The organism is Sulfolobus tengchongensis (assembly GCF_036967215.1).
Lineage (GTDB): Archaea > Thermoproteota > Thermoprotei_A > Sulfolobales > Sulfolobaceae > Saccharolobus > Saccharolobus tengchongensis_A.
Window position 1 is genome coordinate 1,535,782 of the sequence record NZ_CP146016.1, and the last position, 57,671, is coordinate 1,593,452.

At 33.8% G+C, this 57,671-nt stretch carries 53 protein-coding genes and 2 pseudogenes (1 of these 55 running past the window's edge); 24 read left to right on the plus strand and 31 right to left on the minus strand.

Translation table 11 applies throughout. The features are described 5' to 3' along the window. The 3 genes from V6M85_RS07340 to V6M85_RS07350 form a co-directional block, all read left to right on the plus strand. On the plus strand, positions 1 to 412 hold the 3' portion of the coding sequence (locus V6M85_RS07340; protein WP_338598399.1) for a mechanosensitive ion channel family protein. The gene continues 392 nt to the left of window position 1, outside the view; 412 of the gene's 804 nt are visible here — the last part of the coding sequence; the start codon falls outside the window, past its left edge; it ends in the stop codon at positions 410 to 412. Positions 413 to 727: 315 nt separating this feature from the next. Continuing rightward, positions 728 to 2,074, plus strand: coding sequence for an MFS transporter (locus V6M85_RS07345; RefSeq protein ID WP_338598400.1), 1,347 nt, complete (start codon positions 728 to 730; stop codon positions 2,072 to 2,074). Positions 2,075 to 2,190: 116 nt separating this feature from the next. Beyond that, the gene (locus V6M85_RS07350) at positions 2,191 to 2,571 is read left to right on the plus strand and encodes a cupin domain-containing protein (RefSeq protein ID WP_338598402.1); all 381 of its coding nucleotides are present in this window, start codon (positions 2,191 to 2,193) and stop codon (positions 2,569 to 2,571) included. Positions 2,572 to 2,922: 351 nt separating this feature from the next. Here V6M85_RS07350 and V6M85_RS07355 read toward each other — a convergent pair whose 3' ends face one another. Further along, entirely contained in the window at positions 2,923 to 4,506 is a 1,584-nt protein-coding gene (locus V6M85_RS07355) for an APC family permease (protein WP_338598403.1), read from the minus strand. Between the two features lie 437 nt (positions 4,507 to 4,943). Here V6M85_RS07355 and V6M85_RS07360 point away from each other — a divergent pair, with 437 nt between their 5' ends. Then, positions 4,944 to 5,330: a hypothetical protein gene (locus V6M85_RS07360; protein ID WP_338598404.1), complete on the plus strand. Its 387-nt coding sequence runs from the start codon at positions 4,944 to 4,946 to the stop codon at positions 5,328 to 5,330. Between the two features lie 180 nt (positions 5,331 to 5,510). Here V6M85_RS07360 and V6M85_RS07365 read toward each other — a convergent pair whose 3' ends face one another. Continuing rightward, complete coding sequence (locus V6M85_RS07365) at positions 5,511 to 6,473, minus strand: ATP-binding protein (protein WP_338604677.1); 963 nt, start codon at positions 6,471 to 6,473, stop codon at positions 5,511 to 5,513. A gap of 267 nt (positions 6,474 to 6,740) precedes the next feature. Here V6M85_RS07365 and V6M85_RS07370 point away from each other — a divergent pair, with 267 nt between their 5' ends. Further along, the gene (locus tag V6M85_RS07370; RefSeq protein WP_338598405.1) at positions 6,741 to 7,985 is read left to right on the plus strand and encodes a hypothetical protein; all 1,245 of its coding nucleotides are present in this window, start codon (positions 6,741 to 6,743) and stop codon (positions 7,983 to 7,985) included. Between the two features lie 60 nt (positions 7,986 to 8,045). Continuing rightward, positions 8,046 to 8,210 (plus strand): hypothetical protein, encoded by a 165-nt coding sequence (locus V6M85_RS07375; RefSeq protein WP_338598407.1) that lies wholly within the window; start codon positions 8,046 to 8,048, stop codon positions 8,208 to 8,210. 100 nt (positions 8,211 to 8,310) lie between these two features. Here V6M85_RS07375 and V6M85_RS07380 read toward each other — a convergent pair whose 3' ends face one another. Beyond that, positions 8,311 to 9,123 carry an amidohydrolase family protein gene (locus V6M85_RS07380; RefSeq protein ID WP_338598409.1) on the minus strand — a complete coding sequence of 271 codons (813 nt, stop codon included), beginning with the start codon at positions 9,121 to 9,123 and terminating at the stop codon, positions 8,311 to 8,313. Between the two features lie 142 nt (positions 9,124 to 9,265). Here V6M85_RS07380 and V6M85_RS07385 point away from each other — a divergent pair, with 142 nt between their 5' ends. Beyond that, the gene (locus V6M85_RS07385; protein WP_338598410.1) at positions 9,266 to 9,829 is read left to right on the plus strand and encodes an isochorismatase family cysteine hydrolase; all 564 of its coding nucleotides are present in this window, start codon (positions 9,266 to 9,268) and stop codon (positions 9,827 to 9,829) included. 1 nt (position 9,830) lies between these two features. Here V6M85_RS07385 and V6M85_RS07390 read toward each other — a convergent pair whose 3' ends face one another. Further along, positions 9,831 to 10,715 carry a DUF973 family protein gene (locus V6M85_RS07390; RefSeq protein WP_338598411.1) on the minus strand — a complete coding sequence of 295 codons (885 nt, stop codon included), beginning with the start codon at positions 10,713 to 10,715 and terminating at the stop codon, positions 9,831 to 9,833. Between the two features lie 429 nt (positions 10,716 to 11,144). Continuing rightward, entirely contained in the window at positions 11,145 to 11,954 is an 810-nt protein-coding gene (locus V6M85_RS07395; protein WP_338598412.1) for a hypothetical protein, read from the minus strand. A 458-nt stretch (positions 11,955 to 12,412) separates the two neighbouring features. On the opposite strand from V6M85_RS07395, the gene V6M85_RS07400 reads away from it, so the two are divergent. Beyond that, positions 12,413 to 12,958, plus strand: coding sequence for a hypothetical protein (locus tag V6M85_RS07400; RefSeq protein WP_338598413.1), 546 nt, complete (start codon positions 12,413 to 12,415; stop codon positions 12,956 to 12,958). A gap of 309 nt (positions 12,959 to 13,267) precedes the next feature. On the opposite strand, the gene V6M85_RS07405 is transcribed toward V6M85_RS07400, so the two are convergent. Both V6M85_RS07405 and V6M85_RS07410 read right to left on the minus strand, forming a co-directional pair. Further along, positions 13,268 to 13,714 carry a hypothetical protein gene (locus V6M85_RS07405; RefSeq protein ID WP_338598415.1) on the minus strand — a complete coding sequence of 149 codons (447 nt, stop codon included), beginning with the start codon at positions 13,712 to 13,714 and terminating at the stop codon, positions 13,268 to 13,270. Between the two features lie 441 nt (positions 13,715 to 14,155). Further along, positions 14,156 to 15,742 (minus strand): radical SAM protein, encoded by a 1,587-nt coding sequence (locus V6M85_RS07410; RefSeq protein WP_338598417.1) that lies wholly within the window; start codon positions 15,740 to 15,742, stop codon positions 14,156 to 14,158. A gap of 279 nt (positions 15,743 to 16,021) precedes the next feature. Between V6M85_RS07410 and V6M85_RS07415 the strand changes: the two are divergent. Continuing rightward, positions 16,022 to 16,117, plus strand: a pseudogene (locus V6M85_RS07415) (cysteine hydrolase); the annotation flags it as partial. Positions 16,118 to 16,573: 456 nt separating this feature from the next. On the opposite strand, the gene V6M85_RS07420 reads toward V6M85_RS07415, so the two are convergent. Together V6M85_RS07420 and V6M85_RS07425 are read right to left on the minus strand one after the other, a co-directional pair. Further along, positions 16,574 to 17,086, minus strand: coding sequence for a DUF488 family protein (locus V6M85_RS07420; RefSeq protein ID WP_338598420.1), 513 nt, complete (start codon positions 17,084 to 17,086; stop codon positions 16,574 to 16,576). Further along, positions 17,086 to 18,375 carry an NAD(P)/FAD-dependent oxidoreductase gene (locus V6M85_RS07425; protein WP_338598421.1) on the minus strand — a complete coding sequence of 430 codons (1,290 nt, stop codon included), beginning with the start codon at positions 18,373 to 18,375 and terminating at the stop codon, positions 17,086 to 17,088. The genes V6M85_RS07420 and V6M85_RS07425 overlap by 1 nt, the downstream gene beginning before the upstream one ends. 528 nt (positions 18,376 to 18,903) lie before the next feature. Here V6M85_RS07425 and V6M85_RS07430 point away from each other — a divergent pair. Next, positions 18,904 to 19,035, plus strand: coding sequence for a hypothetical protein (locus tag V6M85_RS07430; protein ID WP_338598422.1), 132 nt, complete (start codon positions 18,904 to 18,906; stop codon positions 19,033 to 19,035). A gap of 1 nt (position 19,036) precedes the next feature. Here V6M85_RS07430 and V6M85_RS07435 read toward each other — a convergent pair whose 3' ends face one another. From V6M85_RS07435 to V6M85_RS07465, 7 genes are all read right to left on the minus strand, one after another. Beyond that, positions 19,037 to 19,798, minus strand: a complete 762-nt coding sequence (locus tag V6M85_RS07435) for a hypothetical protein (RefSeq protein WP_338598423.1) — start codon at positions 19,796 to 19,798, stop codon at positions 19,037 to 19,039. A 446-nt stretch (positions 19,799 to 20,244) separates the two neighbouring features. Next, positions 20,245 to 21,051, minus strand: coding sequence for an amidohydrolase family protein (locus tag V6M85_RS07440; protein WP_338598425.1), 807 nt, complete (start codon positions 21,049 to 21,051; stop codon positions 20,245 to 20,247). A gap of 515 nt (positions 21,052 to 21,566) precedes the next feature. Further along, positions 21,567 to 22,478, minus strand: coding sequence for an ABC transporter ATP-binding protein (locus tag V6M85_RS07445; RefSeq protein ID WP_338598427.1), 912 nt, complete (start codon positions 22,476 to 22,478; stop codon positions 21,567 to 21,569). After that, entirely contained in the window at positions 22,469 to 23,443 is a 975-nt protein-coding gene (locus tag V6M85_RS07450) for an ABC transporter ATP-binding protein (protein ID WP_338598429.1), read from the minus strand. Before V6M85_RS07450 ends, V6M85_RS07445 begins: the two co-directional genes overlap by 10 nt. Beyond that, positions 23,443 to 24,294 (minus strand): ABC transporter permease, encoded by an 852-nt coding sequence (locus V6M85_RS07455; protein ID WP_338598430.1) that lies wholly within the window; start codon positions 24,292 to 24,294, stop codon positions 23,443 to 23,445. The genes V6M85_RS07450 and V6M85_RS07455 overlap by 1 nt, the downstream gene beginning before the upstream one ends. Positions 24,295 to 24,299: 5 nt before the next feature. Next, positions 24,300 to 25,274 carry an ABC transporter permease gene (locus V6M85_RS07460; RefSeq protein ID WP_338598432.1) on the minus strand — a complete coding sequence of 325 codons (975 nt, stop codon included), beginning with the start codon at positions 25,272 to 25,274 and terminating at the stop codon, positions 24,300 to 24,302. Between the two features lie 5 nt (positions 25,275 to 25,279). After that, positions 25,280 to 26,941, minus strand: coding sequence for an ABC transporter substrate-binding protein (locus V6M85_RS07465; protein ID WP_338598433.1), 1,662 nt, complete (start codon positions 26,939 to 26,941; stop codon positions 25,280 to 25,282). Positions 26,942 to 27,537: 596 nt separating this feature from the next. Here V6M85_RS07465 and V6M85_RS07470 point away from each other — a divergent pair. The 3 genes from V6M85_RS07470 to V6M85_RS07480 all read left to right on the plus strand — a co-directional run bounded on the left by V6M85_RS07470 (position 27,538) and on the right by V6M85_RS07480 (position 30,691). Then, entirely contained in the window at positions 27,538 to 27,870 is a 333-nt protein-coding gene (locus tag V6M85_RS07470; protein ID WP_338598434.1) for a hypothetical protein, read from the plus strand. Positions 27,871 to 27,962: 92 nt separating this feature from the next. Next, the gene (locus tag V6M85_RS07475; RefSeq protein WP_338598436.1) at positions 27,963 to 28,592 is read left to right on the plus strand and encodes a pyroglutamyl-peptidase I; all 630 of its coding nucleotides are present in this window, start codon (positions 27,963 to 27,965) and stop codon (positions 28,590 to 28,592) included. Between the two features lie 524 nt (positions 28,593 to 29,116). Beyond that, complete coding sequence (locus V6M85_RS07480; protein WP_338598437.1) at positions 29,117 to 30,691, plus strand: gamma-glutamyltransferase family protein; 1,575 nt, start codon at positions 29,117 to 29,119, stop codon at positions 30,689 to 30,691. A gap of 214 nt (positions 30,692 to 30,905) precedes the next feature. Here the strand turns inward: V6M85_RS07480 and V6M85_RS07485 are convergent, their stop codons facing one another. Beyond that, entirely contained in the window at positions 30,906 to 31,079 is a 174-nt protein-coding gene (locus V6M85_RS07485) for a helix-turn-helix domain-containing protein (RefSeq protein WP_338604679.1), read from the minus strand. A 237-nt stretch (positions 31,080 to 31,316) separates the two neighbouring features. Further along, complete coding sequence (locus V6M85_RS07490; RefSeq protein WP_338604853.1) at positions 31,317 to 31,592, minus strand: hypothetical protein; 276 nt, start codon at positions 31,590 to 31,592, stop codon at positions 31,317 to 31,319. Here V6M85_RS07490 and V6M85_RS07495 point away from each other — a divergent pair. Continuing rightward, positions 31,525 to 32,067 (plus strand): annotated as a pseudogene (locus V6M85_RS07495) (amino acid permease); the annotation flags it as partial. The gene V6M85_RS07490 and the pseudogene V6M85_RS07495 sit on opposite strands and share 68 nt — an antisense overlap. Positions 32,068 to 32,462: 395 nt before the next feature. On the opposite strand, the gene V6M85_RS07500 reads toward V6M85_RS07495, so the two are convergent. The 5 genes from V6M85_RS07500 to sixA are packed head-to-tail and all read right to left on the minus strand — an operon-like array spanning position 32,463 to position 36,063. After that, the gene (locus V6M85_RS07500; RefSeq protein WP_338598439.1) at positions 32,463 to 33,089 is read right to left on the minus strand and encodes a CHAD domain-containing protein; all 627 of its coding nucleotides are present in this window, start codon (positions 33,087 to 33,089) and stop codon (positions 32,463 to 32,465) included. Continuing rightward, on the minus strand, positions 33,076 to 33,702 hold the full coding sequence (locus tag V6M85_RS07505) for a thymidylate kinase (RefSeq protein WP_338598441.1): 627 nt from the start codon (positions 33,700 to 33,702) through the stop codon (positions 33,076 to 33,078). Before V6M85_RS07505 ends, V6M85_RS07500 begins: the two co-directional genes overlap by 14 nt. Continuing rightward, a complete protein-coding gene (gene tmk / locus V6M85_RS07510) occupies positions 33,677 to 34,324 on the minus strand; it encodes a dTMP kinase (RefSeq protein ID WP_338598443.1) in 648 nt (215 codons plus the stop codon). The genes V6M85_RS07505 and tmk overlap by 26 nt, the downstream gene beginning before the upstream one ends. Then, complete coding sequence (locus V6M85_RS07515) at positions 34,321 to 35,577, minus strand: Ppx/GppA phosphatase family protein (protein WP_338598445.1); 1,257 nt, start codon at positions 35,575 to 35,577, stop codon at positions 34,321 to 34,323. Before V6M85_RS07515 ends, tmk begins: the two co-directional genes overlap by 4 nt. After that, a complete protein-coding gene (gene sixA / locus V6M85_RS07520; protein ID WP_338598447.1) occupies positions 35,578 to 36,063 on the minus strand; it encodes a phosphohistidine phosphatase SixA in 486 nt (161 codons plus the stop codon). 333 nt (positions 36,064 to 36,396) lie between these two features. Between sixA and V6M85_RS07525 the strand changes: the two genes are divergently transcribed. Next, a complete protein-coding gene (locus tag V6M85_RS07525) occupies positions 36,397 to 36,594 on the plus strand; it encodes a hypothetical protein (protein WP_338604855.1) in 198 nt (65 codons plus the stop codon). Beyond that, positions 36,528 to 37,502, plus strand: a complete 975-nt coding sequence (locus tag V6M85_RS07530; RefSeq protein WP_338598448.1) for an AAA family ATPase — start codon at positions 36,528 to 36,530, stop codon at positions 37,500 to 37,502. The genes V6M85_RS07525 and V6M85_RS07530 overlap by 67 nt, the downstream gene beginning before the upstream one ends. Before the next feature lie 392 nt (positions 37,503 to 37,894). Here V6M85_RS07530 and V6M85_RS07535 read toward each other — a convergent pair whose 3' ends face one another. The 5 genes from V6M85_RS07535 to V6M85_RS07555 all read right to left on the minus strand — a co-directional run bounded on the left by V6M85_RS07535 (position 37,895) and on the right by V6M85_RS07555 (position 41,893). Then, positions 37,895 to 39,475, minus strand: coding sequence for a sodium:solute symporter (locus tag V6M85_RS07535; protein ID WP_338598450.1), 1,581 nt, complete (start codon positions 39,473 to 39,475; stop codon positions 37,895 to 37,897). A 4-nt stretch (positions 39,476 to 39,479) separates the two neighbouring features. Continuing rightward, the gene (locus tag V6M85_RS07540) at positions 39,480 to 39,671 is read right to left on the minus strand and encodes a DUF3311 domain-containing protein (protein WP_338598452.1); all 192 of its coding nucleotides are present in this window, start codon (positions 39,669 to 39,671) and stop codon (positions 39,480 to 39,482) included. A 531-nt stretch (positions 39,672 to 40,202) separates the two neighbouring features. After that, positions 40,203 to 40,511, minus strand: a complete 309-nt coding sequence (locus tag V6M85_RS07545) for a winged helix-turn-helix domain-containing protein (RefSeq protein WP_338598454.1) — start codon at positions 40,509 to 40,511, stop codon at positions 40,203 to 40,205. Beyond that, complete coding sequence (locus tag V6M85_RS07550; RefSeq protein ID WP_338598456.1) at positions 40,504 to 41,115, minus strand: hypothetical protein; 612 nt, start codon at positions 41,113 to 41,115, stop codon at positions 40,504 to 40,506. Before V6M85_RS07550 ends, V6M85_RS07545 begins: the two co-directional genes overlap by 8 nt. Before the next feature lies 1 nt (position 41,116). Beyond that, a complete protein-coding gene (locus tag V6M85_RS07555) occupies positions 41,117 to 41,893 on the minus strand; it encodes an ATP-binding cassette domain-containing protein (RefSeq protein WP_338598458.1) in 777 nt (258 codons plus the stop codon). Between the two features lie 96 nt (positions 41,894 to 41,989). Between V6M85_RS07555 and V6M85_RS07560 the strand changes: the two genes are divergently transcribed. Together V6M85_RS07560 and V6M85_RS07565 are read left to right on the plus strand one after the other, a co-directional pair. Continuing rightward, on the plus strand, positions 41,990 to 42,817 hold the full coding sequence (locus V6M85_RS07560) for a hypothetical protein (RefSeq protein ID WP_338598460.1): 828 nt from the start codon (positions 41,990 to 41,992) through the stop codon (positions 42,815 to 42,817). Positions 42,818 to 43,274: 457 nt separating this feature from the next. Then, positions 43,275 to 45,131 (plus strand): APC family permease, encoded by a 1,857-nt coding sequence (locus V6M85_RS07565; RefSeq protein ID WP_338598462.1) that lies wholly within the window; start codon positions 43,275 to 43,277, stop codon positions 45,129 to 45,131. Between the two features lie 745 nt (positions 45,132 to 45,876). On the opposite strand, the gene V6M85_RS07570 is transcribed toward V6M85_RS07565, so the two are convergent. Then, complete coding sequence (locus V6M85_RS07570) at positions 45,877 to 47,358, minus strand: aldehyde dehydrogenase family protein (protein ID WP_338598464.1); 1,482 nt, start codon at positions 47,356 to 47,358, stop codon at positions 45,877 to 45,879. A 184-nt stretch (positions 47,359 to 47,542) separates the two neighbouring features. On the opposite strand from V6M85_RS07570, the gene V6M85_RS07575 reads away from it, so the two are divergent. The 5 genes from V6M85_RS07575 to V6M85_RS07595 all read left to right on the plus strand — a co-directional run bounded on the left by V6M85_RS07575 (position 47,543) and on the right by V6M85_RS07595 (position 54,435). After that, positions 47,543 to 49,138, plus strand: a complete 1,596-nt coding sequence (locus V6M85_RS07575; RefSeq protein ID WP_338598466.1) for an L-lactate permease — start codon at positions 47,543 to 47,545, stop codon at positions 49,136 to 49,138. Positions 49,139 to 49,544: 406 nt separating this feature from the next. Then, on the plus strand, positions 49,545 to 50,837 hold the full coding sequence (locus V6M85_RS07580) for an L-lactate MFS transporter (protein ID WP_338598468.1): 1,293 nt from the start codon (positions 49,545 to 49,547) through the stop codon (positions 50,835 to 50,837). 231 nt (positions 50,838 to 51,068) lie between these two features. After that, on the plus strand, positions 51,069 to 52,160 hold the full coding sequence (locus V6M85_RS07585; protein WP_338598470.1) for a 4Fe-4S dicluster-binding protein: 1,092 nt from the start codon (positions 51,069 to 51,071) through the stop codon (positions 52,158 to 52,160). Further along, positions 52,157 to 53,404 carry a pyruvate ferredoxin oxidoreductase gene (locus V6M85_RS07590; RefSeq protein WP_338598472.1) on the plus strand — a complete coding sequence of 416 codons (1,248 nt, stop codon included), beginning with the start codon at positions 52,157 to 52,159 and terminating at the stop codon, positions 53,402 to 53,404. The genes V6M85_RS07585 and V6M85_RS07590 overlap by 4 nt, the downstream gene beginning before the upstream one ends. Before the next feature lie 17 nt (positions 53,405 to 53,421). Next, entirely contained in the window at positions 53,422 to 54,435 is a 1,014-nt protein-coding gene (locus V6M85_RS07595) for a thiamine pyrophosphate-dependent enzyme (RefSeq protein ID WP_338598474.1), read from the plus strand. Between the two features lie 43 nt (positions 54,436 to 54,478). Here the strand turns inward: V6M85_RS07595 and V6M85_RS07600 are convergent, their stop codons facing one another. Continuing rightward, on the minus strand, positions 54,479 to 54,943 hold the full coding sequence (locus V6M85_RS07600; protein WP_338598476.1) for an Lrp/AsnC family transcriptional regulator: 465 nt from the start codon (positions 54,941 to 54,943) through the stop codon (positions 54,479 to 54,481). Between the two features lie 244 nt (positions 54,944 to 55,187). Beyond that, the gene (locus V6M85_RS07605; RefSeq protein WP_338598478.1) at positions 55,188 to 56,117 is read right to left on the minus strand and encodes a DUF973 family protein; all 930 of its coding nucleotides are present in this window, start codon (positions 56,115 to 56,117) and stop codon (positions 55,188 to 55,190) included. A 526-nt stretch (positions 56,118 to 56,643) separates the two neighbouring features. On the opposite strand from V6M85_RS07605, the gene V6M85_RS07610 reads away from it, so the two are divergent. After that, a complete protein-coding gene (locus V6M85_RS07610; protein ID WP_338598480.1) occupies positions 56,644 to 57,522 on the plus strand; it encodes a pirin family protein in 879 nt (292 codons plus the stop codon). Positions 57,523 to 57,671: the final 149 nt, after the last annotated feature.

Consider the following 57,671-nt stretch of genomic DNA (forward strand, 5'->3'; position numbering starts at 1 on the left):
CTCATGGGAAGGATATTATGTTAGAGTGCCAAACAGTATATTATTTACGTCATTGTTAATTAATTACAGCAATTCGAGAGCTAGACTAGTCAGGGTCCAATTCACAGTATTTCAAGAGATTGATGTACAGAAAGTAATAAATGCAATTAAAGTTAAGCTTGACCAACAGCCATACGTTCTAGTAGAACCACAGTCTGTAGTTTTTGTCTTAGGATTTACTGAAAATGGGATAACGTTGGAGGCTAGAGCTTGGGCACCTCAATCCTTGTGGTTTGATTTATATTCTAATATGCCGAAAATAATTGATGATACTTTAAAAGAACTTGGAATAACATATGCCTACAAGAAAGTAATAGTTGAAAACGATAATATGGCAGATAAACTAATGGCAGACAATAGCAATAAATTGTAGAAAATACATAGAAAATAATAATAATAGTTATCATAATGATAGCAAAACATTACTAGCTTTACCATGTGTAATTGTATATAATACTATATAGAGACTCATAATAATTTTGGCTGGCGTTTCCAGCTGTTTGAAGAAAATTTCGTGAAACTAATTCTGAAGAAGATTTTTGTAGATTTCTGAAATAGATATCTTAATAATTAAACTTTATGAACAAGATTTGAACTAAATAAATAAAACGTATTATTAAAAAGAAGAATTATTTTAATGTAATGTTATCAGCAAAATTTATATTTAACTTTATTCAATTTATAAAATATGAATATTGCGGGTAGATTAGAAAGACTACCTTGGACGTCATTCCACACCAAATTGTTAGCATTATTGAGCATTGGCGAGTTTTTTGAACTTTATGATCTGTTTTTAGGGGGGTTTGTTGTACAGCCCATATCAACTTTCTATAAGGTTTCATCGGCGACAGCAATATACTATAACGTGGCCGTATTCTTTCTAGGCGCATTTGTAGGGGCCATATTGTTCACTTACATAGGGGATTCTCTAGGTAGAAGAACTGCTCTGATAATAAACATGGCTATAGCGTCAGTTGGACTATTGCTTACCCCATTTTCCCCAAATATCTATGTTTTGGGACTATTGAGGTTTATAACTGGTTTAGGAGTAGGCCCAGAAGCTTTAATAGTATTGGACGTCATGGTAACTGAGTTCTTCCCATCAAAAATTAGAGGAAGAGCGCTAGCAATAGGATATACTGCCTCTTGGACAGCGCCAATAGTTGTAGCTATTTTAGCATACTTCTTAGTACCCCATACTTACGTACTTCATGGATGGCAATGGCTCTTTATAATAGGTGGTTTAGGAATAGCTACAATACTGCCTTTTAGGTTTCTAATTCCAGAATCTCCCAGATGGTTAGAAAGTAAAGGAAGAGTTGATGAAGCCGATAAGATAGTGAGTAAAATTGAGAAAATTGCCTTAACGGAGAAGGGAACTTTAGGAGAACCTTTACAAGTAGAAGTTATTACATCTCAAAAAGTTAAAATTAGTGAATTATTCTCACCGTTATATAGAAGAAGAACTATAATGCTATGGATATTTGAGTTTCTACAAGCTGGAGTTTATTACGGTTTTGCCTCACTTGCACCATCAGTCCTAGCTGCTAAAGGCTTTACTTTAGTGCATACCTTACAGTACTCTATGTTAATATATACTGGGTACTTCATAAGTTCTTTAACCTCAATATTTATTATTGATAGTAAGAAATTCGATAGAAAATGGCAAGTGAGTATCATAATGCTAATTATGGGATTAGTGGGATTAGCTTTCGGTTTTTCAATAACTCCTATAGAGGTTATAATATCCGGTTTTGCATTTGCGTTTCTAGCTAACATCTTCTCTAACGCATTTCATCAGTATGGAGCAGAATTGTATCCAACTAGAGTGAGAGCCTTCGCTGATGGTGTACAATATTCTCTGAGTCGATTAGGTAATTACATATGGCTTAGTGTTTTGCCTCTAATATTATATTCAAGAGGTCCATTTGCCATGTACTTAGTTGTGTTTATAATGGCAATTATAGTAACGATAGATGTTGCAGTATTAGGACCTAGAGCATCTCAGATAGAGCTAGAGGAATTATCTAAGTAAGCTCCTAAGTTTAGACTATAATGTTGTATAGACAATTATATATATAATTACGATACGATTTTTAGGTATACAATCAAAAAGTTAAGTTTTTATTAGTCTAAATTCCTTTTATTTCTATGGAATATTATGTTTCAAACATTTCGGAAGTTAAGAAAGAACCAGTACAAGTAAAGGGTTCAAAAGGAGCCTATATCCAGTGGCTTATAACAAGAGAGAAAGGTGCACATTATGCTGTAAGGAAATTCACTTTAGAACCAAATGGGATAATACCTATGCATCTACACAAATACCAAGAAACAGTGGTCATAGTCAAAGGAAAATGCAAAGTATGTGTAGCGAATAATAGCTATGAACTGAAAGAAGGAGATTACATATTTATAGATGGTGGAGTTAAACATTCAATTATTAACGATAATAATGATCAATTGGAATTCTTCTGCATAATTGATTACACTGATGATATGAGCATTCAAGCTATAGATGAAAAGTGTGGTTAGGAGATTAATGTGTCGTAAATTATGCGGATAAAAGTACAAGGGCTGAAGCTTGAATTTGCTAATTAATTTTTTATATTCTTTCAAAGTTAACTGATAATTTTTCATGCAATTGCTTAGAATAATAATGTAGTAAATAATCCAAAGTAAAGATAAATCTAATTAGATATTAATCTACTTTAACTTCTTTTCTATTAAAAAGTTTATATCTATATATAATAATATAGTGAAAAAATAATGGAATATCAAATAAATAAATAAAAATCTTTGTCTAGCTTAACACAACAAAAAATTAATGTATATGGTTAACCTCAGAATGCTATTTATATTGTTTTATTAGTAGGTATAACGTTATTATTTTTGTCTATTGGACTCTTCTCCGGGTTCTGCCCATAAATTCACGCTCTTTCCAGCTTTGGTTAATTCGTTTGGTTTGTATAACTTCAGATATATCCCATAACCTATTGAAGCTACTAAATAGACTATTGAAGCTATAGCAGCAGGAGTTTCTGGGAATACGGGAGGCCATATAGAGGCGTAAAGAGCGTAACCTAATATTCCAGTCGCTATTGCTGGAAATCCATAATGTTGTATAGTATGCAATAATGTGTTTTTAAGTCCAATATGTTTCTCCTTAAGTCTTGAATATAGCGTTATAACTGATGTGTTTAATAGGAAGTGAGTGAGAACCATTCCAAATAACGCTATTGTCGTTAGAAACTCAAATGTATCAGACAGCGCGTTTAACACGTTTCCATTCGCCGTAGTGGTGGTCAAAGCTTGAATTGGAGATAGTCCATTTACATAGAACATCGCAAAGGCTGTGCCTAATGCTCCTACTGTGGATGCTATTCCTATGAACAGTAAAGCTATGTAAGGGGTTATGTATTTAGGATGTATTTTGGCAAACGTTTTTGGAATTATTTTATCTCTAGCCATAGCAAAGTAGACCCTTCCTGCGTTACTTTGCATAGCTACAGCATCTGAAAATGCTGAATTCATTGCCACTAGGAAAAGTCCTAACGCTCCAAAGAGACCTAAATAAAGACCCATCACTACTATTCCGGGCATTGTAGTAACGTCTGGATTAGGATTATTTACTAGTGATAATAAATTATTAGTACCCCAACCTACAGTGATTGCATATGCCATCTCTGTGAGAACAGCACCAACTATGAAGACACCAGTTAATAAAGCCCTTAAAATATGCTTAGGATGCTTAACCTCTTCTCCTAATGGCGCTGAACCGCCATAACCTATAAAGCTAGTTATTGAGAAAACCATTGCTACTCCTAATGCTCCGCTTGGACCACCATATGGTGCAAAATATTTAGCATATTGACCCCATGCAAATGGATTAAAAACTGTCAATGTATTGTCAGGGGATTTGGCTATTACTATAGCTCCAAGAATAGCTAAAAATGAAACTTCAAATAACGACGCGAATTTTAAAGTAGTTATTTGAGGTCTTATTCCAAGAATAGCTAATGTAATTGGAACCCAAACAAATAACAGTATCAATGGTATCCAGATCCATGCTGGTAAAATTATATGGAAATAGTAGTCTAGAAAAGCGGGCAGTATAGCACCACCTACATAAGTGGGGATAGCTGAAGTACTAGTTACTTGATATAATACGTATAGGAAACCTACTACTGTAGCCGGAACTGGACCTAAAGCATTAGCAACATAACCATAATAACCACCTGCGCTGGAATGTCGTTTCGCTAAGTGATATAGAGTGTTAACTTCCAAATACATAGCTAATGTAGCTAGTAGAAAGGCAAGTGGAGTTAGAGCTAATGCATATGCCATAGCTGCTGTTATGAAAGCTACCGTATCACAAGCTGGAGCCATAGCTGCTATTTCCTCAGCTAATGCACCAATTGTATCAACTACACCTTTCTTGAGCCTTGGAACCTCTTCTTGATGAGACATAAGACTATTAGGGTTAACCTAATATATAAGCTTTAGGGTTACCCGAATCATCGGTGAAAAGCTGTGTATTTAATAAATAAGATAAAGGACGATTTATACAATATTATTAATGATTTTTCTTTATATTAATTGATTAAGAGACCAATAAGGGTGGAGCAATTTCACTTCACTAGAGGATTTATACATAGGTCTAAATCAACAGCGCATAAACTTCTCATCCATATTTGGTATACCACGCTAAAGAGAAATCATTATATCATATTATTAATTTAAGCTTTTACTGGTACATTAATTTATGTCTAAAAAGAGCGATGTCTTCACACCCCTACTTCTCTGACTTCCTCTCCTACCATCAAATGACGAGGGATTTCCGTCATCGATTCGTGATCACATCTCTCATGTAAAAAATTTAATACCACTAATGAGAGGGAGAAAATATGAATAAGCTAGAAACATCGAAGGACATAATTGAACATATTCTTCTCAAACTTAATAATAGAGATAGATTCTACAGATGCGTAGTAAACAAGATATACGGTTCAATAGATAATTATTCTAAACTTTTTTCAAGATATTTAACAGATAAGATTGAGATAGAGGGTGAGAAAGAAGTTACTAAATATGGAGAAATCTATTTTTCTAATGAAAAGCTTATTTATAGAATAGATGATATTATAATTCTGTTCAAAACTAAAGATAACTTAAGGAGTTTTGATCCTAACATGATAGAAATGTGGATTTTAACCCAATTACTGAATTTAGGTGAGGGGGCTATTAATGTAGAGGAAATAAAAATCTGCAAAGCAACCAACAGTACCAGGTAGAATTCTTCAATTCAATTAGTTATTCGACATGTATACACACTAAGATACTGAGATCTTGTTGATTATAAAATTTCAAGCTAACATTAAATTATATGTGAGAACTAAATAATAATAATCCAGTTTGAAATAATCCGTTATAACAGTAATAATTGAATTAAATATCATCAATCTAAAGCCTTTTTACGCCTCCTTATAAACGGGATCTAAGAATTCATAGCTTGATATTATACTCATATTCTCTAATTGACGAAGAATGTTGTCTAATACACTATAAGAGATTGTAGTACCTTCTTTTTCACTTACACATTCATGAAGTTTGCTCCAACTATTTGCTCCCTCACTGATACACTTTAAAGCTTCCCTATATCTTCTAGAAGTTATTTCGGATATTTTTCTCTTACTTTCTATCAAATTTTCAATCTCATTAACTGCTAATCTTATGCTCATCTCCTTAACCTGTTCGACACTCCTTCTCGCTAAATAGTAATTTCCCGCTAAAGTTAGCCAACCTGGTATGCCATCGAAGGTTTTCACAATTTCACTAACAACTGCGTCATCAACCTTAAGTTTAAATTCCTCAAATCCCCTTTTAAGAAACTCTTTACTTAAACTTTCTTTAAATCTCTCCAGTTTAATTTCATAGCAATATCTGGAGTAAAGTGGTGAAGAATTATCTTCTACATCTAGGAAATCATGAAGAAGGCCGATTTCTGAGCCAGTTAAAATAAACGTTAAATTTCTATCGTAATCGTAAGCGTGAGCTATTGCATTCTTTATTTCTTTTGATAAGGGTCCTCTGAGTCTTTGAGCCTCATCTATTGCTATTATTATTCTCTTCTCATTCAAATGATCAAATAAGTCAGCTAGGGAAACGTAACTTCTTCCCCTCCATGAGATCTCCACGTAATTTCCCATTATACTAATACCCCTAATTTTTCTCAGAACATCCTTTAATTTGTCAAGAGAAGATGAAAGGGCTTCAGAAAGTAGAGAATAAAGGTCCTTTAGAGCGTAATTCTCCCTTAACTTTCTAGCGTCTAAGATTATATAAGGTATCTTACTCTCGTGAAGTGCAACTAAAAGAAGTGACGTTTTTCCAATTCTTCTAACTCCAGTAAGGATAATTATAAGGTCTATGAAGATTGTTAAGTAAGTCCTCTAGCTCCCTTTCCCTATCAAATAAGTCCTTCTTATCCATTTTCGGCCTTTCGTCAAGTAACAACTTCTGCCCCAGAATATATATTCTGCCCCAGAAGTACTTAAAACTTTCATATTAAATTCTAACAAGACCTCAATGAACCAGCAAATTTTCTTATCAGAAATAGACTATAATCTATAACTTTTTAGATTAATGAGTAGTTTTTGTAATCAATAACATTAATTAATTAACCATCTCTCATTAAATATATTATGGAATCACTTGCTACACTGGGTTCAGATAAATCAGTTACAACAATAAATGCAATTTTAACAGAGATATTTACTGGGATAAAACCAAAAAGAATAATTATCTATAGAGAAGATCCACCAGCCAGAGAGATAAAGGATGGACTAGAAAAAGCTTTAAATTACGTTAACGTCGATACTTCTGTAGAACCAATAATAGTAGGATACGGAATTGATAAATGGAGAAGTACATTAAGTAATGCGGATATAGATGTATTCGATGTGACACCTGGTAGAAAGTATATGGCATTAAGTGCTTCATCGTATAGTAAAGCTAAGCAGATCAGATATGTTTATTTGAAAAAGGAGAGTGAGGGTTATAGAATATTTGGATATGTTCCTTTTAATATGATTGAAGTATTAGACATACGAAGTGGGGATAAAATTGACTTTGACCCGCCTTTAACTAAAGAATCAGATAACGTTGAATCTACGTTAGGTATTGACGAATTAAGAGCTTTCATAAATATTTTGAGCTTACATGGAATAAAACTGGATTTAGATTATTTGGGATTAGAAGATAATGAAATATGCTTAACCAGAGCCGGGATAGTAAAATATGAGGAGGAGAAATACATAGAGAGTGAAGTTAAAAACGAGAGTTTATTCTTAGCCGATACTAATATTTATATCTCATTAGGTTCTAGATTAGCTGAATTGATTCCAAGATATAGATTATTATCTTCAAGGAATACTTATAATGAATTGAAAAATAGATCTTCCAATACTACACAGAAATCTGATGAGAATCTTATCAAATTTACTTTAGGATTACAAGCTTATCAATATTTGCATCCCACTCCACCAATAACATCTCAAGTATCAACTTCAGGTGATATCGGTTTAATAGATGAAGCAGTGAAATTGAAGAGTAATATTAATAATAAGGTAGTATTATTAACTGCAGACCAAGGAGTTGCAATTGCTGCTCAAAATAAGGGCTTAAATGTCATTTACCTCGAGAAGAAAATTAAGGCTAAAGACGTAAACTGTGACAATTTAGATGTAAACTGTGGGGAATTAATTCAGTGCCTAAGTTATTTCAGGAAAAGAATTACAATTCCCTTTGATAATAAGGGTGTAGCTGAAATCTCTCCAGATTATAGTAATATACATAAAAGGAACAGCAAGGTTAAAGTATTAAATAAGAAATATAATTTCGCTAAGATGCTTGAGATCCTCTCTAGAACTATTAGTGGGAAATTATAGATTAATAACGAATAGTTAGGTGATAATATATTATTAAATTTTTTATTTATTATTTATATAGTGATAATAGCTATTGAGTTGATTACAATTTCAAAACTCAAAGCTTATTTAACATGTATAGTTATAATGAAGAGAGAAGATCAAGGTATTACATACTTTACCTCTAACAATAGAACTATTTTCCATAACTTGTCTAAGGCTGAAAACAAGGTTGAATCTACATGAACACTTATCCCTCTCTCTTGACCTTAACGATCTCGTCGTGTAAAAAGTCGTAGGAGGAGAAAGATGATTACGACAATAAATGTATTAATTCTGCTAAAATTTAACTTCTTTTATCGATTAGTCTCTCAGCGTTGTATTTAACTATTTTATCTTTTATATCTTGACTTAAATTAACTTGTTTAAATTCCTCAATCCATCGTTCTGGTCTTATTAATGGGAAATCGGAACCAAATAGTAGTTTATCACTTAGCCTTTTTGCATTACTCCAAATTACTTGTGGTATGTACTTAGGAGCCCATCCAGATAGATCGAGATATACATTAGGTTTATGTAAGGCAATAGCTATAGCTTCTTCAGTCCAAGGCCATCCAAAGTGAGCTAAAATTATCTTCGTGTTTTGATACCTTACTGCAATTTCGTCAAAATAAATAGGCCTACCGTAATCTAGTCTAATTTTTGATTTTACTCCTGCTCCAATCCCAGATGTACCAGTGTGAAAAACAACTACTAATCCATTGGAGTCAATTATATCATAGATTCGTAATGCCCTTTCGTCTAAAGGATGAAATCCTTGGAGTTGAGGATGCAATTTAACTCCTACTGGTTCAAATTCTTTTATAGCACTCTTTAACTCCTCTTCTGCATTTGGTTTTAATGGATCTACAGAAACAAATCTAACAATTCTATCGTCTAAGGTAATTACTTGGTTAGGTATTTTTCTACCTAAAAACGTAGTAGCGTCTATGGGTAATACTACGAATCTCTTTATTCCGAAAGTTTCATAATAATCTAAGGTTTCCTTTAATCCCTTAACCTCAATCTTGGAGTTAAAGTATTTAATTGCAGGTTCAGCGTAATCCCCTAAAAACTCTAAGAACTCCTTTACTGGGGCATGAAAATGGAAATCAATCATTAATTTATTATCCGCTTTTTAAATTAATTAGCTTTATGTGAACCTAACTTCCTTTTCATCGTGAAGCCTACCTAAGATTTTGGTCCTTTAGACAAAATAGTACGACAATTAAATTTTTAACTGATTTACCAATTATTTAATTATGTCATTTTTCAACGTGGAGGAAATAAAAAAGTTCATAAATAGGAGCAATTCAGTCTTGGTAGTATGGGATGTACAAGAAACATTAGTTAACTCCATCTTTAATAAGGATGAGTTCATCAAGAAATTAAAAGAGTTAATAGATTCAGCAAGGACGTATAATGTGCCCATTGTGTATACCATGATTACACCTTACCCTGAGAGATTTCAACCTAAAATCACGTTAAGACGTTCATTCAATCCTGGAGATATTTATAAGGACGTTTATCCTAGAGAAGGTGACGTTATCTTAAGGAAGAATACTCCCAGTATTTTTGTGGGTACTAATTTTGAGTTAATGCTTAGAAATGCTGGGATTAATTCAATAGTATTTACGGGTATAGCAACAGATATTGGAGTTGAAACTTCAGCTAGACATGCACAAGCATTAGGTTTTATACCAATAGTTGCAAGAGAAGCAGTTTCATCAGCGGATAAAGAAGCTCACGAACGATCTTTAGCAAACATGCAGAGATTAATGTTAGTATTATCAAACAAGGAAATAATAGAATTATGGCAAAAATGATCTATTGCTGAAAAATCACATTAACGTCAATATTTTTCCCATTAGCTAAAATCAACCTTATAATGTAATTGTTGTTAACGTTAAGTGGAAGAGTGGTATTAAAGTTAATTTTTAACGTGGTATAACCTTTGTTCAAAATAGTTGGAGTAATTGAATTCGAAACGTATTGTGTACCTACTATATATGCGTTAGTAATTTGAGCTTCAGATTCTGAGTAAACCAAAACCTCAGCCTCTCCATTACTTCTTAGCACTCCATTTATTGTTGAGGGTTTTGTAAGTCCTCCTAAGATGTTACTAAAACCGACGTAAATAGTGATTATACTTATGAAAGCTAGAAGTCCACCATATCGGTAATTGAATATAAATACTACCACACCTAATATAAATGCCAAACTCCCTATACTGATGTAATCGTTTTTATAATGATCGCCCACTATTTTATAGGAAAATCCCAAAAAAACGAATGTCACGAAGGCGAATAATCTAAGTAGAGTTTCTGCAGAATTAAGTATTGCATTACTTATACTTGTAAATAATCCTACTAGAGTTAAGATATAAGAAGACAATCCTATCAAGGATAGTAGGAATAGTAAAAGAAGAAGTGGAGAAACTATGTTACTTGTTTTAATTCTTATTCCTACTTTTTCGGAGTAAAAATAACCTCGTTTAACGTCAGAATATGCTATGAACAGTAAGAGCACTGATGCTACTGAGGCAGGTAATGTTATAAAGAAGTTCTGTAATGCAATGGTCAGCCTTAGGTATTCCATAACGAAAATAAGTAATATTGACAATAATTCAATAAGAGTTATCACGACAAGATCAAGAATTCCTCTTCTCAAATATAATAGTGCTCTAAACTCCTCATTATTACTTAAACTCATTGTAATATATAATTATATATCACTATTAAAAACATTACTGAACGATATATATTTTGTATAATTAAGGTAGTCTTTGACAGTTTCTATTATTGAACGTTGACTTCTCTCCCTCCTCAGTGAGGCTTTCTACCCGCTTATTTGTAAGTATCAAGTATTACAGAGGTCCAGAGCGAGAAAATTCGGTAATAATTATTTGAGATCTACCTCGTTAATGAAGAATACGAATAATACTTATGCTGATGAAAACTGGCATCCGATAATTTAACTTCGGATTAAGGTGATGACCCGAAACGTAGAGCTAATTTTTATACTCTATAAATTAATTTAACGTTCATCAAATGAAGGCTAGAGTGAGTGAATGATTTTAATTTCAATTTATTTATGTATGAGATTTAGCTAGAGTAACAAACAATAGAATTCAATTGATGATTAATTTGCAGACTTCCACGCAAGAAAATAATAACCTATTTGAGGATGAACTATCTTTAGGTATATTCCATTCTTTTTAATATGTAAACGATGATTGGGAATAGTTGATGGCATTTGAGGACCATCAACTATTACTAGATCATATTTTTCCGCTTTTACATCAATAAATTCGTAATTATTTGGAAATTTTATCTCTAATACTGCAAGTAGTGTAGGCTGGAGCACTTGTAATCCATCCATCATTTCTGGATCCCCATATCTCTCTATAGTTTCCTTTTGAGTAAAGGTGAAGTAGTTAGTTTGGATTACTTTAAACCCATGAAGTATTCGTTCTCCCATACGGGATGGAGGATCTAAGTGCAATTTAATAGTTGCTTTTTGAGAGCCGAGTTCTATTCTATCCACTATTATTTTCCCATGTTCTCTTTTTGGATTATAAACTTCTATTCTCGTTTTTACTTTATCGTCAACTGACCAATAACTATTGTCTTCAATTTCTCTTATTGTATCTTTAAGGGCTATAGCGTGAAATTTAAAACTCTTAGTTTTGCTTCTATCTTCATGAAAGATAACCTTAACTTTTTGTTCTAATATAAGAAATTGAAAATCTCTAACTAAGCTAATGGTGAATTTATTCTTATCTAAATCTCCATCAACTTTTATTACTCCTAATTTTTCTAGAAGAATTATTGCATTATGTATTTGTTTAATCTGTGTTCTCTTAGACCTTGGCAACTCTCTAGAAGTGATATGACCGTCATTTTCAATTAAACTCTTAATTATATTTAGTAAGATCTTTGGTTTTCTCACATATAATACATATATTAGGAAAGGCTTATTATTCTTACTCTCCTGATTTAAACGTAAAAAAACAAATTGCTTTAAACGTTCACCACTCTTCTTCCTCTTCTTCCCACAAATCCTCTTCCTCTTCCCAATCTTCCTCTTCTTCCCACAAATCCTCTTCCTCTTCTTCGAATATCATTATACCACTCCATTTTAACCTTAGATATAAGATTAAAATGTTTTTGGAGCTTAAAGTATCTGTATAATTATTTATTATTCCTCATCGCCCACATTGTCATTATCTACACAACCAGCGATAAGAAGATTCATTTGGCAGAAGATCCTATTCATTTAGTTAGTTCGTGATTCTAACTATGCACATCCAAACTCAAATTTTAGCTTATTCTGATATAATGGTTTATAAATGAAAATTAGTATTTTTAAAAAACAAAGTTTTTATATAAGCTTTCATAATATACATCATGTCAAGTACGATAAAAATTGTCTCTCCCACATCCTTAATCACCTTCTTTGTACCGATTATAGCTTTAATAGGAGCAGTACTCTCTAAAAATTTCGTTTTTCTAGATTACGTTCACGTAATTACAGGGGGCACGTGGACTGGGATTGACCTTTTCATGGGTGTAATAATGAGTAGAATAATGAGATCATTAGAACCTCAAGTACGAGCAGAAATAATAAAAAGACTCGTTCCTCTGATGTTATTTTTCATGCCTTCCTTAGCTTCTGTCGCAACTACAGCTGGTGTATATATTGGTATGGATCTTGGAATATTTTCGATATCTAATAGACTTATCTTAATTGCAGGCATAATAGTTCTTATTTTACTGATACAAGGTTTTGGTATTTTCTTACCTAACGAGGTAAGAATATACTTGGAATTAAGAAAAGAAAACCCTGATGTAAAGAAGATCATTAAATTGGGAATGAGAAACATCTACTTATCGGGTAGTCAAGTCGTATTTCAAATAGCGATAATATTCATAATGGCTATGCTTACGGTTTAGACTAGGTGGTATATAAGGTTTGGTAAGTTACTTTGCGACTTGTAGAGTATTTGACCAGATTTTGCACGTATTGTCACTAAAATATAACGTAAGTTTTGAAGAGGTCAACAAAGCAATTGTTTTTCGTTATATTCACAATCTAAGCCGTTGAAAGCAGTTTCCATAAAGGCGCGAATTTTTGAATACTACAAATATACCCTATAAAGCATTATTAACATAAAAGATTTCAAGTAATTTTGCTCATAATTGTCACGCTCATCATCATATAATTTTTTCAGATATTTATTACTCAAAGATTTTATCCTCTTCCTAATCTAACCAAAGCAAGTTATACGTAGCTAAATTCCTAGATCCGCAAATATCGCAGGCGTTTACGTCTAACTCATTTATACTTCCACACGTTTTACATACCTTATACATACCGCCATTTCTATAACCCATGTTAAGAATTTTTGTCTGTATTATTTTTACATTTTTAGTCGTAGTAAGGAATTTAAAAAGCAATTTATCACTATATATTATAATGAGATTACCTACAATTGATCCGTTAGAAATCCCTAAAATAATGTTCTTATCGCTTAACGTAAATTCATATTTGAATTTATCTGAAATTGTTCTTTTTATAATAATTTTATTCCCTTCAACTATAAAATGATAAGTCTCAGAAAGGAAAATCGACAACAGAATTAGAAATGAGACGAAATATACCACGAAAGAGCTCATTACAAATATCATTATATCTTCTCTCCTCACCATAACGATTGAATAGCTAGAAAGAACGATACTAAAAACCATGAAACCAAGGTGCATACTCAAATTAACAGGATGAAATTCTATCAGACACAATATTTTGAGAAATAACGTCTTTTCCATAAAGACACATTCTCGTTTTAGACTTAAATAGCTTTTATATAGTGAAACATTTTGTGCTTACCTAAAACATCTTGTGCGGAAAGATAACGCTAATTTCTATCAGATATTTTGCTTTCTGTGGTTTTTGGAAACATACGTTACTTTTCGCATTCTCGATGTGGTAATTCAAACTTAACATACCCCCAAAATGTAAATAATTTAAAAATTGCTTGTTGTTATTAAATCTCCAATAAAGATCGAAGAGAGATCTCTTTTAAGGTGATATGCTTCTATTAAACATATAGTCTAAATTTGTTTAGGAAAAAGTTGTAGAAACTGAGCAATTCAAGTGGATGCAAATCCCAGTTTAAAGAGCTGGAAGATTGACCACACTAAACCATAGGCTGTGTTTAAGTTAAGATCCCTATATTCTAAAGCGGATTTACCCTTTGTCTCCTTAAGTCTTTCAAAATACCATTCAATAGTGTTGAATATCTTATCTATCATATACGTTACTACTGACCTTATAAACGGATTTTTACTGGTATACGCTATGGTTTTACTTAACCTTCTAGTTATTTTCAGATCATACTTCCATGAAATATACAGTAGATCCCAGTATCTTGATGGTAGTTTATCTAATACTGGAAGAGGATTATCCCTTATCTTAGATAATCCCATGGGTATCACAGGCAAGGGAAATATCCACGCTATCGGTTCATGATCTATTATATACTCTACAATTTTTATGGAATCCTCTACATCATCGTCAGTCTCTTCCGGGTAACCTATTGTCATTGTATAGCATGGGAAAATATAGCTCTCATTCATTATCGCGGTAGCTTCCACTATTAAGTCTTTCCAGTGACTGTAATTCCAAGGATATGCTTTCATCTTCATGTACTTATTAAATATCTTCTCGCTTCCAGTTTCCAATCCCACAACTGGTGCCACCGCCTTTTCCTCACTCCAACCAGCAATCTCACCCATTGCCTTAACGGTTTTTGGACTTAATTTGACTGGGGCAGCGGAAATATGAGCGAAGTTTATATAATCAACTCCAACCTTCTTTAACTCAGTATATAATTTGACTATAGCATCGTGATTAACCTCATTAAGTCTCTTAGTCCCATATAACATCATATCATCAGTTATTAGACTAACATCTCTAATCCCAGCCTTCATATTAACTTCAACTTCCTTCATTATGTAATCTATGGGGAAAGACATGAATGTATCCGGCGTTACGGAACAGAACCAACATCCTCTAGGACAGCCTCTGGTAATTTGAACCTCTCCACCTCTCGCTGGATTTATAATAGGTGGTATATCGTCTAATTTTATAGGATATCTTCCTTTAACTACTTTTGGAACTTCTTCACCTTCTTCGAGTTTTTTAACTACTTCCGGTAAATCCACCTCAGCATGCCCTATAAATACCACATCAACCCATGATGGTGGATCTCTTTCCAATTGCCATGCTCCCGCACCACCAACCACTACTTTTAGATTATACTTTCCCTTTAACTTACTTATCTTTTCTCCTAATTCATCAAAGAATTTAGCAGTCCAGGTTTCTCCTCCTCCAAATATTATGCTTAATTTTGCGCTTACCGGTTCAATACCTTTAGGATCATGAACGTTTACCCCGATTACCTTAGCACCTTTACTAGCAACTTTTTCTAATTTTTCCGGAGTAGTAACTATCGTATTAAACCCATTTTTAGATAATATTGCCTCAACTTTTCTTAAAGGATATGGAGCTATTAACGCTCTACCCTCTTTATCGGTGGGGATAGGCGGTGTAAATATTCTATCCATAAAGAATCTGGGCACTAACCTATAAGGTAAACATGCTACATACCCTAAGGGAGAAATACCGCCATAGTCAGTAAAAGTCCCTCTATCTGACGTTAAAATCACATCATACATCTTTTAACTCACCTCTTGATACATTTAAATAAAATACACTCAAAAATTTAAACTTTCGTTCTATAAAATATTAGTTGACTAACTTTTATGTACATGAAAGCCACTGCATTCTAAACTACTATCAAACGTATAGTTTATCCTCATTATCAGTTACAACATATTTTTCGTCATTAGCATCAATCCAGTATGCTATTAATATTTTACATAAGCTAGTTTTAATGATTAAGGATAGTGGATGTGACGCATCATATCCAACTAATCCAGAAATGTTGTCTCCTCAGCGATAAAGAGGCTCATGAAAGATCTTTAGCTAACATGCAGAGATTAATGCTAGTATTATCAAACAAAGAAATAATAGAATTATGGCAAAAGTAACCTATTGCTGAAAAAACCACATTAACGTCAATATTTTTACTATATCTGCAGTTAAAAACAATTTTTATGAAACAATGTGAGTCTACAGAACCACATAAAGTAATCCCTTCTTATAGATAGTTGGATCAGAAAACGAGTATAAATTAAGCAAGGATAGAGTAATAGTTTATCTAAGGGGTTTGTGTCTCATTGAATTTCATATACTTTGTATTCAAATTTCGACCCTTGGACTTCACCGAAGTCGCGTATGCTCATCCTTCTCCATCCCATTAGGGGGATAACCCCACTCACCCTAAAAGGGTGAGGAAACCCCCACATCTTGTAACTATCCTTACCCCATTCGGGAATTTCTCATCCACATCTGAGGTAAGGCTACTACGTTTTAGACTGTGTGCAAATTATATAAATTTTACGCTGAGACAGAAACAGTTTTTCACGGCAATAATAGCACATTTTTTATTTGTAATATAAACGATTATCCACTATCATTGCACACTTACTTAACTTATGCCTAATGGTATTTTCATTTTCAATGATGTGAATAACCTCATATCCCTTAGCTAGGTACCAATCTGAGATAATTTTCCTATGGCAATTCCAAGGTAATTTCTCGGCACACATTATCGCCTTTACCTTGTTAATTTTCTCGATTTCTTTTAATGCGCTAATTGCTTTATCGTTTTCAAGAATATAAGTAGCATATGCTCTAAAACCCTCACTTTCAAAACACTTTCCAATCCCTCTATCTTCTACATCTTTTCTAAACTTCCTATATCCTCCTAACTCCTCTTTCCACAAATATTCTACTCCTTCTTTCTCTAACTCTATCATAAGATTTTCTCTATTAAAATGAGGGTATTTAGAACTCCTAGGCCACCTTCTCACATCTATTAGTACTTCAATTTTATACCTTTTCAACAAAAATAAAAAATCCTCTAGAGATCGATTAGAGTGACCTATTGTATACATTACGCAATACCCAAATCACTTAGTATTTTCATTGCAGAGTTTCTTCCAGGGACTCCAGTAACTTGCCCACCAGGGTACGTTCCAGATCCTGTTACGTAAAGGTTCTTTATCGGAGTAGTATAGCCCCATCCTTTAACGGGCCTATTATCAAATAGATATTCCGTATACATTGGCATATGATTCATATCACCATAGGGCGCATAGTACTCCTTCTCTAGCTTAAAGGCATCTAATCTATCTACATAAATAGTTTTCTTCTCTAAATCGGGGAAGAATTCCTTAGCCTCATCATAACTTCCCATTATTGTCATAACATGACCACCTAAGCTATCATCAACCGCTGAGGGAATAGTTATTTCACCTATGGGTAATGTAAACAATGTATCTAGGTGTTGTTTCATATAGTCTGGCAATTTAGGCAACTCTCTCATTAGTACTGTGTCTCTCTTCCATCTTGGCCTAAAATCTGGGTGATTAACCTTAAGCAAACCATTAGTTAACTTTCCCAACAAAACTGGACTGGCTGCATTTAGTACGATTTTGCTTTCAATTATTTTGTCACCGAACCTTACTCCCCCTGCTATGTTATCTTTAATAATTATTTCTTCAACTTTTGTGTTAAAAATAAAATCCACACCAAGTTGCTTAGCCCTTTCCGCTAAGATCTCTGCAACTTTTCCCATACCTCCCCTTACAATTTTCCAATCTAAACTGAAGTAGTAAGCTACTACGTAAGCGGGTAAATCGTACATAAAACCGTATGAAAAGTACGGATGAAACTCTTCATCTAGGTACTCGTTTAGAAACTTTCTAGATGGCTCTGCAAAAATTTCTAATTCTGTGCCCTTAATCGCTTCCTTAAAGTCCTCAAAAGAAGGTGGTTTTATTACGTATTGCATTTCCTTTTCAATTTTCTCTTTGATCTTGAATAAGAGTTCCTCCATTTTAGGATACTTTATCTGGCCTAGTCTTTTAAATTCCTCAAATCTCTTTTCTTTATCTCTCCAAATTTTTACGACCTTTCCTTCATCAGTGACGAAAACATCAGCCACATCTGAATCAATCGTAGGAAAACTTACTCCAAGTTCTGCTTGAATCTTTTTAGGAAATAATCCTAATACATAAGAGGCTCTACTATATTTTACTCCTTTATACTCAGCAGTATCACTCATTCCACCTGGTCTACTTCTAGCCTCAACCACAAGTACTCTTAGCCCTTTTTGGGCAAGATATATGGACGATACCAAACCATTATGACCTGCACCAATAATAACAACGTCGTACCTCATACTCTAATACTTTAGCCTAGAAGTAATTAAAGTTGTATTAAATCTGGCTTATACTATTTAGATTTCATATTAAATTCATGTAATAATAATATTTTCCCCGAAAAATATTGACTAAGTAAGGGAAGTTACTCCTTTCAACATAGATTACATCTCAAAACCCCCCTCTCGTATTTTTCCTTTTCTCATTGTAATTCGCTTAGTATCATTTCCTCTAAACCCCATTACGCAAAACATTTAGAGAAGAATTATCATAAATAATGAATGACCAGACTATATTTAGGACAATAAATATCCTAATTAGAAAATCTCAAATTATCAATGACAAATCCAACATCTAGGACAATCCCTTTATTTATTTTTAGGATGTGCTCCACAACCCTCTTTTAGCAGTTGAAAGCAGTTTCCATGAAAGTGTTAGATTTATATACTGCAGCCAAGATCTACCTTTTTAGATCCCACCCTAGGATGTGGATGGTAAATTACCGAATAGTGGTGGGGTTAAAACAAGATGTGGGGTTTTCTCAGAGGGTGAGTGAGGTTATCTCTCTAATGAGATTGAAGAGGATGAGCGGAAAAATCCGTGACTTCGGTGAAATCCAAGGGCTGAGAGCTGAATACAAACAAAGAGATTCAATGAGACCCAAACTTCTTATAGACTAGTTCACTTATTGGAAGATAGTTTAACATCTATTTTTATACCTGGTCTATCTTTACAAGAGTCTTCTGTCATACTAGTATTAGGAATGGGTATTTTCTTCGTATACACTATTTTTAAGTTATTACAAATTAAAGACGTTTCCTTAAGATCCTTTGGTGCTAAAAATATTATAAATATTTTTCGTACGCCATCTAAATATTCATTATTTAGTGCTCTAAACGTATAAATTATGCTGCGACCTACTGCGTTGGCTATTATAGCCCCTATTTTAGGTTCCCATTTATATGTAAACTTTATTCCAGCATCAAGAAAAGGTATGAATTTAAGGTTATTTAAGTCTAAACCAACATTTATATCTGCGTTATAGTTCCTTGATTCCCATTGCGTTGTAGGGAAGCTATCTATTATCTGAATCTCATTATTATTATTAAATTCTAAATTAATATGGATTTCTTCAACACCTTTCAACTCATCATTTACGCTTTCAATACCTACTGCTATCTCTATCATGTAGAAATTATATTTGTCTTTCCACTGTTCTATTAGTGAGGTATTCATAAAAATATCTTGTTCATTTTTTGTAACCTCCTTTTCTTGTTTATTTTCTAAACAGTTTTTAGATGATTTTGTTAAATCGAATGCAAGAATATAGTCTGGAAAGAGAATATTTCCTAGCTGAGAAATTGACTTATTCTCACTCTCTCCTTTTATCTCCTTTAATAATCTTTCCTCAATACTCTTAGATTGTCCAAAAGGAATTTTCATTTTCTTACCTCATAATATTGATCATTAAATGAAGATTTAAGATATTAGAGTATTTATCGTATCTTTTACAATTTAATTTAATGGGAATCTTTTTCATAAGTAAAAAGTTGTTAAACGTGTATAAAAATATGTATGAAAGTTAACAACACACTATAATAAAAATAAATAAGTGATCTTACATCGAGATCATACTGTTTAATAAGGATATTACATGCGCTTAAAGACCTTAATGTGAAGTAATATTTGATTCACGCTACAAAACACTAACTCCAACGATAACATGAGATTAGCTTTTTAAAATATTGTCTGTATACTTCCTGCTTTATGGATTATTTACAAGCTGTCTAGCGTTCTTATTAGTATAGCTTTCAGTAATAAATCTCATTAGGAGAGTACGTTAGGAGTAACTGAATTTTAAGAAACCTATAAAGTACGTTTGTCAGAAATCAAATCTTCAAGATCCTTTTAGCGTTATCCCTCATTATCTTCTCGTCCTTTATGACACTATATACTTGAAAAGCATATTCTGCCAAATCTTGTCCTTTAAAAGCAGGAAAGTCGCTTCCGTAAATTACCTTATCTGAAATTTCATTTAATCTAGGTAATACTTTCAATATATTCTTAGGGGGTATTGAGGAAATCTCTAGAAAAATATTCCTAGTAAATCTAGCCATATGAAATGCTGTATCGTACCATAATGGTCTCCCTGCATGGGCTAAAATTAACCTAATCTTAGGGAAATCCTTAGCTACATCGTCTACGTAAATTGGATCAGCATATTTATTTCTACTTCCTACACCTATACTGGTTCCAGTATGAATTAAAATCGGTAAGTCATGATCTTCAGCGAATTCATAAATATATAATAGCTCTTTTAGTCCTCCTTCTTCTTCTCTGTAAGCATTTGGTTTAAATGCGTGATGTACTGGATGCAGTTTAATACCAATAATCCCTAGGGAATACTGTTTATCTAATTCCTCCTTCACATTACACTTTAGGGGATTCACTTCTCCCCATTGAAGATAGAGATCCGGATTTCTTTTTCTTTCCTCATTATCAATGTAAAATCCGTCATAGCATTCATCAGTATAGCAAGGATGTGAGGGAACTAAAAGTATCTTCTCAATCTCCACATTATCATTCTTTAAGCTCATTTTCGTTCCTTCTACATTTTCCAAGAACTCCTTGCAGTGTTCTGGAATTTTTCTTGCAAATATATGATAGTGAACATGCGCATCAATAACTTTTATCATCAAATATGATGTTAAGTAATGCCTTTTATTTATTCATTAATTAATGTTACTAAACACAATTCTCTTTATTTATCTAAACTAGATTAATAGCATCATAGGGGATATTGAGATAAAAAGTCATCATAGATATGTTCTCAGAGTTTACTAGTGGATGAGTACTTGGTTAACTTGCAGTTTCCATCATTTTTATTGGCTTGAAATACATTCCTTGAAGACGTAAAAGCTGCAATTAGAGATTATGCTTTCCTTAGCGAAATATTTAGACTAATCTCAAATAAGCTAGGGATAAAGGAAAACGATTACTAATAAATCTCATATTAAGGGTTTAAGAGTTGTAAATTAAGTTTAAGCTTGTCAAAAACTTAATGTTTATGCTATTTTTATTTATTGTATATATGCCCTGATAGAAATGGTTTTATGTATTTTTAGTAAAAAATTTGTTATGTCTTTATTATTAGAAGTGAGAGTTTTGAAGTCCAGATGAGTTTTGAGAGCTACAAAATGTTGCTTAGGCTTTAGACAAGAAAACATTTAACTTTTCTATTTCCTATATCCTGTAAAGGAGGCTCTTCTCTTTTACATTTATCAATTCTAAGAGGGCATCTGGAATAAAAGGGGCATACGCCATCTTCCTCTATCTCCTTAATTTTTAATGAAAATTCTCCCAATAATTTGGGTACTGCAGCTATGAGAGCTTGCGTATATGGATGTCTAGGATTTTTTATGATGTCTTTAGCCTCTCCTTCTTCAACAATTTCGCCTTTATACATAACGATTACTTTATCAGCAATTATAGGAACAATACTAAAATCATGCGTTATTGTTATTAAACTCATCTTATATTTTAAAGCTATATCCAACATTGTCTTTATAACTTCGGCTTTAAGCGACGCATCTATCATAGTGGTAGGTTCATCAGCTATAAGTACCTTGGGTTTATAGACAATTGCTCTAGCTATAGCTACCCTCTGTCTTTGTCCCCCAGATAACTGAGTAGGATATTTTAGTAAGAATTGATCTGGAGGAGAGAGTCCTACATCATTTAACGAAGTATATACTGCTTCCCTAAGTATATCATCAGGCACTTTTCTAATTCTTAAAGGAAAGGCTACAATATCAAATACTGTTTTAGTGGGATTTAGAGAATCATAAGGGTCTTGGAAAATCATCGAAAAGTTCCTCCTTGACTCTAGATCAATTTCTTTTTTAGGATTTATAATTACTTTACCATCAAGTAGAACTTCCCCACTATCCGGTTTTTCTAGTCCTACCAAAATTTTCCCTAATGTAGTTTTACCTGAGCCTGATTCCCCTACTATAGCTAATTTTTCACCTTCTTTTAATCTGAAGCTTACATTTTTTAATGCAGTTATTGTTTTATTCCTCGATTTAAATACCTTAGTTAAAGATTTAACTTCTAACTCCATGCTTTATCATCCACGTTTATACATCTTATTTTTCTGTTTCTGAGATCTATCCTTTTTGGTAAATGTCCAGAGCATTTTTCTGTTGCTTCAGGACACTTTGAAAAAAATGGACATCCATTGATCTTTTGATCTTCAAATTCCAACACTTTATTATTCCTTTTTTTGTCTAAAATTAATCTTCCTTCTTCAAGTTCAGTAAGCGACCTTAGAAGATGTTTTGTATATGGATGTAGGGGCGATGTTATTATCTCCTTAAGAGAGCCTTGTTCCATATCAGATCCTCCATACATTATCACAATTTTGTTACAAAGTGTAGATGCAAGGCTGATATCATGAGTTATAAAAATGAGACTTAGACCCTTTTCTTTTATTATCTTCCTTAAAAGCAGTAGGATTTCTGCCTGCGTTATCACATCTAGAGCAGTAGTAGGTTCGTCAGCTATGAGAAGCTCAGGATCTAAAAGAAGAGAAGCAGCTATGACTACTCTTTGTTTCATTCCACCAGAAAGTTCATGAGGATAGAGTTTAAATGTGGAAGGATCAAGATTCACCATTTTAAGAACTTCATACACTTTTGTTATTGCATCTTCTTTATTAGAATTTTTGTTATGGTATTTATAGAGCTCCACTAGCTGATCACCAATTTTCTTGACAGGATCTAACGCATTTTGTGAAGCCTGAAATACCATTGCGATCCTCTTCCATCTAATGCTCCCCCACTCATCTTTACTTAATTTCACTAAATCTACTCCATTAAAGAGAATACTCCCTGATTTCACTATTGCATTTCTAGGAAGAAGTCCCATGATAGCCATAGCTGCTGTAGTTTTACCAGATCCAGATTCACCGACTATTGCTAACGAATCACCCTTCTCCACTTGAAATGACAAATTCCTAACTACATCATAATATTTTGAACCGAGTTTGAAAGACACTGTTAAGTCTTTAACTTCTAGTAGAGCCATTAGGACACCTCTAATCCTAAAACTTCCTCTAGTCTAAGAAAGAGTAGGGAAAAAGCGAATGCGACCATGAATATACCTATTCCTGGTGGTAATACCCACCACCATTCTCCGCTTGCGATAGCTCCAGATTGTAATGCGTAATAAAGCATGTTTCCCCAATTAGGTTGTGTGGGGACTCCTAGTCCTAAGAACGATAAAGCAGCCTGAAATAGGATAGCGAATATTATAACAAGAATGCTATTAGATATAATTAGGTTTATTACATTTGGGAGAATCTCATTAAACATAATTCCAGTATCAGATGCGCCAATTACCTTTGCACTGAGTATAAACCCTCTTTCTTTTAAACTCATTACTTGAGATGCTACAACTCTTGCAGGAAAAGGCCAAGATATTAAAGTTAGAACAAGTACTTGATTTAATAAACTAGGACCCAGATATACACCTAGTAAAATAATCAAGGGTAATGCTGGGATTAACAAGAATATGTCGGTTATAAGAGTTAAGAATTTTCCTGAATATTTAGCTGCATAATAACCTGCAGGTATGCCTATTACTATTACTAAGATAGAGGTTAATATACCAGTCAATATACCTACCTCTATTGGTATTAATCCCCCTGTTAAAAACTGGCTTAACACATCTTGACCTAAACTCGTCGTTCCAAATGGATGAAGAGATGATGGTGGCTGATTAGGTGCACCTACTCCCACAGCTTCTGGAGGATATTTTGTTATTAATGGTCTTAAAAAGGGAAACAACGAGAAACATACTATTATACCTAAACCTACTGCACCTTTAACACTATTTAAAACATTAATGATTAATTGTGAATATTTAGTTAATTGCATACTTTTCACCTTCGTACTCTGGGATCTAAAAACGAGTAAAGTATATCGACTACAAGTAAGGCAACTAATGTAGTTAGTGTTAACACGAAGAAACAACCTTGTATTGTAGGATAATCTCTAGCTAATACCGCTTGATATAAGAGTAGACCCATACCGGGATATGTAAATACGGATTCTACTAGAACAGCACCGCTTACTATATATCCCATTTGTATACCTAAGTTAGTTATCATTGGTAAAGACGCATTTTTCATCACATGACCATAAAGTATTCTTCTATCATCATATCCGAAGGCCCTCAAGGTTATTACGTAGTCTTCCCTTAAAGTATTAATAGCAGAGGCTCTCATAATTAATAAGTTACCTCCCGTGAGATAAGCCATTAAAGTGACGATAGGAAGGAATGAATGTGAAAATAAGCTAGATATAAAAGTCAAAAGGCCTATTTTAGTTACCGCAAAAGAACTTGAGAAATAGCCACTAGTAGGGAAAACCTTAATGATCACACCAAAGCTTATGAGAAGAATCAGTCCTAACCAAAATGTGGGAATAGATCTTAATGCCATCGATAAGAATATTGCAATATTGTCTACTTTCCCCCTTTTCCACGCCGAGATTAACCCTAAAACCATTCCTAAGAGAGCGGAAATTATAGTTGCTGTTCCGGTCAGAAATAATGTCCAAGGCAGTCTCTGTTCTATTAATGTAGATACTGGCTCCGGGTAATAAAGAAAAGAGATACCAAAGTTTCCAGTAAATACACCCTTTAAGTAAAGGATAAATTGAACATAAAGCGGTTTTGTTAAACCAAATTGCTCTAAAATTTGCCTCTGTGCTTGCGGTGTCATTAGTGGATTCACAAACCTAGAGACCGGATTACCTGGCATTAGTCTAGGTATAAGGAAGTTTAAAACTAAAAGAATAATAAACGCATAGAAGAAAAAAATAAATCTCTGAATAAGGTATTTTTTCCATGCCATAAATATTACCCAGATGGTGTTATACTTAAGAAGTTAGTATAATACCATAGGCCATATCTAGGTACTGCACTCCAATTCGTATAGCCTTGTACTGCCCATATATCTTGCCCGTAGGACAGCATTATCCATGGTACTTGCTGAGAAATAAAGTATTGTATCTGATCCACGTAGTATTTCTCTATAGACAGGGAAGGCGAGTATATTGCCTTAAGTATAAGATTATCCACGGTTGAGTTTTTGAAAACCGCAAAGTTAAGACCATTAGGTCCGGTTTCATTGGAATCAAAAGAAGGTTCTAGAAATAACATTGGATCAAAATATAATCTCCATGAACCAAGTGTCATTTGATAATTATGAGTACCTATTACTGTATTTTCCCAAGTTGTAGGATCAACTGATTCTACATTAACTGGTATTCCTATTTGTCCTAATTCTTGTTTAATTATCGTAGCCATCTCTATCCATGGTGCTTGATTAGGTATTAGTAAGGTAAAAGTAAGTTGCTGTCCTTGTGTGTCAACCCATTTACCAGTAGAATTGGAGAAACCTGCTTCTTTCAAAAGCTGTACGGCCAAAGAAGGATCATATGTGTAATTTATTACATTTGGATTGTACCAATATGAGAGAGAAGGAGATATAACAGAATTTGCTATATATCCTTGTCCTAAGAAAGCTAATTCCAATATAGCGGTTTTGTTGATTGCATATGCTATAGCTTGCCTTACTAAAGTATTATTAAATGGAAATACTTGAGTATTCATAGAAATATAATATATCATTGTACTCGGAGTGTTTACTATATGTATGGATTGATAAGAGGATAAAGGTGTTAGATCAGTCCCTGGGGGAAGTTCTAATAAATTTAAGCTTCCTGATTCTAAAGCTGCTAAAGCAGAATCCACTGAGCTAAATATCTTTATGATTAAGTACTTAAAGTGAGGTTCTCCCATAAAGTAGTGCGGATTAGCTTTTAGAACTATATCTACACCTGGTGTTCTAGAAACAAATATGAATGGTCCATCTCCTGTTAAGTTAGTCTCATTATATGGATTCGTTATATGCTCCCAGATATGTTCCGGTATTATCATACCTAAGTCAGCTAAATCCAATAAGAATCCTGCATCTGGATGTGCTAATGTAACTTGAACAGTATAATTATTTATTATAGTAACGTTCTTTATAAGATCAGCTAGTACTGCATAGTAAGGAAAGTGATATCTCTCCCAATAATTAAACGTAAAGGCAACGTCATTTGCAGTCAGAGGAACACCATCTTGCCAAGTTATATTATGATATAGATAAAAGGTATAGATGGTTCCATTCCCTGATATGGTCCATCTCTCAGCTATACCAGGTGCTGGTAGTCCAGATGAATTTACTTCAACTAGCGTATTAAAAATTAACTGTAATACATCTAGGTCTGATATAGTAAACCAGTTAACAGGACTTAATGAGGTTACGTCTTCAAAAAAACCAGCTACAAGGGTAGCATTGCTAGAAGGAACAGTAGTTGGTGTGATACTAGTCGGCGTTGTAGTGGACGACTGGTAAGTTGTAGGTTTTTGGGACATCATATTTAATAATACGGCCGCAATTGCTGCTATTATTACTATCGCAATTACTATTCCTATAAGCATGGTTCTACCTATCCCTTTTTTAATACTCACGAATGTCGCCTAACTTGCATTGTTCTGAAAATAAAATTTAAGTTTTTCGTTTTAATCTGCTAAGAAATAAGCGTAATTTATAATGATCTATATTTAAAACTAATCAAATCTAATCATAAATAGATCTGAAAGATATTAAAAATATTTTATTATTAATATGCTGGATGTTTAAGGCCCTACTATGAATTGTAATAATTGAAAAACAGTAAAAAATAATGAGAAAATTTATCGTTTTCAAGTAATATAATTGAGGGTGTGAATATGAGGTAATACTATGAAGATCAAGTTAAAACCAACTTTCTGTTCACACCCAAAATGAAAACTGATTGTTAAACAAAACTCCAGAAGAAATCGAGAGATTCGCTCTTGAAGAAGACAAGAAAATAAGCCCAGAAAGAGGAAAACAGTAAAGAGAAAAGGTTATCAAAACTACAAGTTCTTAAAGAACTTCTCGATAATGCAAGAGGGGAGAAGAATTGATACAAAGTAAAGTTCATTACAGTTAAACTACAAATACTGTAATAACGAGAAAGCGAGAATAAAAACATAGATTGAGGAGGAACTACTGAGAGAAGAGAAAGGAAAGTCTTACTACCTTGTTACTAAAAATCAAAAATCTCTACTCTATCTTGCCGGGTAAACTCTGGATACCAGAGACACAAGAAAAACATGATTACAAGTACTTGATACTTGATAGTAAATATGTGAATTTGAAAGGGAGGAAGGCTGTTCTTTTGGTTGCTATTGTGTTGATGATCATGGTAATTGAGGTTGTTATTGATGCTATTCTAGCTGATTCTGAGAGTACTAATGCTTATTGGTCTCTCTTAGTTAGGCTGTGTAAGAAGTTCGACCTTAAATTTGTTATTGATCTAAATAGGAGTATTGATTGTGCTGTTTTTGGGAGTAACTTACGAGTGATTAGGTAACTTTGTCTTGCATTCTTTACCAAGATAAGAGATAGTATCTACTTTTCCTTTAAATCAAAACGTTTATTTATTGGTTGATTGAGCATCTATATATGACAGTTATTCTCTTTGGATTTGAACCTTTTAGAGAATACATTGAGAATCCTTCGCAACTTGTTGTACAATCCTTAAACAATATCGAAATAAATAATGAGCCAGTAAGAGGAATAGTCCTTCCTGTAGAATATGACAAGGTGGAAGAAATAATTATAACTAGTATAAGAAAATACAAACCGATATTAATTTTAGGACTAGGATTAGCTCCAGGTAGAGCTAAATTAACTCCTGAAAAAATTGCAATAAACTATAAATATTCTAAGGAACCAGATAATGCAGGGAAAAAAAGTAATGGTGAAAAGATAGATAACAATGGCCAAGATGGCATATTTACAAATATCCCAGTAGAAGAGTTAGTAGACTTTTTAAATAGTAGGAGTATTCCTACAGAGTTGAGCCTTTCAGCTGGAAGTTATCTCTGTAATATGGCCATGTATATAATAGTTAGGGAAGCCAAAAAAAGTGGAGCTTTAGGAGGCTTTATACATTTACCTTGCCATGAAAGGTTAGCGAGCATACTATCTAAACCATTACCATCTATGAACTTAGAAACTATGAATAGAGGTATCAGATTAGCAATTGAGTTCGTGCTATCCAAACTGACTAAACAACAAAATGTACAATAATATTAATTATTGAAATGTAATTTATTATAAGAAATTATATTCCGAATAGATGTTTCAATTTTTAGGCTAAACAATATTAAGGAAAAACTAAGATTAGTTAAGATAGATAAAGATATCTTTTTATGTAATATAACTTTTTAATTTAACTAGAAAATCTATCATTAATTTCTTTATTACTCTAGACAAATTATAGATTCAAAATCGTTTTATAAAAAGATAACTTAAGATTCATTTTTATAAAATCTATAATTTAAATGAGAAAATGACAATTTGTTACCAAAAAACATGGATAGACAGAGAAATCACAATCAAGGTCTACTGGTAATTCAAAACTTTCTGCCCCAATAATAACAATGTTTTAAAATTGTTCTATAAGAAAAATAAGTAATTTTTTGCCGGTTTTAAGGGATACTAATAGAAAATAAGTCAACAACAAATTCTTCAAACAGTTAAAACTTATCTACAACCTAGTATAATTTCCCAAAAAATAAGACTTATTAGTTTTATACATACTAAAAACATGTATGAATGCAATAGCAACTGATCATTTTTTGGCATCTAAAGCTGGTATTGAAATGTTTAAAAAAGGAGGCAACGCATTTGATGCTATCACAGCATCTGCTGCTGTTTTAAGTGTAGTTGATCCTTACAATTCCGGTTTAGGAGGATTTGGTGTAGCAATACTAAGGACCTCAGACGGGAAAATAAGAGGAGTTAACTTTATAGGTACAGCACCCAGAAGGTTAAAGCTTGAGGACCTAATTGAAGAGGACCCTTGGGAAGATTACAAACCGACTGCGGAAGGACCTTTATCTCCTTTAGTTCCCGGAAACGTAGCCGGTTGGGGGGAAATACATTCTAAGTATGGGCAATTAAAGTGGGCTGATGTTCTAGAACCAGCTATATTAGCCGCTCGTGGACATGAGATAACTAATAGAATTCATAAATTTTATGAAGGGATAAAATGGAAAGCTGCGAGGCATCAAAGTACATATAAAACATTTTACTCATCTGGAAGTTTTCCATCAGTCGGAGAAATTCTCAAACAACCGGAGCTTGAAAACACTCTTAAGATTTTAGCTGAAGAAGGATGGGAGTCTTTTTATAATGGGACCTTAGCCTCAAGAATTTCCGATGCAGTAAGAAAATGGGGTGGAGTATTGGATGAAGAAGACCTAAAATCGTATTCCCTCCTTTGGGTGAATCCCTTAAATACAACATTTGAAAAAAGTACTATTTACTCCTTATCTCAAGGAACTGGAGGTCCCATTGTGCTTGAATGGCTTAATATAATTGAACAATTGAATCCGCAAGATTCTTGGGATTCAGGAAATTTTGCACATTTCTTTCTAGAGGCTGGAAAACTTGCGATGAGAGATGACGACGCTTACAATTCAGGAAAAAATTATATAACAATGCCTGTAGACAAGTTAATAAGCAAAGAACATGCAAAAGAGTTAGCTGCATTAATTACTAATAAAGCTAATTTCTACAAAAAAGTCAATAAAAGCGTATATGGTCTACATACAACTAGTCTTTCGGCAATAGATGATGAGGGAAATGCTGTTACTATGACTCTAACACAAATGTATGGCTTCGATAGAAATGGGCTTCTAGAGGGATTAGGATTTAGTCTAAATGACGGAGTGTGCTATTTTTCTACTGATCCAAAAGATAAGGAAAGAGTAGAACCAATGCAAAGACCTAGATATCCCCTCTCTCCAATAATAGCAGAAAATCAAAACGAACTAATAACACTGGGTTCAGCAGGAGGATGGACCATACCACAGACTATAACTCTAACTTTATTAAAGATATTAAAATTTAACATGGAAATAGATAAAGCTATCGTAACACCAAGATATATATTAAGGTATAGGGATAACTCTATACCTTATCCTCCTGGTACAGTAGTTGAAATAGAAGAAGGTATTCCTAGAGCTACAATTGAAGAACTTAGAAATAGAGGTCACATAATAGGGAGTCACACACCATTTGATAAAGCTCCTTTCGGTGCTGTGAATGGTGTTCAAGCTATGAGGGGCAAGATGATTGGAGGAGCAGAAATAAGAAGAGATGGCATAGCCCTTACTATTTAAAATAGGTTATCTAGGCTTATACTTATAGCCTATCTGTTTTGTAGAGTTTTAAAGTTAATGCCATTTTTACATTTCTCCTTATAAGAAGATTATATTTTAGGTCGCATAGTTTGTAGATTTTATATAAAGACCATAGAAATTTATATTACAGTTAATAATTTAAATTCTTGGTCTTATCTGATAGTGAAGTAATTGTTCATTAAAATGTAATAGTCTATGAGTTAAACTCATCAAGATCAGTTGAAGTAATAAGTTTATTTATGAAGTTTCTCAAGTGATAGAGGAATGCTTGTTTAGATATGCCTAGAACATCAGCTATTTCCTTTGCTTTAACGTTTCTAGGATAATTGAAATACCCCATTAATAACGCAGTTTTAAGAACTAGCAGTTCTTTCTCTTAAATTCGTTCCTCTTAATATGTTTAGAAAATTTAACCTTTATTACTGACATATCTCTTATATTAAATTTTTCTTGCAGTAGTCCAAATTTGTATAATTAAGAATATCTCCCTCAAATCTCATTAAGGTATCTGAAATCGTATTTTCTCTATTTTCAAGAAATTCAACCATATATCTACTACTTACTCTCTTATATTTTATAATCTCATCAACGTTATTGGAATTTTTTAGATCTTAAGAATATCGAAGGGAGTATTAACTGTAACCTTAACATTATTTTTGCTATAGTCAGAAATTTTTACAGTTTTAACTCTGTATTTTACCTGCTCAGTCCAGCATCCCTTGTGGGCAATTGTAAATTTTATGTTATAAATATTATACATTTCAATGTCAAGTTGAATCTTTACGTTATAAATGTTCTTGCGTTTTTTCTCATTTACGCCTGCCCTCAAAATCCTTTTTGTAGCACTTATGTTCAATTCTTCTGCCCTAGCATTTTCCACTAGCGGAAGTAGAATGATTTATGGAATGGCTAGAGATGGCATATTGTATCCTAAAATGTTTTCAAAAATTAACAGACATGGCGTACCGGGGAATGCCATACTCTTAACGGGCTTAATTACCGGAGTCCTAAGTTTAGTGAGTGGTTATATTTTAGGTCCGTTAGAGGCGAGCATATTCTTAATAACTTTTGGCTCATTTTATGTCGTATTTGGGCATTTATTTGCTGCTATTGGATTAATAAGGAATAAGGTAAAAGTTAGTCCTAGGAGCTTAGCTAAACATATCATAGTCCCCTTAGTATCTGCAATAGTTTACATTATAATAATATACTTCGGCACATATCCTGCCCCAGCTTTTCCTTTAAATATCGCAGTCTTTGCAGCATGGGGAGTATTAGCATTACACATAGTGGGTTATTATATATTAAAGGCGAGAAAACCAGAAGTAATGAAGAGGTTTGGAGACTATAGTTTATTAATGTTTTTACATATTAGTATTAGTTGGGTATCTGTAAACTCTCATAATAACGAGAATTCTGAAGAGTTCCCACTTATATAAGGCTTCCCTTTATACCTTCTCTCTTTTTACGAATTCTTCTGGAATCAATTATATTATTAGTGCATTGGTAAGTAGACTACGACTACATAATCACTGAACAAATACTGAACAAATACTGTTATTTATTATATTATATAGTTATCACAGCTTGATAGCTATGCGCATTGGATAATACTCGATAATACCGATTTATGTGAAATGTTATTTTATTAGTCATTTACGCTATATATTTAATTCAATGTTATATAAAGTAAATTTCTATGTAATAAAAAATATTTAAGTGGGTATTCATCGATGGGGACTTCGCCCCCTTAACCCCCATTTGTATTAAAGTGATGAAATTCGTCTTGTAAAGCTATTATTTTTAGTATTACTCTCCTGGCCTCTTCTCTATACTCGTCTAAGTTGACATTTGTAGGAGTTTGACCCCTACATCTAGCCCTTAACATCTCGTCCCTTAAATCTCCCATTCTTTTAGCTAATATCTTAATTTCCTTATTGTCATAACCTAGCGCTTCCGCTAGATTTCTCACTATTCTCACGTTTTTCCTTAATTCATGAAAATCTGAAATATCCTTGACAGAGCGAGATATGTCTAAAATTCTGTTGTACAGAAGGATTCTTGCCCCATAAATTCTCTCATTGATAAAGCACATTTGCATATTTTTAACTCGTTTTAACGCTTTAAAAACCAATTTATCTCTCTCCATGTTTATTATACCACATATGTCAATATCTCTAACTTTCCCTAAGGTGCTAATAGCCTCCTTAGCTAGGAATATACATTCAATATTTTCATAAATCGGATAAAGCGTATATAAAACGTCAAAGTATTTTCTAATTGCAACTCTCATGTCATGTATATCCTCTTCACTCTCTCCATTGATTTGAATTGCCTTCCTTAACTGTTCATTAAGATATTTCTCAATCTGTAACATTGGCTATTCGCCTCAATATTTCCGTCTGAGCTTTTTCAAATTCGTCATCGGTATAAATTATATTTTCTTTCGAGGAAAGTGATATCAGAGCGTCTTGAAATTTGTTGATGTAATCTACATAAGCATCAAATAAATCTTCCTTAACGCAGATATCCATTCCCGTCTCTAGAGGATTAGGATAGCCCCTTCTCTTTATAATTCTCCTCACTATCTCATCTGGAGATGATATTAATGTTAAGGAAAGTGATGCCTTAGGAAAGATGGAAGTTACATAATTCATCCAGTCTTTTTCTAATCCTCTCGCTATTCCCCATGACATTAAGGTTAGCACATAGCCGTCTGCTAAGGCTATAAATCCAGATTCTATGGATGGTTTAACGTAATTCTCTATTTGATCAGCTAAGTCTGTTATATAAGCTAAAAATAAGGTTCTTCTCTCAAATACTATATTTCGTTTAACCTGAGCTATTCTATCTCCAATTAACTTAGATCTTTGAATCCCAAAGGTTATTACCCCATATCCTTGCTTCTCTAAGTACTTTTTAGTGGCCTCTAAATGAGATGTTTTACCAGAACCTTCAATTCCTTCAAAAGCTATTATCAATATATTCACCTAAAACTTTCCTTATTTCAGTCTGTATATCCTTTAACGGCTTATTCCCATCTATTGTTATAAAGTTGTTTTCCTCTTTAGCTATTTTATCATAAATTTCCACTATCATGCTTTGATATTTAATAAATCCCTCTTCTGGTTCCAAATTCTCATTGCTAAATATATCTGCTCCAGCCTCTTGAGGTTTTATTTTTCTCTTCGACTTCTTAATTCTTTCTAATGCTACTTCTGGTGTAACTCTAATGTAGAACGTGAAGTTTGGTTTTATCGCAAAGGAGTAAAGTTTCCTTACCCAGTCAATATCAACTCCTCTTATAACATCTCTAGCATATGCAGTATAAATATACCTATCGCATATTACAACAAATCCACTCTTGAGCATTGGCAAAATATATCTCTCATATCTGTCAGAAAAGTCAGTTGCATGAATTAGGCTAAACGTTATCGGAGTTAAAAGGTTCTTCTTTTTAGCCTCTTTTATTATATCGTGAATCCAGTCTGAGGAATTCCATTCTGTAAGATAAACATCTCTTTTCATCTCAATCCAGTCCTTAAGTACTACAGCTTGACTAGACTTGCCAGAGCCATCTATTCCTTCAAATGCTATTAACAAACCTTTCATATTCTCACACCAGCCACGTATTTGTCAATATCATTTCTAATTATATCACCAAAACTTAATATTTCTTTTTTAGTTATGTCTTCATTTAACTTTTTCATCTGTTTTTTCTTAACTTTTCCGCTTCCCGCCTCACAAATCAGACCTATTAATAATGCCTCATTTAACGTAAAACCGGGTAAAACGGACTCTTTAATAAACCTATAACAAGCTTGAAATGGATCAAAATAACCAGTCATCTTAAAAACTAATGATAAGAAGGCTGATGATGCGACATAAAATGAGTATTTACTATCAACTTGAGTAAGGATCTCATTGATAATCTCTATTGGTGGAGTAGTTATAGCATGAGAAAATGAAACTGCTTCTAACCAATTAATCTTATCTAACCTTTTTCCCTCTGTAAGTACTCCCTCTCTCATTCCAAAAGCTGATACTATCAATTCTCTCGAATTTAGGTAATTAACTAACTCATCTATAATAACTGAGGCTGAATGAATTGTTAAAGCTCTTTCCTTACCTATCCCTGGAAGAGACTGTCTACTTTCAGCATCCAATGATGGTAAAAGTGAAGCATACTTACTGATCTGTTTTGAAGATATAGAATAACCATGAATTGATTTAAGAGGAAAAGAAGTAAGTTTCCTATCAAGTTTTGCTAAAGCCCTAACGTTTCCTCCAGAACCTACCAGAGTTTTACCCTTTCTGATATCTAACGTTGATAGTTCATCTAAAACTTTTTTCCTTATCTCCCTAGGTGAGTAATTAATGAGCTTCAGAGCACCAATTGGCAATTGGGACACTCTTGATATATTCCCTGATGTTACTTCAGCTATTTCTAACGACCCTCCTCCCAACTCGAAGAAGATTCCATCAGAAATTGGAAGTGTATTCATCATTCCTATTGTAGCATATCTCCCTTCTTCCTCTCCAGAAACTATCCTTATTTCCTCATTGATTATCTTACTTAGTCTTTCTTTAACATCATTACCATTTATCGCATATCTAAACGCGCTAGTTGCTACAATCTTGACTTCCGCAACATTCAAATTATCTAAAATTTTCTTAAAAATGGAAAACGATTTCTCAGCTTTATCTATCTTTTCATCTGATATCTTATCCCCTTCTTTGATCCCTTCCCCTATCCTTACAAATGATTTAAAAGAACCAAGCATCCTAAACGTTCCATTAGAAAAAACTTGATAAATTACTAATCTGAAGGAATTATAGCCACAATCTATCACTGCAGAAATCATTTAAATCAGCTTTAAAATTTTCTGGGTAAGGAGAATTTTCAAAACTCCTTTCCCTTCTTTCAGATCATAATCGACTATGGCAATACCACCCTTCTTTATTTCAACATTAGCACCACTTATCGCTTTCACGAGGTTAGAAAGATATGGCTCATGACCTACAATAAGTATAGTAGAGTTATCTGCGAAATCCTTTACCTTCTCCAAAAACAAAGAGGGATCCTTATCTGGCGTAAGATCATCAAATGTCTCTACTTTCTTTTCATTATCACTATCAAAGAGTTCATCCAAAATTACCTCCGCTGATTGGTAAGTCCTCAGATAAGGACTGGATATTATTCTATCAACAGAATAGCCCATTTCGTCTAAAAAACTTGCTACTCTTCTCATCTGTTTTATTCCCTTCTTTACTAACTTCCTATCCTTATCCTCCTTACCTTCAACTTGTGGTTCAGCATCACCATGCCTCACTACTATTAAAGTAATCATATTCTACATATGTGTTTCAATGTATTTAAGCACTTTCGTATTGCGGCTAAATTAGAGAGAACAACTATATACTTTCTTCCTCAAAAATTATGGAAAGGTCTTTCATCTTGCATGACTAGATTTTACATGAATTTTTCTAAAAATAGCAGTTTACGGAAAATCCCATTAATGACCTTTCTCGTTAAAAAATGAAGCATTAATAATTTCCGTTTACTGCTAATGCAACATCTGGGGCTTTTTCCAAAAATTTATACGTCGTTTTAACAACCCTAGACACAAAATCAATTGTCAGATAGGATTTTAAATGCATAAGTTAAAATATTTTTTATAGAAATGATGTTGGGTAATAAAATCACGTATAAGAGGATAAGGATTAGGAATTTCAAAAGTCATCGAGGTACAGAAATAGATTTAAGAAAGCTTAACGTCTTAATAGGGCCTAATGGTAGGGTAAGTCAAATTTTGTGGAAGCTTTTCTCCTCCTTAGAGAAATCGTTAGACCCTCCGGTTATCCTCCATTACCTTTCTTGAATTGGTCTGGATATGACAAAGTGGTATTTATGAATGACACCTCTTTGGACATTTATTATGAGATTGAAGGTACCTACGACGGAAAGGACTTTTATTACTCATTAACAATAAACGGTTATAATGGCCTCTTAATAAAGAGTGAATATTTGAATTTAGGAAATTTAAAAATAGAAAGAAATCTAAACAAACTAACCATCGAAAAAAATTCCTTCGATATACCACAAAACTTAAGTATGTTCTCATTGGTTCAAAGCTATGGTCCAATTACATTTTCCAATCTCCCATTAACGCAGCCAGATGTATCTTTAATGGGTTTCCTTTCAAAATTTATAAATGATATAATAGTTTTAAGAATAATTCCTGAAAATGCGATTTCTCCAGTTCCTTTTAATATGCCCATGATGCTAAGAATCGATGGTTATGGTTTACCTAAAATCTTACAGAACCTTCCAATGCATGAAGCTGTGAGCATGTTTCTAGAAAGATTCAATCTCACTTTAACCCCAATAATAACTGACGATGGTAAAATTAAATTGAATGTTAAAGAGAAAGTTGATGGAAATGAAATCTTCTATCCCGCTAATTCCCTTCCATCAGGATTAGTGAAAATGCTAACAATAATGGTCACAGTTTATATGTTAAAACATTCTCCGATAGTGATTGATGAGGTCGAGAATTCTCTTCATGTTGAATTATTAGGTAGGTTAATTGATTTAATCAGAGAATCGGAGCCTCAGTTCATAATTACAACCCACTCACCCGCAATTGTAGACTTAATTAATCCTGAAGACGTAATTTTACTAGAAAGAGATAAGGGTGAGACAAAAGCAAGTAGACTTCAAAACGTTAAAGAATTAAAGAAAAAGTTAGAGGAACTTGGGTTAACTTTAAGTGAATGGATCTTCTAGTGAATACCTTCTAGGAGAGGAATTTCGTTTTATTTATCTATCTTTTATTATTACACTATTTATTTTAGTGGGGGATTATGAGAATTTGAGTGTCAATTATATTACTCATTACCAACGCTTTAGCTGTAATCCAACTAACCTCTGTTGCTTTATAAACCCTTTCCAAAAATTGACATTAATTTTTTCCTAAATCGTCTTAGGGAAAATAATCTTATAGACCTTAATAATTTACGAATAATCCATAAAGCAAACCTTAGCAGGTCGAAATTTAGATTGCACAGACATAACACAACAGAATGATAAAGCTTTTAACCTGGATTTTTAAAAAATAAAAAGGCAAATATCGAAATTAATTATAAAAATCAAATTATGGCTTTAAAAATAATTTTGACTTAAGATAATTCTTCTGCCTTTATGTTTGTAACTGGTCTCCATCCTAAACCATAAGCTATTGCAGTGCCAACTAAGCTTATGGCGATGTTTATCAATGTTGAAATTACACCTATATACATGGGCCCTAATGGTGTTAGATAAGATGACGTTTTCAAGGGCCCGAAGTGATTTGCTAATAACGTTAAATAAATTCCGCTAAACATTCCACCTATCCAACCTGCTATTAGTGAATATCCATTTAGCTTGTGAGTGTATAAACCTAGAAATACTGATGGCAACGCTTGAAGAACAATTATCCCTCCTAGTAACTGTAACTGTATTGCGTATGTTGATGGCGTTGTAAATACTAAAGCTAATGCTATGAATTTGAACGCAGTGGAAATCCATTTAGCCAATGTGGATTCTGTTTTAGGTGACATATCGGGCTTAAATTCCTTTATTATATTCCTAGTTAGTAGATTGGCTGCACCTATTGCCATTATTGCGGCGGGAACTAAGCCTCCTATGAAAATACCTAGCAAGGCGATACCAACAAACCAATCTGGCATCGTATAACCTATTAATGCAGGAACGGCTACTGCTCCAGATTTTGCTTTTTCGATAAAGTTAACTACCGTGGGATTCGCATATACTAATATTCCAAATAAAGCTATGATTGCAAGTAAAATTGAATATATAGGTTGCAAGGCTAGGGAGTATTTAAGTGATTGCTTTGAGTCTGCACTAACGCTACCATTTATTGCATGAGGATATAAATACAAAGCAAACGCACTACCTATTGCAAGTGAAATATATGCAGTTTGTGTAGCTAACGTAGTAGGTAAGTAGTTGTAAAATATGGGTTTATTAACGTGATTTAAGGCAAAATTAACTTGAGAACTCAACATCTGAGCATTATGGAAGGCTGCAGCAAATCCTCCAAAACTTAATGGAACAAAAATAGCTACAGTCAGTACGGTAGCTATGACTATCATGTCTTTATAAACTCCGGTTAAAGCTGCACCTCTTAATCCACTAGTAAATACGAATGCGGCTAAAATTATGAATGATACTAATAAACTTAAATCGCTTGCCAAGGAGATGTTGCTAACACCTAAACCTAAAAGTAGAATAAGTAGGGCTGCCTGCATTCCCACTATTTGTAATGCTACATATGGTAACTCAGCCACAACACCAGTTATGGCAACTAATCCTGCAAGAGTTCTGCTGTTAAATCTGTCTTTCACAAAATCTGCTGCTGTCACATATCCTCTATTTCTAGCTATTGTCCATAGTCTAGGCATGAAAAGTAAGGCAACATATCCCGCTACTCCAGAATAGAATGCTGCGAAAAATCCAACTGGTCCGCTAGCTAGTACTAGAGAAGGTACAGCAATAAATGTATATGCAGTATATGTATCAGCTGTCAATAAGAACCACATCAAGTAAGGCCCTAATTTTCTTCCGGCAAGAGCCCACTCATGAAGTTTTGATAAGTCTCCTTTTCTCCATCTACTACCATAAAATCCTAAAAATACGAAAATAACGAAAAGTATTATAAATAATATCACAGAGACTATTGAAACATGTAACCCATCCATGCTCTCACTCCCTAATCAAGTATGATACAGCGAAAAATACTAGTGCGCCTATGGGCATTAGGATTATCTGATACCAGTAAAACATTGGCAATCCTAGGAATGTTGGGTTCTCTTTTGAATATAGGGGTAGTAGTGAGTACAGTAGTATGAATATTAACGTTAAAACTGCCACTGCTATGTAAAACTTTCCCGCCATTACCTACATTAATATGTAAATAAGCATTTAAGCTTTACTATGTTAACTAGCTAAAAGCCTGATTCTTAACTAGTTTATAATAAGATTTTAACAAATAATGAGCTACTCTTTACTTAGCTGAATAAGAATATCCCCTTAGCAGTTGAGAAAAGAGAGTTAAGATCTGATCCCCTTCTATTTTCGTACTTTTTATGATTAGGGTTTTAGTTAGGTAGGCTTCTAGAAAATTAATCGATTGGATTACTACACTGTGGGAGCTAGTTTTAACTTAACATGATTATTATTCAAAGTAAATGATTCTTTTTAAAATAAAGATTAATCCTAGTTTTTACTACTTTATATTAATTATACATTTACAATATATTAAGAAGCTTAATATAAAATGCTTTACATGGCAGAACCCCAATTCAGAGAACGTGTTACTAAATAAGGATAAGAGTAACTAAGAAACTCTTTAGTGCAATATAACGAGTTAACAAAGAATTATCGGATGCCTTTGACTTACTAATATTATTTTTATTATGAGACAGACTACGATATACTGCTAATCAGCTTGAAGTATTCCTTAACTATCTCCCTTCCTTTATCAGTGATTCTAATAAATGTTCTTATTCCATTTACAGTAAAACCCTTTCTTGATATTACTAATCCTTCCTCTTCTAAAATCTGTATGTGCATCATTAAGGAGCTTTTTGGGATTTGAGCGTACTCTAGAATTTCCGAGAAGGTCATTTCCCCGAAGGTGTATAAACTAATTAGTATAGCTAATCTGATTGAATTATTTAAAGCTCTATTGTTAAGAAACTGTATTAGCTCCTTAATTTTTCCTTCATCACTCAATAGCTGACACCTCAAGTAAAGAATTGATTGAGGCGTAGAACCAGGATATTTCGAAAATCATGTAAACCGGAGATAACGTTGGGGATACGATCCCTAATGGAACGAGCAGAATACTGAAAATCGCTATTATATCGTAATATCTGGGATCTGCCAGTCTATGTTTAGAATAGAGAAAACGGTATAATGAAAAAGCTACGAAAGCGTCATATAGAAAAAAGAATGCAATAAAATATATTGAGTCTATTCCTAAATGTAGAGTTAAGATGAATAGTATAATTAATAGCGTAACCAAAGAAAACCACAGTACGTAACTCTGTTTATTTGACTTCCTTTCTCTACCTATAATCCTCATGTACTCAGTACTAATTCTACTAAATAGCCTCACAGTATAGTAAATAAATGGCAATACCATAACTAGTGGAATTATGCTATATAGGCTATTGCTCTCGACATTTAAATTGTCCAGAATCATATAAATTAAGGCTAAAATTAGACCATAAAATCCCCAAACAGCATAATAAATTCCCAGAATTTTTCTAGCTTTTCTTCTTATTATAATTCTCGCTATCTCTTCAGTCTTTTTAACTAATTCTTGATAATCCAATTTAAACTACACCATAAATTCTGTTTAAACTACCCAACATGCTTATTTTAATCCCGGTCTGTTTATCTTTAACTAAGGATATCTTTTTACCTTTTTGTACTTCTATCGTAACTATTGCGTTACTAACTTCCCCTTCAACCACGTTGGCATCAATTAACTCTTCAACTAGTATAGGTCCATATATTTTTCCGTTAAAAATAATATAAGAGTTCCATTCTTTAAACTCCTTTAGCAAATCTAATTCGTGTGTCGTAATAAACCCAGTGTTAAAGTATTCTCTAAATATGTCAGCTATGATCTCTCTTTTGCCGGGGTCTAAGTTCTCAAAAGGCTCATCTACTAAAGCTATTTTGGATTTGGAGGAAAGAGTTAGGGCTATTCTAACCATCGAAGATTGGCCAGCAGAAAGTTTATGCAAAGGTTTATTAATTACTTGATCGTGAATTCTGAGTTCTTTTAATAAGTTGTAGAACAAGATGGTATCTAGGTCCTTAATTTCCTCTAAAATATAGACTATATCTTTAACTTTCCTACCTATACTGTAAACCTCATATAAATTAGTCGAGAGATCTATGTAATTTCTTATTTTTCTCACTTCATTACCATTAACGTATATATTACCTTTATATGGTAATAGCCCACATGTAGCCCTTATTAACGTAGTTTTTCCAGATCCATTAGGTCCTAAGATAAGGTTCTTGCCATCTATTTTAAGGTTGATATGTTCAAGTAGTACGTAACCATCAAAATCTATTGTGAAACTTTCATATTCTAACATAATCTCATCTCACTATCTAAACATAAAAATCATCAAGCTAGTTCAAAAAATGAACCATTATTGAAACTTTTATTATCCGTAACAAATAAGTTACCTATGAGAAGATTTCTTATATATATCGTGAAGAGGCTTCTTCTGAATCCCAATTTGGTAGGATGGGGAATCCTTTATATACTATTCTGGGGTTCTATAGGCGCTTATCTAATGGCACCATCTTTCATTAAACAAATACCAACTGCTTACATTAGCAAAGTATATCAGAGTTACGTAGCCTCTTGGTATGCAGACCTAGTAACACTCTCGTTAAGCGCGTTAGCAGTTTCAGTTGCATTTATGCTCTTTTATCAAACGGGAACATTACCTTATTTATTTAGGTATAGTAGGCTTAAAGAAAGTACCTATATAGTATCAGTTTATTCTGGAACGCTGATAGCGGGGCTTGCAATCGAATTGTCGTTGACGGGGTTAATCTCGGTAATATTTTCCAATAACGGGATAGGAATTACAATCTATCCTCACGAATTTTATATACTGATTCCATTCATACTCCTTGCAAATTTGTTCTTCATATCTTTATCCACGTTCTTAGTTCTCCTTACAATAAAATTTAACGGAATGAGAGTTCAAAACTTAATTAGTTTCACTCCTCTAGTATTAGGTTTCCTATTTTACTCATTATTTACCTTTTCAGAATACCCCAAAACTTTAGATTACACTTCACCATACCTATCGCTAATTCTTCTGCTCTACTACGGATACTCTGGAAATACCCCACCAGCGAATTTACAAAACCCCCAAAGTTCTGCATCTCTTGAGCTGGTAATCATATCTTCAATTTTGTGGGTACTTATATTAACATTGGCAAATATTATATTAATTAGAAGGATATACTTTACCAATATTGAAGAGAGCAAGCAACTTTGACTTCCACTCTGAGACGATACATGAAGCTAGTTCTTAAGGTATATGCTAGCCCATCTTTATAAGATATTCTAATAAATTAGATAAATTCAATTAAGATAGAGATTGGATCATAATATACATTGCAAGAATTAAATATTACATGAACAACCCATGATAATTACTGCTTATTATTTTATGAGTGGTGATCTTCCTATATTCCAGAATTATAAAAAGTACCACTCTTAAGTTTATACAATATTATATTTTGATTATTGGTGATATGCGTTATTTCACATATAATAATTCTGAAATAAAGTTGAGATTTATCGACCTATCACCTAGATTAGCCGAACTACTCGACTATTATTAAGAGGGGTCCATAACGAATTTGGTCATTAGAGTATTATGGAAATTTCGAATTATGAAAGACCTATTACTTTTTACTTTAAAAGCACTTAACCATGTTTCTAATTATTGTATGACCGAGTCAGCCAATAACTCAGATAGGCTTTTAAAGAGAGAATTAAGTCTACTAGATTTAACCTTCTTGTCCTTAAGCGCAATGATAGGCTCTGGATGGTTATTTGCATCTTTAAGTGTCGCCTCAATAGCTGGGCCTTCAGGAATATTTTCTTGGATAATAGGAGGAGTAATGGTAATGTTTATAGGCCTAACTTATGCAGAACTGGGAAGCGCAATGCCGAAGAGTGGTGGAATTGTAAGATATCCAGTATATTCTCACGGCAGTTACACAGGTTACGTTATAGCGTTCCTATATCTTCTCTCTGCAATTTCCACACCTTCGATAGAGGCATTAGCAACTATTGAATACTTATCTAGCATTAATCCAACTCTAAGCGATATATTAACTAAAACTGCTGAGGTTAATGGCTCTTCAGTCACAGTGCTAACATTACCCGGTTTAGCTATAGCTACCTTGCTTTTATTCATCTTCTTCTTGATAAACTATTACGGTATAAGAGCTTTAGGGAGGGCTAATTCAGCAATAACCATTTGGAAAATAATAGTCCCTACGGTAACATTTATACTACTATTCCTCGCTTTTAGGTCAATTAACTTCACTGGTTATGGAGGAATATTTCCAACTAGTGTTTCAACTAACTATATTGGACCAGTTGGAATGTTATACGCAATACCATCTGCGGGAATAATTTACTCTTATTTAGGTTTCAGACAGCCCATCGAATTCTCCGGAGAAGCTAAAAACCCACAAAGAGATGTATGGAGGTCAATCATTTTGTCAATATTATTAGCAATCACGATATATACAATACTACAGATAGCGTTTATAGGAGCAATAAATTGGAACAGTGCAGGTATAACCCCAGGGAATTGGTCTGCGTTGTTAAATAGTAAGTGGGCTAATGGGCCATTTTATGGGGAGTTAGAAGCGGAGGGATTAGCGTTATCTGCGGCCTGGGGATATGTTCTCCTAATAGACGCTGTAATATCTCCTAGCGGAACTGGTTTAGTTTACACTGGAACTTCGTCAAGGACATTTTACGGCATGGCAGTTGAAGGTTATTTACCTAATTTATTCCAGAAGCTAAATCAATTTAAAGTACCCGTATGGTCTCTGATAGTATCATTGATAGCTAGCATAATATTCCTACTTCCTTTCCCTAGTTGGTATTTATTAGTAGGTTTCAACTCATCGGCTACAGTATTTACGTACATAATGGGAGGGATAGGACTTCAAGCCTTAAGAAAAACAGCCCCCGATTTGAAGAGAAGTATAAAAGTGCCATATGCAAATTTAATTGCCCCAATTGCCACAATAGTCTCATTATTAATAGTATATTGGTCTGGTTTCAGCACATTATTCTACATACTCTCAGCTCTATTTATAGGAGTACCTCTATTTTGGATGTTCTACGGTGTTAAAGTATTGGAAATCAAAAGGAAGATTGGGATCATTACGGGAATCTCGCAATTTATTGCTAATATAGTAATAGCAGTGTTTGGATATTGTACTGTCTTAAATGGAGGAAATATAGCAAGTTTTCTACTATATCTATTATTATTTGCATTGATGATGCTAATGCCATTATTTATAGGTTATATATTTGCCAGTAATAATGGAAGACTCCATCTCAGAAGTGGACTATGGCTTATGGCCTTAATTTTAGTAATGTATACAGTAAGTTATTTCAGTGAATTCGGACCGTTAAGTAATTCAGCACCTTTAAAATTCCCTTACGATATAGTCGTAGTTGCCATTATCGGTCTGATATTCCATTACTTGGCGGTTAAAAGTGGATTCAGAACAAGAGAGATAGAGGAAATAATAAATCAACAGTTAATATCTGATTAGTAAATACTTTGTCTCTGCGTAATTTCTAGCACGTCTTAATGAGAATGTTTTATTACTTTGTGGGGTTTTTCCAAATTATGTTACCCCTTGAATTCTCTTTATAAAAAGCGCTTCCAACACATAGTTTTACAAATATCCTACAAAGCGATGTTTTAATCAGTAAGTATAATTTTTACATCTTAATAAGAATTAATGTTAAGCCAACTATATAATTCTTTATTATCTCGACTCTGAAGGAGTTGTCTTGATTCACGAAATTTCTATAAAGAGATTATACTATTTATATTAATTCTCATCATCATAAAGTATTAATTTTTATCTCTTATTTCATAATCTCATCAAGTAGTTAAAAATTTAAGGTACCTACAATCTCTTTATGGGGACTTAAAGATAAGATTCGTATGAAATAAATGTTGTGCAAATAGATGTAAAAGGCATAAAATAATTTATGCCTTCATGACGGCACTATGACTTGATCCATTTGGTTTCACCTAGAATTTATAGAAACATCTTCATAACGAGAAGTTCTTAAAAATCTCAATTTTAAACTAATTTATACAAATTATGAATTATTCAACGTTATGAGCCTTCCTCATAGCTTACTACTTCTCCTCTTGAAATAAAAGACTCACATTCTTACCTTACGAATACTACATAAGTTTCCAATAAAATCTGCTTTTGCCAAATAAATCTAAAGACAAAGATTGATTTTAAGTTATGGCGCTTATGATACCTTAACCTCTATTTAGTCTTTATACACTTGTTTGAAGTGTGGGTAATTCTCATTTACATTGCTGTATATCATTTTAACCTCAACGAAGTCCTCAATACCTTGTAATCCTAGTTCTCTACCAATACCACTCTGCTTATACCCACCCCATAATCCTTCTGAGGGTTGCGTATATGCATCATTTATCCATACGCTTCCTGCCTTAATTTTTCTAGAAATTTTTAACGCTTTCCTGTAATCATTAGTCCAAATTGATGCAGTTAGCCCATATGTTACATCATTTGCTAAAGAAACTGCTTCATCATCAGTTTTGAAATACATAATAACTAGTACTGGCCCGAATATTTCCTCTTGAGCTATTTTAGACTTATTATCAACGTTGGAAAACACTGTGGGTTCCACAAAGTACCCCTTCTCTAACCCATTACCAGTTGCTTTTTTACCTCCTATTAGAAGTTTATATCCCTCCTTAGTTCCAATTTCTATATAGCTTAACACTTTGTTCTCTTGAGACTTAGATACTAACGGTCCAATGTCAGTATCTTCCAACCTGGGATTTCCCAATTTCAGCTTCTTAACCGATTCAACGATCAGATTCTCCACCTGGGATGAGATATCCTCTTCTACTATTAGCCTAGTTGTTGCTCCACATGCCTGCCCAGCATTTCTAAACATACCAAACATTAGTCCCCTAATTGCTTGATTTAAATTAGCATCCTTGAATAATATTAATGGATTTTTACCACCTAGCTCCAAGGAAATCCTTTTAAGGTCCTTAGAGGCTTCCTGCATTATCCATTTACCAGTCGTAGTTTCCCCGGTAAATGATATCTTATCTACCTTACTATTTTTAACTAATTCGCTACCTATTTTTTCTCCTGGACCTAAAACCATATTTATTACACCTTTAGGTATTCCAGTTGACATTATAATTTTGGCTAAATGATATGAGATTGCTGAGGTATAGCTAGCTGGTTTCCATACTATTGTACAACCCACTGCTAATGCTGGAGCTATTTTCCTAGCACTTTGAGTAAGCGGGAAATTCCAAGGGGTTATGGCACCTACTACACCAACAGGCTCCTTAACTAATTGTACTAAATCACCATTAGGTAAGAATTTCATATTTCCGTACAGTTTACTTCCAAAACCTGCATAGTATTCGAAAATATCTGCAGATGCATTAACATGAGCTTTAGCCTGCCTCAAAGGCATTCCTATTTCGTCCATTAATAGTTCAACGAATGTTTGACTCTCTTCTCTAATTTTTTCAGCTATTTTAAAGAGTATTCTGTCTCTTTGCTTATAATCTGTGACCCAATTATATTTATCATTATCAAACACTTCCCTAGCGACATCAACAGCGTTCTTTAAATCATCTATTGAAGCTAAATGAGTCTTAGTTACTATTCTTTCAGTATCGTAAGGACATTCCCTATAATAGTACTGATCTGACTTAATCTCCTCTCCATTTATAATTGACTTAGCCTCTATCATGAAAGTTATTATTTTTAGGTTGATATTTAAGTGTTGCTTACAGAAACTTACAGCTCGATTTTAAAATATATGCAAATAGAGTACGTGGAGACTTATATTTTTTACAAGAGTTTTTAAAGGTTAGTTAATAATTTATCAAAAATAAGCTTATAAATTAGAAATATATTTCTATATAGAGATAGACATGTATGTACAACCCTTAAATCCGACTGGAAATGTGGGTTTGACTATTTTAGCTTCTTTAACACCTATAATAGTGCTGTTGATACTATTAGCTGGTCTAAAGTTAAGTGCTTGGTTAGCATCACTTATAGGTTCCATAGTGACAATTTTAGTTGCATGGTTAGTATGGAAAGCACCAATAGCTCAACTATCATATGCATGGCTCATAGGTGCGTTAGTTGGAACTTGGGCAATATCATGGATAGTATTCTGGGGATTAACTATCTATAACACTTTAGTTTTAACTGGTAAATTTAATGCATTTAGGGATTGGATAGTTAGGAATTCTACCAATGACGCTCGTGTTCAAGCTATTCTCTTAGCGTGGTCTTTCGGAGCATTGTTAGAAGGGCTAGTAGGTTTCGGATATCCATGGGCATTTGTAGCGCCTTTATTAATATATTTGGGATTTGATGATTTAAAGGCGTTACAAGTTTCAGCATTGGCTAACAACGCTCCAGTCTCTTTCGGTGCATTAGGAACACCAATAGTCATATTGGCAGCAACTACTGGTTTACCCTTATTATTTGTGTCATCATCAGTTGCTAAAGTAGTAGCAGTTCTAGCTCTATTACCGCCTTGGATATTACTATATTTAGTAGATAGATGGAAGGGAATAAAAGAAGCTTGGCCAATAGCTATAATTGGCTCACTATCTTATATTCTAGGTCAATTTCCAGTAGCAAGCTTCGTGGGACCTTATTTGCCGGATATTACTGGATCTTTAGTGTCATTTGCAATACTACTTCTGTTTTTAAGAATCTGGAGACCTAAGAACGTATTAGTTCTGAAAAATATGCAATTTAATGGAGGAGAAAATAAGAAATATTCCAGTAAGGATGTTGTTCAAGCTTGGTCAGCTTTCATAATATTGATAATTGTGGTGACTTTATGGACTGGACCATGGTCTCCCCTAACTAAAGTAACGTTAGCTACATTAGCTCAACCTGCGTATTCATCTCTTCTTCATAAGAATGTATCAGTAAGTTTTGGTTTTAACCCATTTGTCGCGGGTACCTCTATTTTAGTTTCTTGGGTGATAATTTCTTTAGTTTTACGAATTTCACCAAAAATTATGGGTCAAGCAGTAAAGAGATCTTTTCAGCAATATTGGGGTGGTATATTAACTGGAGTTTTCGTAGTGGGACTAGCTTACGTATTTAACTTCAGCGGGATGGCTTATTCCTTGGCGTGGAAGGCAAGTGATTTAAGTTTAGCATTCATAGTAGTCTCTCCACTCTTTGGATGGATAGGTTGTGCATTATCCGGAAGTAATACGTCAAGTAACGCTCTTTTTGGAGTCTTTCAAGCTACTACTGCACGTTTAGCAGGATTACCAATAGGTCTAACGCCAGCCCTAAATTCAGTAGGTGCCGAATTAGCTAAACCGGTAGCTCCACAGACTGCCAGTGCTGGTGTATCCACGACTAAGTACGTTAGAAAGGAAGGAATAGTAATAAGGAAGAACTTACCTTGGGCAATAGGGGTACTAGTTTATTTGATAATTATCGGCGTACTATATGCCTTCTTAGCTCCATCTTTGTTTATACACTCATAGCTAAATATCATTTTTTCCTATTTCAATATTTTCTTCAAATTAACCCTTAATTTCAATAGCTCAGCTAGGCTTTTCTAAGTGCGGATTATGCGTAAATTTAGATTAGAAATATGTGGATAATAACTTCTTTTTCCTATTGTACTTAATTTCGTTTAATGAATCAACAGAGCTCATTTAAAACTAACATAAGATCATTACTTTATTTTGTATGCTATTTGCAGTTGTATTAGCAGTTTTCTAATCTATATTCTGGAATATAATGTTAATATCTATAACAAAGCATTATATTCTCAACATTCTCATTTGCATAAATTTTAACATGGCACGAAATCTATTGTCATATTTATCATATATTAGGGTTTATTTTAGAAATAAAAATTAAAAACATATCTTACGTATAGAATGAATGATGAGCAATAAGTGGTTTGAAAAAGGATGGTTTAGATGGATGTTAGTAGTAGCAGCTACCATCTCAATGGCTTTAGTTAGTGTATATGAGTATTCTTGGACTCTGTACACTGTACCCTTAGGTAAGGTATTCCATGTTGCTCCAGGCTCTCCAGCATTGGGACTTACGTATACTATTTACATTATCGTTCAAGCGTTATCGATGTTTGTAGCTGGTAGAATTGCAGATAGATATGGTCCCAGATTGATTTCCATACTAGGCGGGATAATAACGGGAGTTGGATACATAAGCTCTGCCTTTGCTACCTCTTTGCCAATGCTCTATCTCACTTATGGTTTCGGTAGTATAGGAGTTGGCATAATTTACGCTACTGCAATAAGTACTGCCGTTAAATGGTTTCCAGATAAGAGAGGGCTAGCTACTGGGATTATAGAAATAGGTTTTGGCGGAGGATCATTTGCACTATCTCCTTTAATACAATATATCATATCTTTGATAAGTTATAATGCAGCCTTCATGTACATGGGTATTGCCCAATTAGTTATTATAACTGTCCTAGCGTATCTATTTGCTTATCCTCCACCACAATGGCTACCTAAGGGTTGGAATCCAGAGGAGTATGAGAGAAAGAGAAAGATGATAAAAAGGAGTAAAGGTGATTTTACTTTCTCGCAAATGGTAAAAACTTGGCAATGGTGGGTAATATATATCTCATTTTTCCTAATAGCTGGTTCTGGTTTATCAGTAGTAGGCCATTTAATACCTTACGGTAGATCTTTAGGTTTCTCAATTGCGGCTGTAATAGCAGTTTTCCTATTTCCCTTTGCAAATGGATTAGGTAGATTCGTAATGGGAACTATCTCAGATTATCTAGGAAGACCATACACAATGACCTTATCCTTTGGAATAAGTGGAATCTCGATGCTTTCGCTTGCATTTATACCAAAGATAGCTCCACTATTCTTAGCACTAATCTTCATAACGGCATTTACATGGGGCCCACTATTTTCCCTATTTCCGCCACTAATTGGTGATTATTATGGGCCAAAACACTCTGGAGCTAATTATGGGCTAACATACACGGCTAAGGCGTTAGCAGGTATATTTGCAGGATATGGTGCATCAGTATTGTTCACAGTATATGGGATAAAGGAGACTCTGGTTATAACGGGCTTAATGGCTGTAGTGTCAGCAATATTAGCCTTAACCTTAAGACCTCCTAAAATACCTAGTGCACAAATGGCTAGTGTTGAGAAAGAGAAAGGTAGTATAGAATCAAAAACCAAATGATCTATTTTTCTTTTACTTTATTTTCTTTTTCCTTCCTTTTTTATTGCTGTAATATAATATTTTTTTAATTTATAAAAAATTTCTTAATGGTTAAGGTAAACCTCGTATGCTAAAAGTTGCAAGAATTGTATATGCTTCCATAAACATTTTAATATATTGCAAATCCTATTATGTACAAATTAACATAATTACAAATCAATCTATATATAATCGATTACTAAATATTCATATATGGAAGTAAAAGACGAAGTGAAGTACGTAGAGATCGTGTATAGGGGAATATTCCAGAAGAGATTGGCTAAGTATATTGCAGAAGGTATTGTTTACACTGCTAGGGAAATGGGGAAACCAGCCCTATCGTTTGGAAGATATGGCGATTCTCCAGAAAGAAATGGAGTTCCAGCAAAATATTATGTTGGAATAGGAAATGGAGTTAATGAAGAAGACTTAATTGGTTACTCTACTAGAGTGGAACCAGACTTAGTTGATACAATAATAGTACTTGACGATACGCTACTAAAAGGTGTTGAATCTTGGGCATGGCAAGGTGTACAGCCAATTAATCTGAAATTAAAAAGCAACGGCACAATGATAGTTACCTCTACTAAGAAAATTAACGAGTTACTGAAAATGGTTCCTAAAAAGGATTTTAACTGGATCTTCGGAGTAATAAACACTCCGCCATCATTTTCTGGTTTATGGGCGTTCAAAGACGATCTCACGATGGAAAAAGTTTGGGGAGCATTAGCAAAGTTAAGACCAGACATAATAGATCTAGACCATTTGCTTAAATATGTAAGTAAAAAACAGAATGCAGATAAGAGAATATCTGCAGTAAAAGAAGCTTACTCTTCTGTAGATTATAGAACAGTGATGAAGGGTGAAGGGATCGACTTCGTATACAATCCACCTAGGTTACTAACATGGCAGGAAATGTTAGAAGGTACTGTCATTCCAGCAGTACCAAGGGGAAAAAGAAACGAGCAATTTAAGAGAGGTACTACGAAATTTGAAAGGCCAACAGTAGACTTCGACACTTGTATAAAATGTAAATTATGTTGGGTATACTGTCCAGATGAATGTTTTGATGAGACACCAGATGGATATTACGATATAGCATATGATTATTGTGTGGGATGTGGAATCTGTGCAGAAGTTTGCCCAGTAAAGGATTGTATAGTTATGGTTGATGAATCAATGTTTACCGATTATAGAAGACCTTATGAAATGTGGAAAGAGGATAAGGTAAAGTATAAGGAATGGCTAAAGAGCGTAAGACAAGCTAGAAAGGAGAGAGTATACGTTCCGGGGTTGGGAAGATGACAGAGGTTAAGAAGATAGTGGAAAGAGAAGTCTTAATGAACGGAACACAAGCGGTAGCTCATGCGGCTATGTATGCTGATGTAGATGTGGTAGCAGCGTATCCTATTAGGCCATATACTGAAGTTATGGATACTATCTCTAAATTAATAGCAGATGGAGAACTTGACGCTGAATTCATAGTAGCTGAAGGTGAACATGGTCAATTTGAAACTGTAAAGCACGCATCATTAGTGGGTGCTAGAACATTAGTCGGAAGTAGTGGAGTCGGATGGCTTTACGCTATGGAAGCAATAGTAGTTACTGCCACAGATCGTGCTCCAGTTGTGGCAATAATAGGAAACAGAGCTCTAGATGATCCTGGAGCATATGGTGTTGAGCATAACGATGCGTTAATGGTTAGGGATGTAGGTTGGTTACTAGCATGGGTTGATACTGCACAAGAGGCTTTCGATACTACATTGATAGCTTATAAAGTAGCTGAAGATCAAAGAGTATTATTACCAGTTGGAATTTCAATGGACGGTGGATTCTTAACACATTCCGAGCAGATAGTGAGATTGCCTCCTAGGGAATTGGTTAAGGACTTCCTACCACCTTATAATAGGGGTAAATATCTAGTCCATCCAGATAATCCAATAACAGTTGCTCCTCAAGTTAATGAGGATTGGGTTATGGAAATAAGAAGACAGCATGAAGAGGCTATGGAAAGGGCTAGAGGAGTTATAAGCGAAGCATACGAAAGCTTTAAGAAGGTATTTGGAAGGTATCCTGGATCTACTGCTGAAATTCAAATGCCTGAAAATCCATTTGTGGAACCCTATATGATTGATGACGCAGAGGTAGTAATAATAGGCATGGGAACTGTTTCTAAGCCAATTAAAGTTGCGATAAAGAATATGAGAAGGCAAGGATATAAGGTGGGAATGTTAAGGTTAAGGTGGTTTAGGCCATTTCCCACACAAGACGTGATTAAGTACTTAAGTAATAGTAAGGTGGTTTGCGTAATCGACAGAGATTATTCCATGGGTTCTCCAAACAGAGGAGGAGTAATATATCATGAAATACGATCTGCGTTATATGATTTAGATCAAAGGCCTAAGGTAATGAACTTCATAGGAGGACTAGGTGGGAGAGAGATAACGATTCAAGATGTGGAAAAGATAATTAAAATAGGTTATGAACATAGGGATACTCCCATAACTAAACCCGTTTATTGGGTTGGGGTCAGAGGAGACCCCTGGTAAAATTGAGGTGATCCCGTATGGTTGAAAAGGAAATAGAAGAAAAGGTATATAAATCGATAATTAAGACAATAAAAGATGTTCCATTAGAGGAGTTCTATACTTCTGGTCATAGGACATGCCAAGGATGTGAGTCGGCATTAGTGATGAGATTTTTAGCTAAGGCTGCAGGACCTAGAACTATAGTAATAGGAGCAACAGGATGTATGTACGTAGCTAACACCACATACTATACAACGTCATGGATAGTTCCATGGGTACACACTCAATTAGGAGGTTCTGGTGCTGCAGTACTAGGAACTGCGGCTGCGTTAAGAGCGCTAATGAGAAAGGGAAAAATAAAGCAAGAACCCATAAATGTGATAGCGTTTTGTGGAGACTTAGGGTGCGCAGATATGGGGTTGTCTGGAGTCTCTAATGCTATGACTTATGACTACAATTTGCTAATAATATTATACGATAATGAATCCTCTGCGAACACTGATATTCAAGAAACTAGTATGACTCCATATGGAGCTCAGACTTCATTTAGTAGACCGGGGAAGGAAAGAAGAATAATGAAAAGGAGATGGAAGAAAAACGTAGTTTCAATGATAATAGCTGGTCATAGAAATGTTAAATACGCGGCTACAATGACACCAGCTTATCCATTGGATTCAATGAATAAGATAAGGAAAGCACTATCAATAGGAGGTCCAACGTTTATCCACTCTCTAGATCCATGCCCTAAGGGATGGGATTACGACCCTAAGTTTTCACATGAATTGGGAGTGTTAGCTGTAGAAACTGGATTATGGCCATTATATGAATATATAAATGGGGAGATAGTGTATAATGAGCCTACAAAGAGTATTGTTGAAGGTAGAATGAAGAGAAAACCAGTTAAGGAATATCTTGAGAAGCAGGGTAGGTTCTCTCATTTCACTGAAGAGGATATAGAGTACGTTCAGAAAATGGTTGATGAGATGTATGAAGAGTGGGAAATACCCGGTGTGATGCCAATAAAATCAATTAATGTGAAAATAAGTGATTGATTGATAGAATAATGAGGAAAAAAGGTAAAACGTTTTTCTTCTTTTAGAGTAGCACGGAAGGATCTATTTTATATCTCTCAATTATTCTTGAGATTGAAACTGTCTTTATTCCCTTAATGTTGTACAATTTATTCGACACAAACTGATGAGCACTGGAATCATCTTTGAAGATCATGTGTACGTGCAATCTAGGACCATTATCTAAACCATATATTCTCACCACTTCAGGGATTTCCCCTAACTCTTGGGCTACCTTTTTTATGGAGTAGGGTACAGTTTCTATTTCCATAACTAACGATACATTTAATCCTAAATTTACCCTATCTATTAATGCGACGTAGCCCCTTATTATTTGAGAATCCTCTAACCTTTTAATTCTATATCTTATAGTGCTTATGGGTATTCCCAACTCATCTGATAGTTCCTTTAAACTCTTTTTAGCATTATATCGTAAGATGTTAAGAATTTTTTCATCTATCTCATCAAGTCTTATCGTATTAACTCCCATTAAATGTATATTACGCATCTTAAGCATATAAGGATTATTGTAAAAAATGCAAATTATACATTCATAGAATTGCATGAAATGAGTTTTTACATACGATTAATTGTGAATATTCCAAGTCAAAGGAGCGTAGAGTATTGCTATTTTGCAATAATTTATCTATATTATGTACTTAATAAAAAACATGGGTTAAAAACCAATAGTTTATATAAATATTAGTTAACAAAATTTTTAAAGTATTAAACATTTATGGTTGATATGTTACGGTGACATTTAGAGTTTGACCATTGGATAGGGTTAATTGTATAACGTAAATATTGCCCGGAGTAAACATAAAGGAAGTCTTGAAGTTCATTTTAATATTGTTATAACCTATTGATAACTGATTAGGTGATATATCAGCAGTGCTATAACTTGTACCCATTATTATTGCATTTAGTATTTGTAATTGATATTGAGAATATATCATTACTTCAGCAATACCGTTACTATATAGCTTCCCAATTCCTATTTGACCGATAGGTGAGGAAGGTGGCGGTATCTGTTGCTGTTGATATTGGCCTTTCATTACCTCATCTAATCCTGAACGTATCTTAAAAAATCCAATTATTTCTACAATAGCTCCAACTATTGAAATAAATATACTAAGTATCGCACCTATTAAAACAAATAGCCCACCATCATCTAGATTGCGGTTGTTGTAGAACTTACCTAAATCCCTAAAGCTTAGGGCAACAAACAAGTAGCCAATAAATGCAATAATCCCGCCAATTAATTCCAGTGCGACAATACCAATAATGCTGGTGAGTTCAACACGGTGAATTCCAAACCTAATCGTTGGAAGAAGGAGTAATAGATATAAGATAGAGATAAAGAATATGATTAAACCTACAAGGACCAGACTAGTACCAGTTATTCCTCTTCTTAAATCTCTTCCTAAGGACGTTAATAAACTAAATCCTTCTCTCATATTAAGAAGTGCTAATCCTACTAGAACTATTCCGATTACTAAAACGATAATACTACCAGAAATAATTGGTAATCTTGCTCTCATAGAGAATAATATCGTTAAAAGTATAACCGCTGAGATGATCGAGAGTATAGCATTTATAATTAAATACGTTACGCCATTTCTCAGTTTAGCTAAACCAATTGTTTCGATATTCTGTTGGGACATATTATAAATAGTTTTGAGAAGAATATAAGAGCACTGATTCGAAGAGCCTCATAAAGTTCCATATGTCGCTATTTTAGAAAAATTACTGTAAAATCTCTCTTTATGAAATTAATGTAAACATGTAAAAATTTCTATCAAAATATTTATTACTTAATGCTATGAGTTCACGGTATAAATTAGTTATGTTATTAGAGGCAATAGTATGTAGTGCTTCTACATTCAATCACAGTACTTAAAGATTAATGTAAAGGATTTTTTGAATTATTAGTACAATATTTTGCTTAATGGGGTATTTGTAAAACTATCTGGTTTTGTACGTCCTTTTTTTACTATGAGGAGAACATAAAAAGTAGCTTAAGTTTTGAAAACCCCCACAAAGTACTAGTTTAAGGTTTTATAGAGAGAATGTAGATTTTTGACTTTTTACTACAATAATAAAATTGTAGGGTGCAGTCAGATTCTCATTATCAAATAATCATAGTTAAGTTGTATTAGCTTTATATTTTTCAAAAGTAATATCTCATTTATGATTCGTGGAATAGATGGAGTATTAAAGGGAAGAGATACAATAGATGGAGCAGGAGTGAGGCTTTACAGAGTCTTTGGAGGCTTAGATACAGTGGACTTAACTGACCCTTTCCTCTTGTTAGACTTTTTTGGATCTAATAAGGTTGAAGAGTACATTAACGGATTTCCTTGGCATCCTCACAGAGGAATTGAAACTGTTACGCTACTATTTGAGGGAAAAGTTGAACATCAAGATAGTCTAGGCAATAAGGGTACGATATATCCTGGGCAAGTCCAGTGGATGACAGCGGGAAGTGGCATATTCCACCAAGAAATGCCTAAGCCTTTAGATGAAAGCGAAATACCTAAATATAATCAGGATCCATTGCTTGTTAGAGGTTTACAACTTTGGATTAATTTGCCTTCTTATAAGAAGATGACACAACCAGTGTATAGAGATGTAAAGAGAATACCTAAAGAGAAATTCGATTTTGGAGATGTTTCGGTACTTGCTGGAGAATTTGCTGGAATAGAGGGACCGGTTAAAGTTAAAAGTGACGTTGATCCCTTTTACATACATGTCAATCTTAATGGAAATATGACTCTAAAGGTGAAGCAAGGATATACTGTGCTAGCTTACGTTGTTGATGGCAAGGCTAGATTTGCGCCTAACTCTCCAGAGATCGGAAAAGGTAATTTAGTGGTATTTACTAGAGACGGAGATGAGATTAAAATTAGTGGGAATGCGAGTTTCATAGTACTATCTGGAAGACCTTTAAATGAACCAGTAGCGTGGTATGGTCCAATAGTTATGAATACAGAAGATCAATTAATTGAAGCCTTTGAGGATTTAAGAAAAGGAACATTCATAAGGCATAAAGAGGTTCTATTTGAATAAATATATTTTTCTACACGGTAAATACTATTTTTATTGAAACATAGCGTCATTCACATTAAGATTGGACTTTAAAAAGATATGCTCCTTGAATTCAGTGTCAAATGGCATTTCTGATAGAAGGTAATACTTGAATATATAAATTCTAGTTC

Bases quoted from the DNA above. Each gene is read 5' to 3' on its own strand.
- V6M85_RS07345 (WP_338598400.1), top strand. From the start codon at position 728: ATGAATATTGCGGGTAGATTAGAAAGACTACCTTGGACGTCATTCCAC.
- V6M85_RS07350 (WP_338598402.1), top strand. From the start codon at position 2,191: ATGGAATATTATGTTTCAAACATTTCGGAAGTTAAGAAAGAACCAGTA.
- V6M85_RS07355 (WP_338598403.1), bottom strand. From the start codon at position 4,506: ATGTCTCATCAAGAAGAGGTTCCAAGGCTCAAGAAAGGTGTAGTTGAT.
- V6M85_RS07360 (WP_338598404.1), top strand. From the start codon at position 4,944: ATGAATAAGCTAGAAACATCGAAGGACATAATTGAACATATTCTTCTC.
- V6M85_RS07370 (WP_338598405.1), top strand. From the start codon at position 6,741: ATGGAATCACTTGCTACACTGGGTTCAGATAAATCAGTTACAACAATA.
- V6M85_RS07380 (WP_338598409.1), bottom strand. From the start codon at position 9,123: ATGATTGATTTCCATTTTCATGCCCCAGTAAAGGAGTTCTTAGAGTTT.
- V6M85_RS07385 (WP_338598410.1), top strand. From the start codon at position 9,266: ATGTCATTTTTCAACGTGGAGGAAATAAAAAAGTTCATAAATAGGAGC.
- V6M85_RS07390 (WP_338598411.1), bottom strand. From the start codon at position 10,715: ATGAGTTTAAGTAATAATGAGGAGTTTAGAGCACTATTATATTTGAGA.
- V6M85_RS07400 (WP_338598413.1), top strand. From the start codon at position 12,413: ATGTCAAGTACGATAAAAATTGTCTCTCCCACATCCTTAATCACCTTC.
- V6M85_RS07405 (WP_338598415.1), bottom strand. From the start codon at position 13,714: ATGGTGAGGAGAGAAGATATAATGATATTTGTAATGAGCTCTTTCGTG.
- V6M85_RS07410 (WP_338598417.1), bottom strand. From the start codon at position 15,742: ATGTATGATGTGATTTTAACGTCAGATAGAGGGACTTTTACTGACTAT.
- V6M85_RS07420 (WP_338598420.1), bottom strand. From the start codon at position 17,086: ATGTATACAATAGGTCACTCTAATCGATCTCTAGAGGATTTTTTATTT.
- V6M85_RS07425 (WP_338598421.1), bottom strand. From the start codon at position 18,375: ATGAGGTACGACGTTGTTATTATTGGTGCAGGTCATAATGGTTTGGTA.
- V6M85_RS07435 (WP_338598423.1), bottom strand. From the start codon at position 19,798: ATGAAAATTCCTTTTGGACAATCTAAGAGTATTGAGGAAAGATTATTA.
- V6M85_RS07440 (WP_338598425.1), bottom strand. From the start codon at position 21,051: ATGATAAAAGTTATTGATGCGCATGTTCACTATCATATATTTGCAAGA.
- V6M85_RS07445 (WP_338598427.1), bottom strand. From the start codon at position 22,478: ATGGAGTTAGAAGTTAAATCTTTAACTAAGGTATTTAAATCGAGGAAT.
- V6M85_RS07450 (WP_338598429.1), bottom strand. From the start codon at position 23,443: ATGGCTCTACTAGAAGTTAAAGACTTAACAGTGTCTTTCAAACTCGGT.
- V6M85_RS07455 (WP_338598430.1), bottom strand. From the start codon at position 24,294: ATGCAATTAACTAAATATTCACAATTAATCATTAATGTTTTAAATAGT.
- V6M85_RS07460 (WP_338598432.1), bottom strand. From the start codon at position 25,274: ATGGCATGGAAAAAATACCTTATTCAGAGATTTATTTTTTTCTTCTAT.
- V6M85_RS07475 (WP_338598436.1), top strand. From the start codon at position 27,963: ATGACAGTTATTCTCTTTGGATTTGAACCTTTTAGAGAATACATTGAG.
- V6M85_RS07480 (WP_338598437.1), top strand. From the start codon at position 29,117: ATGAATGCAATAGCAACTGATCATTTTTTGGCATCTAAAGCTGGTATT.
- V6M85_RS07500 (WP_338598439.1), bottom strand. From the start codon at position 33,089: ATGTTACAGATTGAGAAATATCTTAATGAACAGTTAAGGAAGGCAATT.
- tmk (WP_338598443.1), bottom strand. From the start codon at position 34,324: ATGAAAGGTTTGTTAATAGCATTTGAAGGAATAGATGGCTCTGGCAAG.
- V6M85_RS07515 (WP_338598445.1), bottom strand. From the start codon at position 35,577: ATGATTTCTGCAGTGATAGATTGTGGCTATAATTCCTTCAGATTAGTA.
- sixA (WP_338598447.1), bottom strand. From the start codon at position 36,063: ATGATTACTTTAATAGTAGTGAGGCATGGTGATGCTGAACCACAAGTT.
- V6M85_RS07525 (WP_338604855.1), top strand. From the start codon at position 36,397: ATGATGTTGGGTAATAAAATCACGTATAAGAGGATAAGGATTAGGAAT.
- V6M85_RS07535 (WP_338598450.1), bottom strand. From the start codon at position 39,475: ATGGATGGGTTACATGTTTCAATAGTCTCTGTGATATTATTTATAATA.
- V6M85_RS07540 (WP_338598452.1), bottom strand. From the start codon at position 39,671: ATGGCGGGAAAGTTTTACATAGCAGTGGCAGTTTTAACGTTAATATTC.
- V6M85_RS07555 (WP_338598458.1), bottom strand. From the start codon at position 41,893: ATGTTAGAATATGAAAGTTTCACAATAGATTTTGATGGTTACGTACTA.
- V6M85_RS07560 (WP_338598460.1), top strand. From the start codon at position 41,990: ATGAGAAGATTTCTTATATATATCGTGAAGAGGCTTCTTCTGAATCCC.
- V6M85_RS07565 (WP_338598462.1), top strand. From the start codon at position 43,275: ATGACCGAGTCAGCCAATAACTCAGATAGGCTTTTAAAGAGAGAATTA.
- V6M85_RS07570 (WP_338598464.1), bottom strand. From the start codon at position 47,358: ATGATAGAGGCTAAGTCAATTATAAATGGAGAGGAGATTAAGTCAGAT.
- V6M85_RS07575 (WP_338598466.1), top strand. From the start codon at position 47,543: ATGTATGTACAACCCTTAAATCCGACTGGAAATGTGGGTTTGACTATT.
- V6M85_RS07580 (WP_338598468.1), top strand. From the start codon at position 49,545: ATGATGAGCAATAAGTGGTTTGAAAAAGGATGGTTTAGATGGATGTTA.
- V6M85_RS07585 (WP_338598470.1), top strand. From the start codon at position 51,069: ATGGAAGTAAAAGACGAAGTGAAGTACGTAGAGATCGTGTATAGGGGA.
- V6M85_RS07590 (WP_338598472.1), top strand. From the start codon at position 52,157: ATGACAGAGGTTAAGAAGATAGTGGAAAGAGAAGTCTTAATGAACGGA.
- V6M85_RS07595 (WP_338598474.1), top strand. From the start codon at position 53,422: ATGGTTGAAAAGGAAATAGAAGAAAAGGTATATAAATCGATAATTAAG.
- V6M85_RS07600 (WP_338598476.1), bottom strand. From the start codon at position 54,943: ATGGGAGTTAATACGATAAGACTTGATGAGATAGATGAAAAAATTCTT.
- V6M85_RS07605 (WP_338598478.1), bottom strand. From the start codon at position 56,117: ATGTCCCAACAGAATATCGAAACAATTGGTTTAGCTAAACTGAGAAAT.
- V6M85_RS07610 (WP_338598480.1), top strand. From the start codon at position 56,644: ATGATTCGTGGAATAGATGGAGTATTAAAGGGAAGAGATACAATAGAT.